Origin of the sequence: Undibacterium sp. Di27W (genome assembly GCF_049340345.1) — a bacterium.
Classification (GTDB): Bacteria; Pseudomonadota; Gammaproteobacteria; order Burkholderiales; family Burkholderiaceae_D; genus Undibacterium.
On the sequence record NZ_JBMPOS010000023.1, the window covers coordinates 1 to 55,396 of the forward strand.

Annotated in this window: 42 protein-coding genes and 1 riboswitch; of the genes, 19 read left to right on the forward strand and 23 right to left on the reverse strand. The window is 51.2% G+C overall.

The genetic code is table 11. The features are described from left to right. Positions 1-840 precede the first annotated feature (840 nt). From ACO0LF_RS28930 to ACO0LF_RS28940, 3 genes are all read right to left on the reverse strand, one after another. Complete coding sequence (locus ACO0LF_RS28930) at positions 841-1,989, reverse strand: anhydro-N-acetylmuramic acid kinase (RefSeq protein WP_423020464.1); 1,149 nt, start codon at positions 1,987-1,989, stop codon at positions 841-843. A gap of 63 nt (positions 1,990-2,052) precedes the next feature. Continuing rightward, on the reverse strand, positions 2,053-2,523 hold the full coding sequence (locus ACO0LF_RS28935; protein WP_423020466.1) for a GNAT family N-acetyltransferase: 471 nt from the start codon (positions 2,521-2,523) through the stop codon (positions 2,053-2,055). A 66-nt stretch (positions 2,524-2,589) separates the two neighbouring features. Further along, positions 2,590-3,960, reverse strand: coding sequence for a peptidoglycan DD-metalloendopeptidase family protein (locus ACO0LF_RS28940; protein WP_423020468.1), 1,371 nt, complete (start codon positions 3,958-3,960; stop codon positions 2,590-2,592). Positions 3,961-4,224: 264 nt separating this feature from the next. Here ACO0LF_RS28940 and tyrS point away from each other — a divergent pair, with 264 nt between their 5' ends. The 3 genes from tyrS (at position 4,225) to ACO0LF_RS28955 (ending at position 6,807) form a co-directional block, all read left to right on the forward strand. Then, positions 4,225-5,496 carry a tyrosine--tRNA ligase gene (gene tyrS / locus ACO0LF_RS28945; RefSeq protein ID WP_423020470.1) on the forward strand — a complete coding sequence of 424 codons (1,272 nt, stop codon included), beginning with the start codon at positions 4,225-4,227 and terminating at the stop codon, positions 5,494-5,496. A gap of 186 nt (positions 5,497-5,682) precedes the next feature. Then, on the forward strand, positions 5,683-6,123 hold the full coding sequence (gene dtd, locus ACO0LF_RS28950; protein WP_423008992.1) for a D-aminoacyl-tRNA deacylase: 441 nt from the start codon (positions 5,683-5,685) through the stop codon (positions 6,121-6,123). Between the two features lie 15 nt (positions 6,124-6,138). Further along, positions 6,139-6,807, forward strand: a complete 669-nt coding sequence (locus ACO0LF_RS28955) for a histidine phosphatase family protein (protein WP_423020472.1) — start codon at positions 6,139-6,141, stop codon at positions 6,805-6,807. 191 nt (positions 6,808-6,998) lie between these two features. Here the strand turns inward: ACO0LF_RS28955 and ACO0LF_RS28960 are convergent, their stop codons facing one another. The 4 genes from ACO0LF_RS28960 to ACO0LF_RS28975 all read right to left on the reverse strand — a co-directional run bounded on the left by ACO0LF_RS28960 (position 6,999) and on the right by ACO0LF_RS28975 (position 11,089). Further along, on the reverse strand, positions 6,999-8,231 hold the full coding sequence (locus ACO0LF_RS28960) for an alpha/beta hydrolase-fold protein (protein ID WP_423020474.1): 1,233 nt from the start codon (positions 8,229-8,231) through the stop codon (positions 6,999-7,001). Positions 8,232-8,628: 397 nt separating this feature from the next. Continuing rightward, positions 8,629-9,369 (reverse strand): LytR/AlgR family response regulator transcription factor, encoded by a 741-nt coding sequence (locus ACO0LF_RS28965; protein ID WP_423020476.1) that lies wholly within the window; start codon positions 9,367-9,369, stop codon positions 8,629-8,631. A 2-nt stretch (positions 9,370-9,371) separates the two neighbouring features. Then, positions 9,372-10,433, reverse strand: coding sequence for a sensor histidine kinase (locus ACO0LF_RS28970; RefSeq protein ID WP_423020478.1), 1,062 nt, complete (start codon positions 10,431-10,433; stop codon positions 9,372-9,374). A 17-nt stretch (positions 10,434-10,450) separates the two neighbouring features. Then, a complete protein-coding gene (locus ACO0LF_RS28975) occupies positions 10,451-11,089 on the reverse strand; it encodes a hypothetical protein (protein WP_423020480.1) in 639 nt (212 codons plus the stop codon). A 253-nt stretch (positions 11,090-11,342) separates the two neighbouring features. On the opposite strand from ACO0LF_RS28975, the gene ACO0LF_RS28980 reads away from it, so the two are divergent. Further along, positions 11,343-13,031 carry a hypothetical protein gene (locus tag ACO0LF_RS28980; RefSeq protein ID WP_423020482.1) on the forward strand — a complete coding sequence of 563 codons (1,689 nt, stop codon included), beginning with the start codon at positions 11,343-11,345 and terminating at the stop codon, positions 13,029-13,031. Between the two features lie 74 nt (positions 13,032-13,105). Here ACO0LF_RS28980 and ACO0LF_RS28985 read toward each other — a convergent pair whose 3' ends face one another. Further along, positions 13,106-14,434 carry an NAD(P)/FAD-dependent oxidoreductase gene (locus ACO0LF_RS28985; RefSeq protein ID WP_423020484.1) on the reverse strand — a complete coding sequence of 443 codons (1,329 nt, stop codon included), beginning with the start codon at positions 14,432-14,434 and terminating at the stop codon, positions 13,106-13,108. Between the two features lie 347 nt (positions 14,435-14,781). Between ACO0LF_RS28985 and dusB the strand changes: the two genes are divergently transcribed. The 8 genes from dusB (at position 14,782) to ACO0LF_RS29025 (ending at position 22,069) form a co-directional block, all read left to right on the forward strand. Further along, positions 14,782-15,792: a tRNA dihydrouridine synthase DusB gene (gene dusB / locus ACO0LF_RS28990; protein WP_423020486.1), complete on the forward strand. Its 1,011-nt coding sequence runs from the start codon at positions 14,782-14,784 to the stop codon at positions 15,790-15,792. A 93-nt stretch (positions 15,793-15,885) separates the two neighbouring features. Further along, positions 15,886-16,119 (forward strand): helix-turn-helix domain-containing protein, encoded by a 234-nt coding sequence (locus ACO0LF_RS28995; protein WP_110258221.1) that lies wholly within the window; start codon positions 15,886-15,888, stop codon positions 16,117-16,119. Between the two features lie 47 nt (positions 16,120-16,166). Next, entirely contained in the window at positions 16,167-17,732 is a 1,566-nt protein-coding gene (gene purH / locus ACO0LF_RS29000; RefSeq protein WP_423020488.1) for a bifunctional phosphoribosylaminoimidazolecarboxamide formyltransferase/IMP cyclohydrolase, read from the forward strand. Positions 17,733-17,822: 90 nt separating this feature from the next. Beyond that, positions 17,823-18,104 carry a GIY-YIG nuclease family protein gene (locus ACO0LF_RS29005; protein ID WP_423020490.1) on the forward strand — a complete coding sequence of 94 codons (282 nt, stop codon included), beginning with the start codon at positions 17,823-17,825 and terminating at the stop codon, positions 18,102-18,104. 768 nt (positions 18,105-18,872) lie between these two features. Then, the gene (gene ruvC / locus ACO0LF_RS29010; RefSeq protein WP_423008970.1) at positions 18,873-19,415 is read left to right on the forward strand and encodes a crossover junction endodeoxyribonuclease RuvC; all 543 of its coding nucleotides are present in this window, start codon (positions 18,873-18,875) and stop codon (positions 19,413-19,415) included. A 124-nt stretch (positions 19,416-19,539) separates the two neighbouring features. Then, positions 19,540-20,121, forward strand: a complete 582-nt coding sequence (gene ruvA / locus ACO0LF_RS29015; RefSeq protein WP_423012883.1) for a Holliday junction branch migration protein RuvA — start codon at positions 19,540-19,542, stop codon at positions 20,119-20,121. Positions 20,122-20,124: 3 nt separating this feature from the next. Beyond that, positions 20,125-21,195 (forward strand): Holliday junction branch migration DNA helicase RuvB, encoded by a 1,071-nt coding sequence (ruvB, locus tag ACO0LF_RS29020; protein WP_423020492.1) that lies wholly within the window; start codon positions 20,125-20,127, stop codon positions 21,193-21,195. Between the two features lie 49 nt (positions 21,196-21,244). Further along, the gene (locus tag ACO0LF_RS29025) at positions 21,245-22,069 is read left to right on the forward strand and encodes a 2-keto-4-pentenoate hydratase (RefSeq protein ID WP_423020494.1); all 825 of its coding nucleotides are present in this window, start codon (positions 21,245-21,247) and stop codon (positions 22,067-22,069) included. Positions 22,070-22,310: 241 nt separating this feature from the next. Here ACO0LF_RS29025 and ACO0LF_RS29030 read toward each other — a convergent pair whose 3' ends face one another. Together ACO0LF_RS29030 and ACO0LF_RS29035 are read right to left on the reverse strand one after the other, a co-directional pair. After that, on the reverse strand, positions 22,311-23,345 hold the full coding sequence (locus tag ACO0LF_RS29030; RefSeq protein ID WP_423020496.1) for a porin: 1,035 nt from the start codon (positions 23,343-23,345) through the stop codon (positions 22,311-22,313). A 380-nt stretch (positions 23,346-23,725) separates the two neighbouring features. Continuing rightward, positions 23,726-24,862, reverse strand: coding sequence for a porin (locus tag ACO0LF_RS29035; RefSeq protein WP_423020498.1), 1,137 nt, complete (start codon positions 24,860-24,862; stop codon positions 23,726-23,728). Positions 24,863-25,217: 355 nt separating this feature from the next. Here ACO0LF_RS29035 and coq7 point away from each other — a divergent pair, with 355 nt between their 5' ends. Then, positions 25,218-25,868, forward strand: a complete 651-nt coding sequence (gene coq7, locus ACO0LF_RS29040) for a 2-polyprenyl-3-methyl-6-methoxy-1,4-benzoquinone monooxygenase (protein WP_423020500.1) — start codon at positions 25,218-25,220, stop codon at positions 25,866-25,868. Positions 25,869-25,937: 69 nt separating this feature from the next. Here coq7 and ACO0LF_RS29045 read toward each other — a convergent pair whose 3' ends face one another. Then, the gene (locus ACO0LF_RS29045) at positions 25,938-28,229 is read right to left on the reverse strand and encodes a UvrD-helicase domain-containing protein (protein ID WP_423020502.1); all 2,292 of its coding nucleotides are present in this window, start codon (positions 28,227-28,229) and stop codon (positions 25,938-25,940) included. 349 nt (positions 28,230-28,578) lie between these two features. Between ACO0LF_RS29045 and dapA the strand changes: the two genes are divergently transcribed. The 3 genes from dapA (at position 28,579) to ACO0LF_RS29060 (ending at position 31,119) form a co-directional block, all read left to right on the forward strand. Continuing rightward, complete coding sequence (gene dapA / locus ACO0LF_RS29050; protein ID WP_423020504.1) at positions 28,579-29,517, forward strand: 4-hydroxy-tetrahydrodipicolinate synthase; 939 nt, start codon at positions 28,579-28,581, stop codon at positions 29,515-29,517. 60 nt (positions 29,518-29,577) lie between these two features. Beyond that, positions 29,578-30,288, forward strand: a complete 711-nt coding sequence (locus ACO0LF_RS29055) for a hypothetical protein (protein ID WP_423020506.1) — start codon at positions 29,578-29,580, stop codon at positions 30,286-30,288. Positions 30,289-30,387: 99 nt separating this feature from the next. Beyond that, positions 30,388-31,119: a hypothetical protein gene (locus tag ACO0LF_RS29060; protein ID WP_423020508.1), complete on the forward strand. Its 732-nt coding sequence runs from the start codon at positions 30,388-30,390 to the stop codon at positions 31,117-31,119. Positions 31,120-31,134: 15 nt separating this feature from the next. Here the strand turns inward: ACO0LF_RS29060 and thiE are convergent, their stop codons facing one another. From thiE to ACO0LF_RS29100, 8 genes are all read right to left on the reverse strand, one after another. Then, complete coding sequence (gene thiE / locus ACO0LF_RS29065; protein WP_423020510.1) at positions 31,135-31,779, reverse strand: thiamine phosphate synthase; 645 nt, start codon at positions 31,777-31,779, stop codon at positions 31,135-31,137. Beyond that, positions 31,776-32,594: a bifunctional hydroxymethylpyrimidine kinase/phosphomethylpyrimidine kinase gene (gene thiD / locus ACO0LF_RS29070; RefSeq protein WP_423020512.1), complete on the reverse strand. Its 819-nt coding sequence runs from the start codon at positions 32,592-32,594 to the stop codon at positions 31,776-31,778. The genes thiE and thiD overlap by 4 nt, the downstream gene beginning before the upstream one ends. Before the next feature lie 21 nt (positions 32,595-32,615). Continuing rightward, on the reverse strand, positions 32,616-33,407 hold the full coding sequence (locus tag ACO0LF_RS29075; RefSeq protein ID WP_423020514.1) for a thiazole synthase: 792 nt from the start codon (positions 33,405-33,407) through the stop codon (positions 32,616-32,618). A gap of 170 nt (positions 33,408-33,577) precedes the next feature. Continuing rightward, positions 33,578-33,778, reverse strand: coding sequence for a sulfur carrier protein ThiS (thiS, locus tag ACO0LF_RS29080; protein WP_423020516.1), 201 nt, complete (start codon positions 33,776-33,778; stop codon positions 33,578-33,580). Between the two features lie 2 nt (positions 33,779-33,780). Then, complete coding sequence (gene thiC, locus ACO0LF_RS29085) at positions 33,781-35,694, reverse strand: phosphomethylpyrimidine synthase ThiC (protein ID WP_423020517.1); 1,914 nt, start codon at positions 35,692-35,694, stop codon at positions 33,781-33,783. Positions 35,695-35,778: 84 nt separating this feature from the next. Then, a riboswitch (TPP riboswitch) is annotated at positions 35,779-35,880 on the reverse strand. 79 nt (positions 35,881-35,959) lie between these two features. Next, positions 35,960-38,089: a tetratricopeptide repeat-containing diguanylate cyclase gene (locus ACO0LF_RS29090; RefSeq protein WP_423020519.1), complete on the reverse strand. Its 2,130-nt coding sequence runs from the start codon at positions 38,087-38,089 to the stop codon at positions 35,960-35,962. Between the two features lie 91 nt (positions 38,090-38,180). Next, positions 38,181-42,725, reverse strand: a complete 4,545-nt coding sequence (locus ACO0LF_RS29095; RefSeq protein WP_423020521.1) for an EAL domain-containing protein — start codon at positions 42,723-42,725, stop codon at positions 38,181-38,183. A gap of 169 nt (positions 42,726-42,894) precedes the next feature. Then, positions 42,895-44,097 (reverse strand): ABC transporter substrate binding protein, encoded by a 1,203-nt coding sequence (locus ACO0LF_RS29100; RefSeq protein WP_423020523.1) that lies wholly within the window; start codon positions 44,095-44,097, stop codon positions 42,895-42,897. Positions 44,098-44,963: 866 nt separating this feature from the next. Between ACO0LF_RS29100 and ACO0LF_RS29105 the strand changes: the two genes are divergently transcribed. From ACO0LF_RS29105 to ACO0LF_RS29115, 3 genes are all read left to right on the forward strand, one after another. Continuing rightward, complete coding sequence (locus ACO0LF_RS29105) at positions 44,964-47,792, forward strand: valine--tRNA ligase (RefSeq protein ID WP_423020525.1); 2,829 nt, start codon at positions 44,964-44,966, stop codon at positions 47,790-47,792. Positions 47,793-47,914: 122 nt separating this feature from the next. Further along, positions 47,915-48,379 (forward strand): DUF2147 domain-containing protein, encoded by a 465-nt coding sequence (locus tag ACO0LF_RS29110; protein ID WP_423020527.1) that lies wholly within the window; start codon positions 47,915-47,917, stop codon positions 48,377-48,379. 197 nt (positions 48,380-48,576) lie between these two features. Then, positions 48,577-49,380 (forward strand): substrate-binding periplasmic protein, encoded by an 804-nt coding sequence (locus ACO0LF_RS29115; protein WP_423020529.1) that lies wholly within the window; start codon positions 48,577-48,579, stop codon positions 49,378-49,380. Between the two features lie 16 nt (positions 49,381-49,396). Here the strand turns inward: ACO0LF_RS29115 and ACO0LF_RS29120 are convergent, their stop codons facing one another. From ACO0LF_RS29120 to ACO0LF_RS29135, 4 genes are all read right to left on the reverse strand, one after another. Further along, a complete protein-coding gene (locus ACO0LF_RS29120; RefSeq protein ID WP_423020531.1) occupies positions 49,397-51,154 on the reverse strand; it encodes a sensor histidine kinase in 1,758 nt (585 codons plus the stop codon). A 119-nt stretch (positions 51,155-51,273) separates the two neighbouring features. Next, the gene (locus ACO0LF_RS29125) at positions 51,274-52,074 is read right to left on the reverse strand and encodes a DUF3025 domain-containing protein (RefSeq protein WP_423020533.1); all 801 of its coding nucleotides are present in this window, start codon (positions 52,072-52,074) and stop codon (positions 51,274-51,276) included. 16 nt (positions 52,075-52,090) lie between these two features. Beyond that, positions 52,091-53,155: a dihydroorotase gene (gene pyrC, locus ACO0LF_RS29130; RefSeq protein WP_423020535.1), complete on the reverse strand. Its 1,065-nt coding sequence runs from the start codon at positions 53,153-53,155 to the stop codon at positions 52,091-52,093. 190 nt (positions 53,156-53,345) lie between these two features. Next, positions 53,346-55,396, reverse strand: a 2,051-nt coding sequence (locus ACO0LF_RS29135; RefSeq protein ID WP_423020537.1) for a beta strand repeat-containing protein, incomplete at its 5' end; no start/stop codon positions are given.

A 55,396-nucleotide genomic window follows, 5' to 3' on the forward strand; every position in this document is an offset into this window, starting at 1 on the left:
GTAAGGCATGCCGCCAGCGTTCAATCTGAGCCAGGATCAAACTCTTCAGTTTAATCTCTGTTTTTCGACAATTTCTTGTCTATGTCACATACGTGACATGTCGCTCACTCAAAATACTGACAGTTCAATGATCCATCTCTGAATCATCGTCTTGCTTTGTTATTTCTTGTGAACACTTGCTATATTATTTAAGCATGCCATTCAACCTAGATCGAATGGTGCGCTTCACCAAGTGCCCACATTTATTGACTGTTAATTGTTAAAGAACCGTATTCTTTTCTACTTAACCGGACTACTTATTCATCCAGTTTTGCGTCGCAGCGTTGTGTGCGTCAGCAGCAGAGAAACGAGATTATGGAGCATTTCGCTTTTACTGTCAACACCTTGATTTCACTTCGTTTTATTTCGCTCTTTCAAGCGTACAAAACTGTTGTTCGGTGTTCACAGCTGCCCGTTTATTCCGCAATTTATTCAATCGCTCATTTCTCGGGCCTGGCTACTTTTACTTCTCTTCTCACCCGCCTTTCAGCGGGAGGCGAACTATAGCAAACTACTGTCCTTATCCGCAAGGCTTTATCGGTAATTATTTACTTCGTTTGTTGAAAGGCTAATAAAGGCAAAAACTAAAGGGTGCGCTGCGCGCACCCTTTGCATTCTCATATTTATATATGTCTGTGAGCAAGTATCGCGGCTTATCGACGGACGACGCTGGGCTCCTGCCCGGTAGCCTCCTGCCTGCGCAGGAGCAAAAGATTTGAGCGGGTCTATATTAATGACATCTCGCTCATCGGCCAGAAACATGCTCACCGTCACTAATTACACTAAAAAGCTTGTTAGCTTTCACGCCGGATATAACGCGCCCAGGATGCGCCCGCCTGCTGCGCCGGTGACATCCGCCAGATTACCTGGCAGGCGCAGACAAAATCTTTGTGCCAGCCAGGCGAAAGCCAGGGCCTCTACCTGTTCTGGGGCGATGCCCAGTATGGCAGTGCTATTGACCAGGGCATTGCATGACTGGAGAGATAGCAAAGCTTGCAAGCGCTGCATGAGCTGGTGATTGTAAGCACCGCCGCCGCAGACATAGACATGGGAAGCATCACTTGCATGGCTGACAATCTCATTTGCCAATGTCAGTGCGGTGAATTCGCACAAGGTTGCCTGCACATCGACGGGACGAACTGCGGCAAAACCCAGTAGCTTGCTCTGTAGCCAGGCCGGATGAAACAGGTCGCGGCCTGTGCTTTTTGGTGGAGAGAGCTGCAAATACGCTTCATCCATCAGACTGGTCAGCAATGCAGGGATGACATTACCCTGTGCCGCCCAGTCGCCATTGGCATCATAAGTCTTGCCCTGGTGTTGCTGCATCCAGGCGTCCATCAGGACATTGCCCGGGCCGGTATCAAAACCACGGGTACTGCCATCTGCGGCCAAAACGCTGATATTGCTGATGCCGCCGATATTGACGACGACACTGGAAGCGCCTGCACGACCAAACACAGCGCGATGGAAGGCAGGCACCAGGGGTGCGCCCTGGCCACCTGCAGCGACATCACGGCTGCGAAAATCAGCGATGACATCGATGCCTGTCAACTCTGCCAGCAAGGAGGGATTATTGGTCTGGCGGGTATAGCCCAGTTCCGGCCTGTGCCTGATGGTTTGTCCATGCACACCTATGGCATGCACGACTTGCACTTCTGCAAGCGCCTGTAATTTTTTGACGCAGGAAGCATAGATTTTGACCAGAGCATTTGCCAGCAATGCCTCATGATGCAATTCATTCTCACTGACTTGCTGCAGGCGCATGACTTGCTGACGCAGCTCAGCATCAAACGGGATGTAAGCACTGCTCAGTACCTGCATGCCAGCACCCGCCTCATTGTCAGGGTCAGGCAGGCTCACCATGACGCCATCAACACCATCGAGGCTGGTGCCGGACATCATGCCTATATATATATTGTTTGTATTGTTTTTGTCGTGCTGCATGCTCATGCGTATCCCGCCTGCCATATCGTTGACCTTAATCAGCAAGAGTATAGAAGAGTCAGCCTGATATTACAGGGACTTGCAGAAAATTCTATTGGCGATGTCCTCACCTTCCATATGGAAGGTGGTCGCGCCTATGTCGGCATAACCAGCCAGTGGATAAAAGTGTCGCGCCCTGTCATTGCCGACCCAGGTGGTCAGCCAGACCTGCTGTACGCCCAGTTCACGCAGATGCGCTTCAGCCTCAGTCAACAGTTGGCGAGCGATGCCGCGGCCAAAAAAAGCCGGATGTATATAGAGATGATCGAGTTCAGCCTGATGCTCTGCGGTTACCTGGACATGACGCTTGCCCTGCGAGGTTTGGCAATAGCCAACCAGATGGCCATTGGTTTCTGCCAGCAGGATATGGGTATGCGCTTGTGCGAGATAGGCTGCCGTGCGCGCCACTGTCAATTCAGACAGGACATAGTCAGCGATGGCTTGCCTGACGCCTTGTTTGACATAAGTATCAAGCCAGACTTGCAGTATTAAAACGGTCAAGGCAGAGACATCTGCTGTCTCTGCCTTGCGTATGATTACTTTACCTGCAGTCAAATTACTTAAAAATTAAGAGCGCTTGGCCAGGCGCATGACTTCTGCCATGCGTTCTGGGTGCAGGAGGTTGAATCTATGATTCATGTCGCCAGCAAAGCCTTTGAAACGCGACATTTCTGCAGTTGCCAATGGTGCAGCTTCGGTCATGTTGATGCTCATGGGGTCACGGGCTTCATTATTGACGCGGAACTCATAATGCAGATGCGGGCCAGTAGACCAGCCTGTCGTGCCTACATAACCAATCACATCACCCTGGCTAACCTTGCTGCCTTTGTGTATGCCAGCAGCAAAACGGCTCATATGGGCATAGGCAGTACTGTAGTTATTCCAGTGCTTGAGCACGACCAGGTTGCCATAGCCATTGCTTGGCGCTGCTGAATCAACCACACCATCAGCAGAGGCACGGATAGGTGTGCCAGTGGCAGCAGCAAAGTCGACGCCCTTATGGGCTTTCCAATGACCTGAAATAGGATGCACGCGCATGGAGAAGCCAGAGGATACGCGAGTAAATTCTATCGGTGACTTGAGGAAGGCTTTTTTGAGTGACTTGCCGTCAAAAGTGTAATAACCACCTTTACCGCCAGTTTCTTCAAACCAAGCAGCCTGGTACAACTTGCCAGAATTGCTGAATTCACCTGCCAGCACACGGCCAGTGCGGACGCGTTCACCGTTTTGCCAGAAGCTTTCGTAGACAATATTGAAATAGTCGCCCTTTTGCAGGCGCTGGTAATCAACATTGGTCTCGAACATGGACTTAACCTGTTCGGTGACGTTGTAAGGGATCATGGCATCATCGGCTGCCGGGTAGAAAGCGGTGCGGATATAGGCAGTTGCCATTTCTACACGCCTTTCCAGCTTGGCGCTGATATCGGAAGATGTCAGCTTGCCATTATTATCACGGCTGATGACGATGTTTCTGACTGGTTTGTCCGGGCCATCGGAGACCGTTGTTTGCAACCACAGGAGTTCACCTTCTTCATCCGTTTTGACTGCCACGGTTTTGTCAGCCCTGAATTGCAGGATACCGCGTGCAATACTGTCTGATTTGATGAACTGTGCTGCTTCATCGTCATCCACGCCTATGCGCTGCAAGAACGTGGCCAATTGCTCACTGCTCTTGAAGGTGGCTTCACGAATGAATTGCTGATCAACCGCTTCTAGTGCGGCGACCTGGGCATCGAGTGAAGGCAGGCTGAGTTCTTCTTTGATGCGCTTGACTGGCAAGTCAGATGCATCTGGTGCCAAAGGAGCAACACCAACTGCGCCAAATGCGCAAACTGCGAAGAAAAGTGCGGAGACGGAAACAATGCGCGTAGCGCGTGTGGTGCCAAACAACAGCCTGCCACCAGAGACTAATCGAAGTAATTTATCTGTTGGACGCATGCAATAAGTTAAAATTGACTGTTTTTATCGAAAATTCGAGATCGTTGCAGTGAGATGCACTTGCACATAAAATGCGCATGGTATCAAGACAGCAACACTAAAGTTTGGGATTATAAAACCAGGGAACTAGCAAGTAAATTGCTGACATCCGGTTTGAGTGATAATCCCTGCTAATTAACCAACACCCAGAATTTGGCAAACGCTGATTATGGATTCAGTTTTGGAATTCGACCAGCGGTGTTACAAAAAAATTGATCTATATTAATGATGACTTCTGAACATAATTCCAGCTCCTCTGAAAACACTGGCAATGCCAGCAAAATCCTGCCCTTGTCCGATGCAGTGCAACATGCACTGGCAGTCGCCAAACGCGGTGTTGATGAACTGCTCATTGAATCCGAGTTTGCCCAAAAACTGGCTCGCAGCGAACAAACTGGCAAGCCCCTGCGCATCAAGCTGGGCCTGGACCCGACTGCACCAGATTTGCACCTTGGTCACACTGTCGTGCTCAACAAGATGCGCCAGTTGCAAGATCTGGGCCATACCGTGATCTTTTTGATCGGCGATTTCACATCCATGATCGGTGACCCGTCTGGCCGCAATGCCACTCGCCCGCCACTGACGCGCGAACAAATCGAAGACAATGCCCAGACTTATTTCAAGCAGGCTGCTTTGGTGCTGGACGCCAGCAAAACCGAGATACGCTACAACTCTGAATGGTCAGACCCGCTAGGCGCACGCGGCATGATACAGCTGTCATCCAAGTACACCGTCGCCCGCATGATGGAGCGCGATGACTTCACCAAACGCTTCAAGGCGGGCACCCCGATTTCCGTGCATGAATTTTTATACCCGCTGATGCAGGGTTATGATTCTGTCGCCCTGAAATCTGATCTGGAACTTGGTGGCACTGACCAGAAATTCAATCTGCTGGTGGGTCGTGAACTGCAAAAAGATTATGGACAAGAGCCGCAATGTATTTTGACCATGCCTTTGCTGGAAGGCCTGGATGGCGTCGAGAAAATGTCGAAGTCCAAGAACAACTACATCGCCATCACTGAGCCGGCGAACACCATGTTCGCCAAGATCATGAGTATTTCTGACACCATGATGTGGCGTTACTACGAGCTGCTGTCTTTCTGTTCACTGGAACAGATCGCTGCCTACAAAAAAGCAGTCGCCGAAGGCCAGAACCCGCGTGATATCAAGGTGGCGATAGCACAGGAAATCGTGACGCGCTTCCATAACAGGCAAGCGGCGGAAGATGCGCTGGCGGATTTCGTCAATCGTTCCAAGGGTGGGATACCGGATGATGTGGAGGAAGTCACTATCAGTGGAGCACCTTTGAGCATAGGTCAGTTATTGAAACAAACTAATCTGTGCGCCTCGACGGGTGAAGGCATGCGCATGGTTGAGCAAGGTGGTGTGCGTATTGATTCTGTTGTTATCAGCGACAAGGGATTGAAAGTTGAAGCCGGTACATTTGTGGTCCAGGTTGGTCGTCGCAAGTTTGCGAAAGTGACCTTGACGGCTTGATGCTTATGCGTAGGTTGGGCTACGCTTCATCAGCCCAACACTGGGCCTCAAATGACTTGAACGTTATTCAAGCGCCGAGTGTTGGGCTGGTAAACCGTAGCCCAACCTACAATCCTGCACAGGCTACGAGATTTCGCCTGCCATCTCTTCACCCCCATCCCAAGCAACAAAACCAAACACATCCCCATGATCGCCCTACTCCAAAGAGTCACCGAAGCCAAAGTCGTCGTCGATGGCAATACCATAGGCGCCATCCATGCCGGCCTGATGGTCCTGGTTTGCGCCGAGCGCGAAGATACTGAAAAGCAAGCTGACGACCTGTTAAAAAAATTACTCGCTTACCGCGTATTCTCCGACGACGCTGGCAAGATGAACCGCAGCGTCACCGACGTACAAGGCGGCTTGCTCTTGGTGCCGCAATTCACGCTGGCGGCGGATACCAATTCCGGCACCCGCCCGTCTTTCACACCGGCAGCACCACCAGAGCTGGGCAGGCAATTATTCGATTACTTCGTCGCCCAGGCGCGCAGCAAACATGCGCAGGTAGAAACCGGCAGCTTTGGTGCTGACATGAAAGTCTCGCTGACCAATGATGGTCCGGTGACCTTCTGGCTAAAAACAAAATAAGAACAAAATAAACAAATGAAACCCACAGAAATTTTATTGATACGCCACGGCGAAACCGCCTGGAATGCAGAACGCCGTTTGCAAGGCCACCTCGACATCCCGCTGAATGCTGAAGGCACACGCCAGGCCAAGGCACTGGCCTGGGCTTTGCAAAATGAAAAGCTGCATGCAATAGTCTCCAGCGACTTGCAGCGCGCCGTGCAAACCGCCGGTGAAATCGCCCGCCTGCAAGGCGTCAGCACCCGCATAGATAAAGGTTTGCGTGAGCGCTGCTTTGGTGGTTTTGAAGGTAAGCTGTATAGCGAACTGCCCAGCCTCTATCGCAGGGAATACAATGCCTGGCAAGCACATGAACCAGATGCGCAATTCCCGCCGGGTGAAAATGAAGGTGAAACCATACGCCAGTTCCACAAGCGTGTGATGGAGCATGTGCTGCACTATGCAAAACAATTTGAAGGCAAGAAAATCGCCCTCGTCGCCCACGGCGGCGTACTCGAATGCGCCTACCGCGCCGCCAAGGATTTACCCCTGAATGCGCCACGCGAAGTGACCATCTACAACGCCAGCATCAATCGCTTTGAAGTGACGGGCAAAGAAATCAAGCTGGTGCAATGGGGAGATATTGCCCACCTGGATGCAGATGGGCTGGACGAGATTAATCAGAGCAAGGTCGAGAAGCATTGATGTCTTTGCGATGGCAATAACAGGCATTATCTGTCCGTTGAAAAACGCCACCGTGCTCCAGCCTGCGCTGGAGCGACCTTAAATTGCGCAGGCAGGAATACCGCGGCTTTCGTGGTACACAGTCAAAGCGATTGGCGAATAAAATATCATCAACAGGTATCAATAGCGTTCACGATGCTGGTACTTACTTTTTACTTCGTTAACTTTTCCAATTTTTCTTTGGCCCTGGAATTCGCATCCAGGTTCACAGCTTGCTGGTATGCCTCTTTCGCCTTGGCCTGCTCGCCAGCCGCCTGGTAGTAGTCACCCATACCTTCATAAGATAAAGGATTATTAGGATAATTCTTGACATTCAGCTCAAGGAAATCATGGGCATTCTTTAATTTTTTTTCATTTAAGAAATGCTGTCCCATCATATTCACAAAACTCAGCTTTGGAAATTGCTGATAACCCAAGCGCTGACTGACTTTTTCAAAATGCTGCTTTAGCTCCAGGGCGCCATCGACTTTTTCATCATATAAACGCTCTGTATCAGCTATCTTGTAAAAATCAAAAAGGAACTGCAAGGCATCGTACTCAGCGATGACAGGGATGGAACCGTGATTCTCTTCAGGGTAATATTTCCATTTCCAGTGGAAATTTTTTTGCGGCTGAGCATCCAGCATATCGGCTACTCTGAGCATGGCACGGATATGGGCACTGCCATTATCAGTTGCCGACCTTGCCTGATCAAATTGAAGACCGTTTTTTAGCGTATTCGCTACGGCTAGATAAAGCGATTTATTAGTCAAGCGTCCATCTTTAATAGCCGCTTCCATTTGCCTGGCAGTCAAGGCATTATCCCACCACAGACTCGGGTCTATCGCCAGGTAAGCATCAAATAGCTTCGTATGATGTAGCAAGGTTTGAAATACAGCCAGACCACCCAGGGAATGACCTACCATCACGCGATAAGGGGCAACGGGATACTTTGCGTTAATGTAAGGAATTAACTCTTTTTCCAGAAACGCAGAAAATGCTTCACCACCTCCAGAATTTTCCTGGATTTTTTCTGGTGCCATCACTGAGCCAGCCTTGGTTGGCGTCAATTCACGCGTGCGATTATTATGTGTTACAGCAACCAGGATCATCTCAGGACAAGGATAACCATCTCCCCGGCAGAGTCTTTCCATCAAACCCATCATGGAATGAAAATGGTCACTCCCATCCAGTAAATACACCACTGGGTAAACTGACTTTTCCGGTCCCCGGCCAGCCTTGGGCTTGGGAACATGCACCCAAATCTTTCTATCTTCATTCAAAACATTTGAATGTATGGTATCTATCGTGCCGACAATAATGTTTTCGCTTTTTTCTTCTGCATGGACCAGTCCTACCAAACTCAGCAAACTCAACAAAAAAACAAATATTCTGATGTGTATCATAACAAGCTCAACCTCATGAAATTAGTCAGGGAAGTTACAAGCACTTTTATAGTGCGGGAGCAAGATTGCATTATCAACAATTCCAAGTCAAGCAGATTTGAAGGTGCAAGACCTGCGGCAAGCAAAGATCGGAGGAAAAGCGAAGCCATACATAAGCTGATATACGTAGGACTGGAACGACAAATGACGTCGGTGGAATTTGAGGGTTTTGTCGAGAAGGATGATCAAGGTGATCAACAAATTTCTTGCTAACGATGGGCACCATTACGATAGAAAGCACTGCCGCCAAAACAACGACGGCATTTTTCAAAAATTTATCGTACTAAGTGTTGAGTAAGCGTAGCGAGCGTTTCAAGTTTAAGTTAAGAAGCGCCGTAGCTCAATCAGCACTTAGTATCTACATCTGCCTGAATTGAGATTGATAAGCCTGCGATACTGCCAGCCATTCATCACTGGCCTGCAGGCGCAAAGCCAGCCCGCCATCACTTCTTTGCACCGCATCTATCGCTGCCACATTGACGATATTGCTGCGCGATATCTGCCAGAATTTATCTGCATCAAGTTGCGCAGCCAGGTCTTTGATGGTGGTGCGTATGTGTGCTTCCAGTTTGGTGGTGATAACCTTGGTGTATTTAGCGTCTGCCCGAAAACACAATACATCGCTGACATTGATGAAGCGTATCTGGTTGCCGACGGAAGCCTGTATCCAGCGCAGAGCGTCTTGCGTTTTTTTGATGTGCAGGGCAGACAGGTCAGCCGGTTGCTGCGACAGGCGTTGCTTGAGTCTTTGCACGGCCAAAGCCAGGCGGCCTATATCGAGAGGCTTGAGCAGGTAATCCACTGCCCCCTGGTCAAAGGCATCGACAGCATAGTCATTATGCGCAGTCAGGAAGACGATGTGACAAGGGTGGCGAGCCAGGCGGGCGACATCAATCCCATTTAAACCCGGCATGCGTACATCCAGAAAAGCCAGGTCAGGCTGCAAATCAGCAATGGCCTGGGCAGCACGAATTCCATCATCGACCGTAGCCACCACATCCAGTTCCGGCCATAAAGACTGTAAGGCAGTATGCAGTTCTTGTCGCAAAATCGCTTCATCTTCGGCGATTAAAACACGCGGTCTTGTTACTGTTTGCAAGGTCATACCCACGCACTATCTTTCTCTTGATTGTCGAATCTGGCAGGCAGGATCAGCATAGCATTTACACCACCGTCATCCTGGGCCTGCAGGCGTAATTCTGCCTGTTCACCGAACAGGGCGAGCAATCTTTCCTGCACGTTCAGCAAACCCACGCCACTGCCCAGTTCTCCGTGAAAACCACGGCCATTATCTCTGACTTCTACCTGTAACTGCCCTGCTTCATTATGCGCAATGATATCTATGCGTACATCACCTGGCTGTGGCTCTATGCCATGCTTGATGGCGTTTTCCACCAGACTCATGACAGCCAGTGGCGGGATCAGGCAGGCGCGCGCATCATTTGCTGCCTGCACAGAAAACTGGAAGCGTGCGCCCAGGCGTATCTGGAAGATTTGCAGATAGGCGGCAGCCCTGTCCAGCTCTTGCCCCAGTGTGGTGGTACTCAGGCGCATGTCGGGCATGGCGGCACGCAGGTAGGCAATCAGGTGGTTCAGCATTTGTTCTGCCTGATTTGCATCCTGGTGTATCAGGACACGGGTGTTGGCGAGCGTATTGAATAAAAAATGTGGCTCTATCTGGCCCTGCAAGGCTGCCAATCTGGCTTCCAGCATTTGTCTCTCGACTTTGTGCTTGCTGGCTTCCGCCGCCAGACTGGCCTGAGTGCGGTGCCGAATTTCCAGGTCTATGGCGGCAGGCAAGACAGTGACGAAAATAAACACCAGGAGAATGGCAGGCAATAACCAGCTGGCATGTCCTGTGCTCATCACAGGCCAGAATGCAGCTTCCGCCTTGAGACCTGCAAACAATGCCAGCGCCACGGACAGCGCCAGAATAGTCCAGCGCTGGCTGGGATGTTTGAACCACAGTATTTTTTGCGACAGACATAAACCAGCTTGTGCCAGAGTATAGGTCAGCAGGATAGCCAGGCTATCTGCCAGCCAGGCTGAGCGGCTGGGGCCAAGGCTTGCATACACCAGCAAACCCAGCACCGCCAGCATGGGTAACAATGGCCACGCGTTCAATGTGCCTGACTTATTTATATCCGCATGAGTTATCGTCATGTCTGTACGCATCTTTCTTATTCCGAGAAATTCAGGTTTTTTATCGCTGCGTTTGCCTGACCGATGTTGACATCGTTGGCTATAGGCTTGCGCTCAGGTATGGAATTATTTGCGGTGGCTTCAGCAAAGGACAGGTCTTTTACCAGCAATTTCCCTTGTTTTCTGATACCTATCCCTAACTCCAGTTTTTGCGCATTGGCGCTCACTGGTGCCTGAACCCTCACCGCTTCCCAAGCGCCCCCTTTAGCTCCGCTAGAGGAGGTGATGCGAACACCGCCTTTGTCATCAGTAGTTCGGATCCAGAGTTCGTAGCGACCCAACTCATCCGTGTGGCGGGCGGATGCTTTTAAAACCATGTTTTTTCCACGATATGCACTTGCATCGACCACTTGTGTGATGGCGGCAAAATCATCATCAGTGCTTGTCTCTTTTGAGGCGATAAAGAAAGCCGGTTGCTCTTTACTCCCTTGCGACTCATCAATCCCACTTTCATAATGGGTGGCAATCGCACCATTGCCTGTCCAGCCTTTGGGGATGCCATTCTTGACCGCGCCTGCATAAGAGAAATTGACAGCAAATGCAACCAGGGGGGCGGCGATCAGGATTTTCCAGTGTTTCATCATCTTTACTCCATGTGGGTTGTTGATGATGTGCAATATACGGATAAACAAATTTGATTTCCTTCGCTTTGCGATTGAAGTCCCATCCACGCCGATAAATGGCGGAAATTTTCTGATGAATGGACGTGATAAAAAATAGTTTTATGCATGGCCTGCCAGAATGACACAAGTGAATTGACCATGGCATGGTAAATGGCGATACTGCCTGCTTTACCCAGCAATTGTGTAGTGCATCAAGCCTGCGCGTCCGTTTTGCTGGTCAGCCACTTTTAGCTGAAGGATAGTCCTGGTGCGAGTCTTCTATCAATTCGATTATGATGCACTACCCCGTAATGTCAAAAAGCATTTGGCCCGATCAGTCAAGAGCCCTGATTTTCTCGTGCATGGGCAAGTCACGGCCAATGCGCGCTGGTATTTTTTGCATGTGACACTCCTGGCAGTTTGCAGTTTCTTCATTTTCCTGACTGCGGCAGCTCATTTTGGTGATCCTATTAACGATATTGCATGGCATAAGACAGGTTTGATAACCTGGTATGCCATCTTGTTTTTTGGTGCGGTGTATGCAGGGCATGCGATCTGGCAGCGCATGCAATTAAGTGCCAAGTTTCGGTTCTTGCCAGGACATTATCTGTTCCCTCTGGCCCTGGTCGACATACGTAGCAATAAGATTGCCGTGCATGACCTGGCACAATTGCGCAAACTGGATGCCACGCATCATGAAAACAATGGGCGTTATAAAAAAACCGTTTTCTCTTTCAGTTTCAATGATGGTACCCGCAAAGACCTGGTCATCACGAACCTGAACCAGGCAGAAATCGCGCTGGAAAAATTCAATACCTACAAGACCAAGGCGAGGAATGCATTCCACGATCGTGACATCGCCAGTCTGTATGGCTTTGATCCTTTCCTGGATGTGCGTAAAAACAAGTGGCGAGAAGCCCTGGCGACTACCAGCCTGCCCAAGCGCATACTCACTCTGTTGATTGAGCTCAAAGTAGTATTGCTGATGCTGGCCATCCTGATTGCCGCCGTATTCTGGTATGGCAGGAATGCAGCCTCCGACAAGAAAATGTACTTGAATGCCAAGCAGTCGCAAACTGAAGCCGCGTATCTGGGTTACCTCGCCAACGGCAAATTCAAACTGGCTGAAATGCAGGCTGAATTGCCACGTGTGGTGTTCAACGAAGTGCAGAAAAAACACTCTGTCACGCTGTTGCGCCAGTTGAAGAGACGTTTCCCGCAATCAGATATCCTGCCCGACGTGGCAGAGGAAATTCATTTGCTGTATGACAGCGCCTTGCAAAAGTTCCGGGCGCAGGCAGTCAATTCGGATACAGGCATGATCAAGTCCATGGAGCAATTACTGAAGTTCGCCGAGGAACATGACAACCCGAATGTGGCGATCAGCTTTAACCGCCCTACAGAAAATGATTTGAGTCAGCTGGACATTTTCTTGAAACTCAAGGAAAACAAATTACGTGGCATGAAGATCATACCGGCAGCAAAATACTTTGCCGATAACAGTGCCGCCACCAGGGAAACCCGGATTGTCGATGGCATGCGCAGTGCATTCAGTTCCATCTTCCCCAATGATGTACTGGCTTTCAATGCCAATCCTGCGGCCAAAGACAATGTCCCCAGATTGCTGATCGCCTACCAGATAGAGCCCTCTGGCAAGGTGTACACATCAGACAAACAGGATGATGCCTTTGTCGGCTTGGTCATGCGCTTCAAGGCTGCCATCCTGGTACCCAATGCCAAAGATCGCTGGAAATTTGATCTGGAAGTAGAGCCGCCAGATTCTTTCAATGTTGATTACAAGACATCCAGTCGCGACGTGCTGCATCGCGCGCCTGAAGGCCAGGTCTATGCGGTGATGGCAGAGCGAGCCTTCGACAAGCTGGCAAACAAGATCAATGCCGCCTTCTTCAGGCCAGACAGCGCGGTATTCATGCGGCAGGTGAAAAACGGGCAGTGAATGACAGTCTAATGCAGGCAGATTGGGTGCAACCCAATCTGCCACAGCTCAGTGCAATAGCTCCGTGCAATAGTTCAGTGCAACTTGATACGTGGATTACGCACCCTGTCTATGGTCTCTGCCCAGGTGGACAGCCAGGTATGGAACAGACCATTGACTGCCATCTGATGCTGCTTGTGCAATGACCAGTACATCCATTTTGCCAGCGTGCCTTCGATAAAAACGGAACCGCTAGCCAGTGAGCCCATGAGGCTACCAACCGTGCTGTAATTACCCAGCGAGACCAGCGAACCATGGTCTTTATAGGTAAATTCCAGCGCAGATTTACCTTGCAGGCGGCGCACCAGGGTTTTTGCCAGCGTGCTGGCCTGCTGGTGAGCAGACTGCGCGCGCGGCGGCACGTTAGGCAAACCCTCACCTTGCGGGCAGGCACAGCAATCACCAATCGCGAAGATAGCCGGGTCTTGCGTGGTTTGCAAAGTACGGGTCACCACCAGTTGGTTGATGCGATTGACTTCCAGCCCATCGAGGTCTTTTAAAAACTCTGGCGCTTTGATGCCCGCTGCCCAGACCACGATGCCGCTTGGAATGAATTTGCCGCTGGCCATCTGCACGCCGGCCTTGGAGACATCGACCACTTTTTCATTGGTATGCACTTCTACCGCCATGCTGCGCAATTCACGGGCGACGGAATCGGACACACGCTCAGGCAGCATTTGCAGCAAACGGGTACCAGCATCGACGATGACGATCTTTAAATCTTTTTCAGGATGAAAATTCACCAGGCCGTAGCTGGACAGGATTTTGGTAGTCATATGCAGTTCTGCTGCCAGCTCTACACCGGTGGCACCTCCACCTATGATGGTGACGGTAAAACGGCCTTCGCCTGAGCTTTGTTGCTGGCTTTGCGCCTGCAGACAATAATTGATGAGACGTTGATGGAAACGCTCTGCCGCAGCAGGTGAATCAAGCATGATGCTGTTTTCGCGTGCGCCGGGCGTGCCGAAATCATTGGTCTGACTGCCCAGGGCTATCACCAGGCTGTCATAGGCAATAGCCTGACGTGGCAATAACTGGACGCCGTTTTCATCGAGCATGGGAGCGATGTAGATTTCTTTCTTCTCGCGCGACAGTCCTTCCATGCGGCCAAGTCGAAATCCGAAATGATTGGACCTCGCCAGGGCGAAGTATTCGCGCTCGTCAGCATGGCTGTCGAGGGTGCCTGCGGCAACCTGATGCAATAAAGGTTTCCACAAATGGGTACGGCTGGCGTCCACCAGCGTGATGATGGCCTTGCCACTCTTGCCTAATTTCTTGCCCAGGCGCACTGCCAGTTCCAGCCCGCCTGCACCACCGCCTACGATGGTAATTCTATGTACTGCCTCCTTGTTTTGCGTGTTCACGACGACTCCCTTAATATAAAAAATGTATTCCTTTGGCGATGATCCAACAATCAGCCCAGTAATCAGCCCAGCAATCAGGGCCAAGGGAATGCACTTTTGACAGGAGTCAATATAACAATCTACAGTAAGAGTATACACATATACGCTGAAAGCTTGGTTGACATGCTCACTTAAGCAAAAATTTAGAAATACAAGTCTAAAACAAGGCTGTTTTAGCGAGATTTATACTATCGCATCAGCATGTCATATAGATAAAAATATTCCTTACGAGTAGTAACGATTTTGCCGAATATTTAAGCAGGATTCAGGTAGAATAGCGCTTCTTCGAATTTCCCCCTTCCCTGATCGTGCAAATCGGCTCTTACGTGCTGCGTAATAATATTTTTGTCGCTCCCATGGCTGGCGTGACTGACAGACCTTTCCGTCAGTTGTGCAAAGAACTGGGTGCGGGTTATGCCGTGTCTGAAATGGCGGCCTCCAATCCCAAACTCTGGGAAACAGAAAAATCCACGCGCCGTACCAACCATGAAGGCGAAATGGAACCCAAGGCCGTGCAGATTGCCGGTGCTGATCCACAAATGCTGGCCGATTGCGCCAGGCATAATGTTGATAAAGGTGCGCAAATCATCGATATCAACATGGGTTGCCCGGTTAAAAAGGTCTGTAATGCCTGGTGTGGCTCTGCCTTGTTACAGCATGAAAGCCTGGTTGGTCAGATACTGGATGCGGTGGTCGGCGCAGTCGATGTACCAGTCACCCTCAAGTTCCGTACCGGCTGGGACAGGGCCAATAAAAATGCCCTGAACATTGCCCGCATGGCAGAAGCGGCTGGCATACAAATGCTGACCCTGCATGGACGCACCCGGGCCGATGGCTATAAGGGTGATGCCGAATATGAGACCATTGCTGCCGTCAAGGCCGTAGTCAATATCCCCGTAGTTGCCAATGGCGACATCACGACACCGGAAAAAGCCAGATATGTCTTGGAGGCCACCGGTGCTGACGCCATCATGATAGGCCGGGCGGCGCAAGGCCGACCGTGGATCTTTCGCGAGATCGAGCATTTCCTCAATACCGGCGAGCATTTACCTGCCCCACTGATTTCTGAAGTTCGTGGACTCATGGATGCCCATTTGAAAGCGCACTATGCCTTTTATGGTGACTATCTGGGCGTACGAACGGCACGCAAACACATAGGCTGGTATATGCAAGACCTGGTAGGCGGGGAAGAATTCCGGCAACAAATGAACTTACTGACGGATTGCGATGAACAACTTGCCGCTGTCAGCAGTTTTTTTGATCACATGGCTGGGGAGCGGTTACAATACCGCCCCTTTGAAGAAAAACTGGCAGCATAAGACAAAGTACTTTTACAAAAAATAAATTGTCTTGCCGTCCATAAAGCATGGACTACCCGCCGCCTGGCTTAACCGAACAGTGATAAAAACAGCATGAGCAAAGATAGCATTCAAGACGCCGTCCACAAAAACCTGGAAAAGTATTTCCGTGACCTGGGCGAGCAACCCGCATCCAATATTTACGACATGGTCGTGTTAGCCGTTGAAAAACCGATGTTAGAAATGGTCATGACGCGCGCATCGAGCAACCAGTCACAAGCCGCCGATATGTTGGGCATTAACCGGAATACCTTGCGCAAGAAATTGCAGCAGCACGGTTTGCTTTAATCCATCCGCGAGGCTTGACACCGATTTCCTTACTCACATCAAAAATCATGATCAAACAAGCCCTCATTTCCGTCTCCGACAAGACCGGTGTGCTCGAATTTGCACGTGAATTGTCTGCGCTCGGTGTCAAGCTCTTGTCTACGGGTGGCACAGCCAAGTTATTGGCTGACAATGGCCTGCCTGTTACTGAAGTGGCTGATTACACCGGCTTCCCCGAGATGCTCGATGGCCGTGTCAAGACCCTGCACCCTAAAGTGCATGGCGGTATTCTGGCACGCCGTGATTTTCCTGAACATGTGGCAGCGCTGGAACAGCATGGCATCCCTACCATCGATATGGTCGTGGTCAATCTGTACCCGTTTCAGCAAACTGTCGCCAAGGGTGAATGCTCACTCGAAGATGCGATAGAAAATATCGACATCGGCGGACCAACCATGTTGCGCTCTTCTGCCAAGAACCACAAAGACGTCACCGTCATTGTAGACCCGGCTGATTATGCAGTTGTGCTGGCAGAAATGAAGGCGAGTCAAAACGTCGTCAGCTATGACACCAAGTTCACACTGGCGAAAAAAGTATTTGCCCACACAGCGCAATACGATGGTGCCATCACCAACTATCTGACCAGCCTGGGTGAAGACAAGGCACACACCACACGCAGCGCTTATCCGCAAACCCTGAACCTGCATTTTGAAAAAGTGCAGGAAATGCGTTACGGCGAAAACCCGCACCAGTCAGCCGCCTTCTACCGCGACCTGAAATCCCTCGAAGGTTCGCTGGCCAACTACAAGCAATTGCAAGGCAAGGAACTGTCTTACAACAATATCGCTGATGCCGATGCCGCATGGGAATGCGTGAAGTCTTTCGCTGAATCTGCCTGCGTCATCGTCAAGCATGCCAATCCTTGCGGCGTGGCTTTGGGCACGACACCATTTGAAGCCTATAGCAAGGCTTTGCAGACTGACCCGACTTCTGCCTTTGGCGGCATCATCGCCTTTAACCGCGAACTCGATGGCAAAGCTGCTGAAGTCGTCGCCAAGCAATTTGTTGAAGTGCTGATCGCGCCATCTTTCACTGCCGAAGCAAAACAGATTTTCGCTGCAAAACAAAATGTGCGCCTGCTGGAAATTTCTCTGGGCAATGGCTTCAACCTGTATGACATGAAGCGTGTTGGCGGTGGCTTGCTGGTACAGGCACCGGATGCCAAAAACGTCTTGCAGGAAGAGTTGCGTGTCGTCTCGAAATTGCAGCCAACGCCACAACAAATGGCTGACATGATGTTCGCCTGGCGCGTAGCCAAGTATGTCAAATCAAATGCCATCGTCTTCTGCGGCAATGGCATGACACTGGGTGTAGGCGCTGGCCAGATGAGCCGCATAGACTCTGCCCGCATCGCCTCTATCAAGGCACAGAATGCTGGTTTGACTTTGACTGGTTCTGCCGTTGCGTCTGATGCATTCTTCCCCTTCCGTGATGGCCTGGATGTGGTGGTCGATGCTGGTGCAACTTGCGTGATCCACCCGGGTGGCTCCATGCGTGACCAGGAAGTAATTGATGCTGCGGATGAACGTGGTGTGGTGATGGTCTACACCGGTACACGTCATTTCCGTCATTGATATGATGTTGAGGCAGCATTGATCAATTAGCTATTTTGTTTAAAACGGCTCTGTTAACCCAGAGCCGTTTTTTATTCCAAGTTCCTTTCCATGGCTTACGTCTATATTCTTGCCAGCGCCAGAAATGGCACATTATATGTTGGTGTTACTAGCGATCTGATCGCGCGTATTTATCAGCATAAGAATGACTTTGTTGACAGTTTTACCTCCCGACATAAGGTTCATCAACTGGTCTGGTTTGAACAAACTGATTCTATACTTTCCTCGATTCAGCGTGAAAAGCAGATCAAGGCCTGGAAGCGGGAATGGAAGATCAGATTAATTGAAGAAACCAATCCTTACTGGCGGGATTTGTATTTGGATATTATCTGAATCTCTCCAAGCTCCTTACCGCTGACGTGCCATAACCAATCTTAACGTCGCTCCAGCGAAGGCTGGAGGCTACCGGGCTGGCGCTCCAGTGACGTTGGTTGTTCACGAATACCATTCGCCAATACTTTCAACGCCAACATGCAAGAAATATCTTCGTGAGCAATTAGCACCTCGGCATACCAAGAACGCCACTAGATTCCTGCCTGCGCAGGAATGACGAATTTGAGGATATTTACTGAATTGACCGTACAGCATTACGACGATTCAAACCGGGCTAAGCGTCATCCACAAATGACCAATCAAGTTAACGTCGCTCCAGCGAAGGCTGGAGCCTAGCGGCGTTCGCTGTACACAAATATCATTCGCAAGTAGCAACAACCCCGGCATGCAAGGAATATTTGCGCATGCAATAAACACCTCGGCATATCACAAACGACACTAGATTCCTGCCTGCGCAGGAATGACGAATTTGAGGGGGGTAACCTATTTAATCTGACGGCATACAACGATACAAACCAGGATAAGTGTCATCCACAAATGACCAACCAAGTTAACGTAGCTCCAGCGGCGTTCGCAACACACGAATATAATTCACAAAGCAATAACAACTCGCAGCATGCCACGTACATCAATCACAAATAACAATAAACAAAAGTAATCACCCACTCACATAGCAACAAATAAAAATCCACACTGATACGCTATACTCCCCAGCAAGCCCTTCTCAGCAGCACCAACGCAAGCTCACAGATACCAACAAAACAATTCATGAAAATCCTAGGCATAGACCCCGGCTTGCGTACCACCGGTTTTGGCGTCATTCATAAACAGGGTAGCAAGCTGACGTATATCGCCTCGGGTACGATCAAGACCATCGATGGCACTTTGCCCGAACGCCTGAAAACCATATTATCAGGTGTTTCAGAAATAGTACGCACTTACCAGCCCGATTGCGCGGCCATAGAAAAAGTCTTCGTCAACGTCAATCCGCAATCTACCCTGTTACTGGGGCAAGCCCGCGGTGCGGCGATTTGCGCGCTGGTGGCGGCGGATCTGGCAGTGGCTGAATATACAGCCCTGCAAGTCAAGCAAGGCGTGGTTGGCCATGGTCGTGCCAAGAAAGAACAGGTACAGGACATGGTGCAACGCCTGCTGGCTTTATCCGGCCTGCCTGGCAGTGATGCTGCCGATGCGCTGGGCGTGGCGATTTGCCATGCCCATAGTGGAGATACCCTGGCGACGCTGGGTGCAATTGCTCCCGGCCTTGCCAAGAAGGGCTTGCGCGTCAAGGGTGGACGCCTGGTCGGCTAGCTTCTGGCGGAACCCACTATATTGCAGCATTGCAATATCCATATAATTTCCCCGCATTTGCCTCGTCAAATGCGCCAGAATCGTTTACTATCACTGCTTATTCATACAGTATGAAAGCAGTCTCATGATAGGTCGCATTGCAGGCACTCTGATAGAAAAGAATCCTCCGCAATTGCTGGTCGATTGCCAGGGCGTGGGCTATGAAGTTGATGTGCCCATGAGCACTTTCTATAACCTGCCGCATCTGGGTGAAAAAGTGGTATTGCTGACGCATCTGGCGATACGTGAAGATGCCCACGTCCTGTTTGGTTTTGGCACGGCAGAAGAACGCAGCACTTTCAAACAATTGATCAAGATCAGCGGCGTCGGTGCCCGTACTGCTTTATCCATTTTATCTGGCATGTCGGTAGCCGACCTGGCGCAGGCGATCACCCTGCAGGAAGCCGGACGCCTGACCCGTGTGCCCGGCATAGGCAAGAAAACTGCTGAACGTTTGCTGCTGGAACTCAAAGGCAAGCTGGGTGCAGACCTGGGCACTGCCACTGCAGCCCTGGCAGCAGGCGACCATAGCGCCGACATCCTGAATGCCTTGCAGGCACTTGGTTATTCCGACAAGGAAGCCTTGCTGGCCATGAAATCCGTACCTGCAGGTAGCGGCGTCTCTGATGGTATCAAGCTGGCATTGAAAGCCTTGTCCAAGGGTTAAGCCATGACGATACAGACCGACAATCTTTCATCCAACTTCAGCGAGCCACGCATTATCTCGGCCACGCCCAGTTCCCCCAATGAAGAGGCGATAGAGCGCGCCCTGCGCCCCAAACAGCTTGATGAATACGTGGGCCAGGAAAAAATACGCGGGCAGCTGGAAATCTTCATCACAGCGGCCAGGCAGCGCAGTGAAGCACTCGATCACACCTTGCTGTTTGGCCCGCCAGGCCTGGGTAAAACCACGCTGGCACATATCATTGCGCGCGAGATGGGTGTCAACCTGCGCCAGACGTCTGGCCCGGTGCTGGAACGTGCCGGTGACCTGGCAGCCCTGCTGACGAATCTGGAAGCCAATGATGTGCTCTTCATCGATGAGATACATCGCCTGTCGCCTGTCGTAGAAGAGATTTTGTACCCGGCGCTGGAAGACTACCAGATCGACATCATGATAGGCGAAGGCCCGGCAGCGCGATCCGTGAAGCTGGATTTACAGCCCTTCACCCTGGTCGGTGCCACTACCCGCGCTGGCATGCTGACCAACCCCTTGCGCGACCGCTTCGGCATTGTCGCCAGACTGGAATTTTATACCCCAGAAGAATTGACCAAGATCGTCAGCCGTTCAGCATCATTGCTGGGTGCACCGATACAGGCTGATGGTGCACGAGAAATCGCCAAGCGGGCGCGTGGTACGCCTCGTATCGCCAATCGCCTGTTACGACGGGTACGCGATTATGCCGAGGTCAAGGGCAATGGCGAAATCACCAAAAACATTGCCGATGCAGCATTGAAAATGCTGGATGTCGATGCCGTTGGTTTTGATTTGATGGATAGAAAACTGCTGGAAGCCATCCTCTTTAAATTTGGTGGCGGCCCGGTAGGTCTGGACAATGTCGCAGCAGCCATAGGCGAAGAACGCGACACCATAGAAGATGTACTGGAACCCTATTTGATACAGCAGGGTTTTTTGCAACGCACGCCCAGAGGCAGGATAGCAACGCCGTCCGCCTATGAGCATTTTGGCGTGACCATGCCCAAATCGGGCAATAACGGTGACTTATGGGGTGGTAGCTAATACGCCGATCACTTCCTAGTTTGCGCTCAATCCAACCGAATTTGATGCCATGTCCTTACTAGCCGAACAACACGCCTACACCTTCCTCGAAGCCCGGGCACGTACCCAGCACCTCAATCCTCTGAGCTGGCAATTTGAATTAAGCATCGCTGATGCGTATGACATTGCCAAAGCATCCGACACCATACGTGCAGCCGAAGGCGAGGTACGCATAGGCCGCAAACTGGGCTTTACCAACCGCAAGCTGTGGACCAAGTATGGTGAGAAAGCCGCCATACGCGAACCTATCTGGAGCAGCCTGTTTGACAGCACGGTGCGCTATGTCGAAGATAACCACGCCTACCAAAGCCTGACAGGAGCCTTGCAACCACGCATAGAGCCGGAAGTGGTATTCAAGCTCGGCAGGACACCTGCTGCCGACGCCTGCATAGAAGAGCTGGCAGATTGCCTGGAATGGATGGCCCATGGCATAGAGATCGTCGTCAGCCCCTACCCTGACTGGAAGTTTGAGGCAGCCGATGCGATAGCTGCACTGGGCTTGCACGGCACCCTGCTGATCGGTGAGCCGCGCATCCTGTCGAGCGCCAGCCGCCAGCACTTGGCTGAGTTGCTGGCCAATGCCAGCGTCTCATTGTCTTGCGATGGCACTTTGTTGAGCGCCGGTTTTGGCAGCAATGTACTGGACAGCCCATTACATGCGATCTGGCACCTGCATGGCTTGCTGCAAAAACAGCCGCAATTCCCGCCTTTGCAGGCAGGTGAAATCATCACCACGGGCACCTGGACGGATGCTTATCCAGTACAAGCAGGGCAAACCTGGGGCACCGCCTTCTCAGGCATCCCTCTACCAGGCTTAAGTGTCAGTTTTGCTTAAAAGCAGTTAAAACCTCAGCAATAACTGTTAATTACTATTAAATATTTTGGATGGCGACATAAAAAAAGGCTGACATTGCACGATGTCAGCCATTTTTTTGCTCTGCCTGGCTGTATAGAGCTAGCAGAATCTAGTGCAGACCTTGCTTCACAAACTATACATGCAAAGAAAAAGCACTCCGCCGGAGTGCTTTTTCAATCTTGCTTAGCTCTTTTTTATACTGACATAAGTCAGCATAAAATTAGAACATGTGGCGGATACCTACGTTCACCAGACGTTCTGTCACGCCGTTACCGGAAGCCAGACCACCTGCATTTGTGTTTGCATCATTCGACAGACGCTCGAAGGATGTGTAGATGTTAGTACGCTTGGACAGAGAGTGTGTGTAACCAATAGCGATTTGGTTAGAATTACCAGCTGATACCAGATTGTTTGTTACACGTGCGTATGTACCGATAACGGCACCAGCAGTACTCACAGGTACTGTTCCACCGATCAACCACATTTTGTTGTCAACAGAGTTGTTATCAGAAGTAACTTTACCGTATGCCAGGGCGCCTTTAACTACGCCGAAGTCATATGTTGCACCTGTGAACAAATGCTTGATTGCTTGTGCATTTGCATCATTTTCTGTGTGGTAAGCAACTACACCCAGGAATGGGCCAGCAGCATATTGACCAGACACGCCAATACCACGATTTTTAGAATTGTCGCCAGCGACTTCACCAAATGTGTAAGCAACGGATGCAGAGAAGCCACTCAGATCATTCGTGGAGTAGTTGATTGTGTTTGTGGAACGTGGGTTGGTAGCGAAGAACAAGTTACCGAAGCCAGTTGCACTTGTACTTTGACCAGCAGTACCACCAACGATACCAGTGCTGAATGGATCGATAGCGTCAACTACGTCAAACATAGGCTTGTTTTGACGACCCAATTTAACAGAACCGAAATCACCAGCCAAACCTACCCATGCTGCGCGACCGAATGCAACGCCACCTTGAGCGGATGCACCTGTGTCGGCATTAACGCCCATTTCCAGTTTGAAGATAGCTTTCAGACCGCCGCCCAGATCTTCAGTACCCTTGAAACCCAAACGGGAACCGGATTGAACGCCGGAATCCAGAGATGTAACATTGCCCGCGCCTTTTGTACCAGCGCCATTGCTTTCATTTTGCAACGCCATATCCAGTACACCGTAGATAGTTACGGAAGATTGAGCTTGTGCTGTACCAGCAACAGCAGCCAAAACTGACAGAGCGATGAGTGATTTTTTCATTGATATTTCTCCAAAGGATTTCACATTGATATGAACTACATTAAGCACAACTCGCGCAAAACAGAGCCAAAAATTGATCGCACGAAACGCGCTAATACTTAAGAACCGACAAGACCGCTAAAAAGAAGTTAACGTATTTGACCAAAAATGGTGTTAGACAGCCAAGCTAAATCGGCTTTGAGCAGGAATATGGAGTGATTATGTCTCGGATAAGCAACAATAATTGCCACAAAAGAAAGTATTTTGATGCAATCAGAGCAAGATTAACTGAGTGAAACTAGTGTTGAAAATTACATTTTTTACGCAAAAAAAATCAAGCAAAAACAAAATTGCAAAGGTCGCATAAGCGACCTTTGCAAGCAAAATCGAGATAATTAGAATCAGAATGCGTGCAATATACCTACTGCAGTACGTGTCGCAGAACTATTACCTGCACCGATAATACCCAGAGCCAGAGAGATATCTTGCGCATTGGCTGAGCCCGCTTTTGCATATGTCAGTGAAGCATAGGCTGTTGTGCGTTTGCTAAATGCATATTTACCCAGCAAGATGTATTGATCAGCCTTGCCGTCTATATCACCTGAACGTTTGGTGTTGTAATAGGCAGGAGTCAAAGTCATCTGATCAGACAGAGTAAAATCGACGCCCAGACCGATCACAGTGATCTTACGACCATTGGCACTTGGCAAAGCATCAATTTTGACATTGCCGTCGACTTTATTGTGAGAGTAAGTTGCACGCAACATCACAGATGGATCTACCTTGAATTTCACACCGCCTGCCCAGCCACTCAGGCTCGATACATTATTTGCATCTTTCAGTTTTGCATAAGACAAAGCCGCGCCATTGGTACCGTCAGTGAAGAAACCAGACAAACCAGCATAGCTGCTCGCACCTGTGTCGCCAGCTTTTTCACCAAAGCCATACATTGCTGCACCGCCGAAGCCAGACATCAGAGGTGACACATATTTGATAGAGTTATTTTGACGCAGTGCAGTACCGCCCTGGTTAGTACCAAAGCCACCAAAGAATGCGCCTGCATTTAAGGCACTGAACATCACGTTAGGATTGGAACCTGCATGTGCCAGGCTGATAGGATCAGCCAGACCAACAGAGTCCACACCCAGAATATTATTGCGGCCCAAAGTAATCGAACCGAAATCACCGGACAAGCCTACCCAGGCCAGACGATCAAACAGAGAAGTATTATTACCAGCCTGGTTAAACACATTACCGCCAAAACCGGCACCGGCGGCACCAGTATCATTAGCCAGTGTGCCTTCCAGATTGAAGTTCGCTTTCAAACCGCCACCCAGGTCTTCAGAGCCTTTAATACCCCAACGGGAGGTCAATAACTGACCAGCATCCATAGAAGCTTTAGAACCACCGGTAGCTGTCTGGTTGGTCGTGACGACGACTGCTGCATCAACGATGCCATAGATGACGACGGAAGATTGGGCTGAAGCGGTTGCTGCAAATGCGCTCAAAACTGCGAATGCCAGTATCGATTTTTTCATTGAAAGCGTCTCCAAAATTATTAAAATTATGTGGCCGTACCTTATTGCTGGTCAGTCATTTGTAATCGTCTAGTCTTGCCAGGACTTCGAAACCTGCTGATTAAGAAGCTGGATTCCATTGAAACAAATAACAAGAAATAGGGCAAAGAGAATTTGCGAACGATCGTATTTAAGCAAATTTTATGTGGCGTTATCGCAACAAGGATCTTCTTTCTTATTATGAGAGTTTTAAGTATTTTGTCGCTTTCCAGATTTGATCTGATGGCATCAAGCGACATTCCTTCTTACAATAGCGATTATCCAAAGCTATAGTGGCTTTCTATAGTTTCAACCGTGGCATTTTCAAAAGAATAATATGAGCTTATTCACAACATCCCCCAGGGGCAACCTGGATCAATTGATCAGCAAATTTGACCGAGCCCTGCGTGTGGTCAGTGGGCAAGCCATGGCCAGGCGCAGTTATCCTGGGCAAGAACTGGCAGATGCTGATTTATCGGAGCAAGAGAAAGCGCACAGCGCAGGTTTGATGCGCGTCAATCATGTGGGCGAAATTTGTGCCCAGGCCCTGTATGACTCTCAGGGGGCGAATGCGCATACGGAAAATATACGCCAGCAATTCCAGCATTCTGGCCTGGAAGAAGAAGATCATCTGGCCTGGACTGCAAAGAGGCTGCGTGAACTCAATTCACATATCAGCCTGCTGAACCCACTCTGGTACGCCGGTGCATATGCCTGCGGTACCCTGGCAGCCAGATTTGGTGATGCCGTCAGCCTGGGTTTTGTGGTTGAAACAGAAAAACAGGTAGAAGCGCATCTGGCCAGCCATCTGCAAAAACTGCCTGAGCAAGACTTGAAGTCCCGCGCCATCGTGGAACAAATGCGGGTCGATGAAATTGCCCATGGCGCTGCCGCCCAGGCTCTGGGGGCCAGCGACCTGCCTGCACCAGTACAGGCAGGCATGAAGCTCATGGCCAAGGTAATGACGACGACAGCATATTATGTGTAAGGCATGATCTGACTTGCCTGAAATGCAGCACAGGCTAACACCTGTGCTTGCCTGCTGCTTCTACCTTGCCTATATTTTTTCCAGTTTGGCGATGCTTAAGTCCAGCTCTTTCATGCCGAACTTACCAAAATTGATTTGCGCCCGCAGACTGCCACTGCCACCGCCGCCATTCAGATTCACCACTACGCCCTCACCAAACTTGGCATGTGCGACATTCTGGCCTATGCGCCAGGTCATGGCGTCATTACCCTTCTTAAACGTCTGAGCAATACGATTCGCGGCATCATCCGGTGCTTCATCCCAGGCTGATTTTTTATTACCGAACCAGCTTGGCTGTACCCGTGGGGTCAGCCATTTCAATGATTCTTCCGGCAATTCATCGAGAAAGCGTGAACGCATGTTGTAACGGGTCTGGCCATGCAGCATGCGGGTTTGTGAAAAACTCAGGTACAGGCGTTTGCGCGCGCGCGTGATGGCCACATACATGAGGCGGCGTTCTTCTTCCACACCGCTTTCTTCCTGAGCACTGTTCTCATGCGGGAACAGACCTTCTTCGAGACCGGTAATAAATACCGCATCAAATTCCAGGCCCTTGGCAGAATGCACGGTCATCAATTGCATGGCATCTTGCCCGGCTTGCGCCTGGTTATCACCGGCTTCCAGCGATGCGTGCGAGAGGAACGCGGACAAGGGCGACATCACCGTTGGCAAGGCGGCGTCAGCATCAATGATCTGGTCTCCATTTCCACTCTCCAGCAAGACGGCTGCACCACTGGCGGGTCCGGCAAAGGCGGGGGCTTCTTTGTTAAAACCTTCTTCTGAGACAAACAGGGTGGCAGCGCTGACGAGCTGCTCCAAGTTTTCTATACGGTCAGCGCCTTCTTTTTCAGTCTGATAATGTGTCAGCAGGCTGCTGACTTCCAGTACGATCTTGACCATCTCAGGCAAAGGCAGGTTCTGCGTTTCAAAACGGGCACCTTCGATGAGTTTGACAAAATTGGCCAGAGAAGAACCTGCCTTGCCAGCCACATAAGGTACTGCCGCATACATGGACATATTCTGCTGCCTGGCGACATCCTGCAATTGCTCCAGCGAGCGCGCACCTATGCCACGGGTAGGGAAGTTCACCACGCGTAAAAAGGCAGAATCATTATGCGGGTTGTCCATCAATTGCAGATAGGCGATAGCATGCTTGATCTCGGCACGCTCGAAAAAGCGCTGACCGCCATACACGCGGTAAGGAATATTCGCCGTGAACAGGGCATGCTCTATGACACGTGATTGCGCATTGGAACGATAAAGTATCGCGATCTCGCTGCGCAATGAACCCTCGCGTATCAGGTTCTTGGCTTCTTCTATGATCCAGTTAGCTTCCTGTATATCACTGCTGGATTCCATGATACGCACTGGCTCGCCGTGGCCGGCATCAGTACGCAGATTCTTGCCCAGGCGTTTGCTATTGTGTTCTATGAGTACATTGGCACTATCGAGGATGTGGCCGTGCGAGCGGTAATTCTGTTCCAGCTTGATCAGGTTCTGCACCTGGAATTCACGTTCAAAGGCTGACATATTGCCGACATTGGCACCGCGAAAGGCATAGATACTCTGGTCATCATCACCGACGGCAAACACTGCTCCGCCTTGTTTGCCACCCTCGCCTGCCATCAGTTTCAACCACTTGTATTGCAGGTCATTGGTATCCTGGAACTCGTCGACGAGGATATGACGGAATCTATCCTGGTAATGTTCACGCAGCGGCTGGTTACGGCTCAGCAATTCATAGGTGCGCAACAGGAGTTCAGCAAAATCAACCACACCTTCACGCTGGCATTGTGTGTCATATAAATCATACAAGCCAACCAGCTTGCGGTTGAAATCATCGTAGGCATCGACCTGGGCTGCACGCAAACCCTGATCTTTCGCACCATTGATGAAATACATCAGGGTCTTGGGCGGGAATTTTTCATCATCGATATTGTTAGCCTTCAGCAAACGCTTGATGAAGGATAACTGGTCACCAGAATCCAGTATCTGGAAAGTCGATGGCAAACCGGCATCACGGTGATGGGCGCGCAAGAGGCGGTTACACAGACCATGGAAAGTGCCTATCCACATGCCGCGTGTATTAATCGGCAACATGGCTGACAGACGCGTCAGCATTTCTTTGGCGGCCTTGTTGGTAAAGGTCACGGCCAGTATGCCACCAGGTGACACCTGGCCAGTCTGTATCAGCCAGGCGATGCGGGTAGTCAGCACCCTGGTCTTGCCGGAACCGGCGCCAGCCAAAATCAGGGCAGATTGCGCCGGTAGTGTCACGGCAGCAAGTTGTTCGGGATTTAAGTTGTGGAGTAAATTTTGCATAGACAGATTATACGGGACTAAGCCAGCCAGCCTGTTTTCCACTCTACACGTCAGGCAAAATTGTTGTCGGCAGACTTGACAGGCGCAACTGGGCGCGTAGATAATCATTTCAATCGCAATAGAAATTTCATCTACATTTTCACTATGCAAACTCAAGCCAAAGATCAATTACAGACTCAAAGCAGCACTGCTTTGTGTATGGTCTTTGCAAAAGCCAAGAAACAGACGCTCATCTGACCGGGGCGTGCTGTCCCGTCAGGTGAGCTGACAGGATGGCAAAACGGTTTCTTCCCTTGCACTCCATGTCTGCTCCTGACGGGTCTTTTAACCGGTCTACAGGAGAACAGGCATGTCCAGCAGCATCAGCATTTCCAGCAATACCCCGATTGTATCCACCCATCACGCCAGACGGATTGATTTTTCTGGCATCTGGGTCGCCCTGGTCACACCATTTTGTGCCAGCGCAGACGCGGAAGTGGATTTCCCGGCCTTGCAGGCGCTGGCCAGCAAGCTGATCTCTGAAGGTGTGGCTGGTCTGGTCGTCTGTGGCTCTACTGGTGAAGCCGCCGCTCTCAGTGCAGAAGAACAATTGCAAGTGCTCGATGCCGTACTGGCTGTGGTTCCTGCTCATCAAGTCATCATGGGCTTGAGTGGCAATCATATGCAACAAGTCTTGCAGAGGCTGTCCCTGATAGGGCAAAGACAAGTGGCCGGTGTTTTGGTCACGCCACCTTATTACATACGGCCATCGCAAGCAGGCGTCTTGCATTACTTCTTTGAAATTGCCAATGCTGCGGCTGTGCCCGTACTGCTGTACAACATCCCCTACCGCACCGGTGTGCATATGGAGTTATCCACCTTGCAAGAACTGGCCAGACATCCGAATATTGTCGCCATCAAGGATTGCGGCGGCGACCAGCAAGCCACCATGCAACTTATCATTGATGGTGATATCCAGGTGCTGGCAGGCGAAGACCATCAAATTTACGCCACACTGTGTCTGGGTGGCGCTGGTGCCATCCTGGCTTCGGCACATTTGCGCCCCGACCTGTTCTTGCGCATGCAGGCACATATCAAGGCTGGCCAATTGCAACAAGCCAGGGAAATTTTCTATGCTTTGCTGCCTCTTATGCAAGCCTTGTTTGAGGAACCCAATCCTGCGCCGTTAAAGACAGTATTGGCATCCATCTACGCCATGCAAGCCACACTGCGTGCGCCCATGCAGCCACCCAGCCCGGCCATGCAGGATAAAGTACTGCTGGCTTACTCGCGCCTGCAAGATATATAAAGTATTGTCGGGTCAGGCAAAGCATCCGATAATATCTGCATCCATTTTCCATGCGACTTTATGAAATTACGCTTTGCCTCTCTGCTTGCCGCCCTGATACTCGGGCTAGCCGGTATGAACCTGCCCTGTTCAGCCATGACCATGCTAAGGTCTAACGACACTCTGATTTTATTTGGCAAAGTCGAGCCTGATGATTTTCAGCGCTTCTATCATCTGCTCTCCGCCGCGCCAGTCAAGTATGTCATCCTGACCGAAAGCCCGGGTGGCGACATGAACGCTGCCGTCACCATATCCCATCTGATCACGCAAAAGAGAATCAATACCGCCGTGCGCGGCAATTGTTTTTCTGCCTGCGCCTTTATCTTCATGTCAGGGATAGAAAGACAAATGCTGGCCGGAAAAGACCTGACCAGAACCAGCCTGGGTTTCCACGGCCCACATAATAAAGACACCCTGGAAATAGCAACTGAAAGCATACCCAGATTACGCGAATGGCTGCTTAAAGCCACTCAGGGCAAGTTCCCGGAAGAATTACTGGATCAGGCCTTGTTCGTGAAGAAAGCCTATGACATGATGTTTTTCTACTACCCGGGAGCCAACCCTGGCAAAGGAGACATACGCTTTTGCAATCAGGGCAGCCTGGTCAATCCCAAGAAGTGCTACAACATAGAAGGCCATGATGTCGTCAGTGTGGGTATATTGACGACGGCAGAATTACTGAAAGTGGAAGAAGCCGAAGCACCGGTAGCCAGCTCGCCCCCTGCAAAATAAAGCACCGGGAAACATATAAAAAGACTGCAACTGTCCGGTAATTTGTTGCTCAAGTCAAAGCACAGGATAATGCAGTCTCGATATCTCAACAAGCTGCATATGAACTTACACCGTCTCGCTCGCTTAGCCTTGTTGGCAATGGCCATGATGTGGCTGTCTGGCCCATCCGCACAGGCCATGACCATGCTCAGATCAAATGACACCCTGATTTTATATGGCAAGGTGGAAGCAGATGACGCACAACGCTTCCGTCGCAATTTATCTGGTGGTGAAGTGCATAATGTAGTACTCACCGAAAGCCCTGGTGGAGACTTGAATGCAGCCTATGTCATTGCCCAGCTTATCAAAGGCAGGAAAATCAATACGGCCGTGCAGGGTAATTGTTTTTCTTCTTGCGCCATCATGTTTATGGCGGGCACGGAAAGACGCATGCTTGCCAGCAAGGATCTTGCGCGTACACGACTGGGTTTTCATGGACCACATAATAAGGAGACCCGTGAAGTCAGTACTGAAGCCATACCCAAATTGCGTGAATGGTTACTGAAAGCGACCGATGGTAAATTCCCTGAAGAATTGCTGGATCAGGCTATGTATATCAAAAGAGCCAGTGACATGATGCTGTTCTATTATCCGGGAGCGGGTAAGAAAAAAGCCAATATCCGCTTTTGCACGGAAGGCACGCTGGCCAACCCACGTAAATGTGAGACGATAGAAGGCCACGATATTGTCAGCGTCGGTATCCTGACCACGGCAGAATTATTGAAAGTCGAAGATCTGGAACCGCAGGCAGCGACGCCTGCCGACAAAGAAAGTGAAGGCGAAACGAGATAAGCCTCCGCCGGTCTTTCAAACATTGTCTGCAGTGAAAAGCGCAGTAAACGCCTGCGCAGCCTCTTGCGCTTGCTCAGCCATGTAGACACTGCTGATCACGGCCACCATATCAGCCCCTTGCGCAATCAAAGGCTGGCAATTCTCCAGTGTCATGCCACCGATGACGACATTGGGTAAATCAAACTCCTTTACCGCATCAGCAACTATGCTGGCTGGTGTGGTCACTGCATATTTCTTGATGCGGGAAGGGTAGAAACCACCAAAGGCAATATAGCTGGCCCCGCCCTGGACGGCAGCACGGGCCAGTTCCATATCGCCATAGCAGGATGCACCGAGTATCTTGTTTGCACCCAGCTTAGACCTGGCATCCGCCACCGAGATGTCGGTGCCACCTACGTGCAGGCCGTCAGCATCAATTTCCAGGCAAAGCTCCAGGTGATCATTGATGATGAAAGGCTTGTCAAAGCGACGGCAGAGGTCCAGCAAGGCCGTGGCCTGGGTCTTGCGCAATTCCGGGCTTGCCGTCTTGTGGCGGTATTGCACGATATTGGCACCGCCCAGCAAAGCCTGCTCAGTAAGCGTGACGAGCCGGTCAGTATCATCCCAGTCAGGGGTAACTATATACAGGCCGCTGAGTTGATGCTTGCTCAATGTATTCATGATTTCTTCCTTGTATTTGAAACTGGCTGGCGTGCCGGGATAAGCTGTCCGGCGGCGATCGCATACGCATGTGTCAGGCTTTGCTGAGTATAACTTTGCGCTTGCTGTAATGCTTCAGGCAAGGCGATACCCATCGCCAGTTGCCCGGCTATCGCCGACGCCAACGTGCAACCACTGCCGTGGAATTCACCAGCCAGACGTGGCCACAACCATTGCTGAGCCGCTTGCCATTGCCCGTGCTGGAACCAGATGTTCTTTACCTGCGCCTCTGTTGCATGGCCGCCTTTGAGCAAGATATCTGCATTGTAGTTTTGCATCAGGTTTTCTACCTGTGCCTGCAGGTCAGCAGCCAGCGGTGACAGGCGTTTCAATTCAGGTAGATTTGGTGTAATCAGGGTCGCCACTTTCAATATAGGCTCAAGCGCCGCTACCGCATCATCCAGCGACAGGCTGTCACCATGGCCGCTGCCCAATACCGGATCGACGATGACTTGCAGCTCAGGCTGTTGCAGCTTCATCTTTTGGATAAAACTGGCTATCGCCGTGGCATTTTTTTTATGCGCAACGATGCCTAGCTTGACGACCTTGACTGGCATTTTCGCCACCAGAGTCATGGCTTGCTGCAAAATGATTTGCACATCGACTGCATGCACCGCATAGGCATGGTCATTGTCCTGCACTGTCAATGCAGTAATCACCGGCAAGGCATGTGCCCCCTGCGCGGCAATGGCTTCTATGTCGGCCTGTATGCCAGCACCACCACTAGGATCATGCCCGGCAAACACCAGCACACAGGGACGCGTGATCGTTTTCATTTAACAGGTATCAAACGAGTATCAGACTATACGGCCAGCCATGGGGGAAGATGGCGATGCCGCAAACTTGCGCGCCATACGACCAGCCAGGAATGCTTCACGCCCGGCCTCGACCGCCAGGCCCATGGCACGTGCCATGCGCACTGGGTCTTGGGCGCCAGCGATGGCGGTATTCATCAACACGCCATCACAACCCAGTTCCATGGCTATCGCCGCATCGGACGCCGTACCCACACCAGCATCGACCAGTACCGGCACCCTTGATTGATCGATAATCAGCGACAGATTCCAGGGATTTAAAATACCCATGCCTGAGCCTATCAATGAAGCCAGTGGCATGATGGCAACACAGCCTATGTCTTCCAGCATGCGTGCCTGTATAGGGTCATCACTGCAATACACCATGACATCGAAACCATCCTGCACCAAAGTCCTGGCTGCCTTTAATGTTTCCGGCATGTTAGGGAACAGGGTTTTCTCATCACCCAATACTTCCAGCTTGCACAGTTTGTGACCACCCAATAATTCACGTCCTAGTTGCAGAGTGTAGACTGCATCTTCGGCGTTATAACAACCGGCAGAATTGGGCAGTATGGTGTATTTGCTGGGTGGGACTACATCCAGCAAACTTGGCGCATTCGGGTCTTGCCCTATGTTCACGCGGCGGATTGCTACTGTGATGATCTCGGCCCCGCTGGCTTCTGTTGCCAGACGGGTTTGTTCGAGGTCTTTGTATTTACCGCTGCCGACCAGTAGACGGGAGCGGTAGGTTTTGCCGGCTATGGTTAGGCCTGGCTTGTTTTCTGTGTTCATAAAATTCTTTCAAATTTGTGAAGACCAAGTAATACGTCATAGATTGGACTCCGCCCTGTTAGCGCCGTAGGTTGGGCTACGGTTTACCAGCCCAACACTGGGCCTTGAATCAACATGCACGTTATTTGAATGCCCAGCGTTGGGCTGATGAAACGTAGCCCAACCTACATTCATCCACCGCCAATCGCCCTTACCACATCAACCTTGTCATCCACTTGCAACTGATGCTCTGTCCAGCGCGATTTCGGAATAATCTGCCGATTCACCGCCACCGCAATCGTCTGCTGCGACAGGTTCAAATCTGCGATCAGATCAGCCAGCAGCGAACTCACCAGTTGCCGCTTTTCTCCATTAAGCTGTATCTCCACCATGGCTATTGCTTCTTATAGATTTCCGCACCGGATTTGATGAATTCAACGGCTTTCACTTCCATGCCTTTTTTCAGCGCCTGTATCTCGGTGATGCCCTGGGCATTGGCATAGTCGCGCACTTCCTGCGTGATTTTCATGGAACAGAAATGCGGGCCGCACATGGAGCAGAAATGGGCGACTTTGGCGGAATCCTTGGGTAAAGTTTCATCATGGAATTCACGCGCCTTGTCGGGGTCGAGACCGATGTTGAACTGGTCTTCCCAGCGGAATTCAAAGCGGGCCTTGGACAGGGCGTTATCACGTATCTGCGCACCGGGGTGGCCTTTGGCCAGATCGGCTGCGTGAGCAGCGATTTTGTAAGTGATGATGCCATCCTTGACGTCGACCTTGTTCGGCAAACCCAGATGTTCTTTTGGTGTCACATAGCACAGCATGGCCGTGCCATACCAACCTATCTGCGCAGCGCCTATGCCGGAAGTGATATGGTCGTAACCAGGGGCGATGTCCGTCGTCAAAGGGCCCAGGGTATAGAAAGGCGCTTCATGGCATTGCTCGAGTTGCAGGTCCATGTTTTCCTTGATGAGGTGCATGGGCACATGGCCTGGGCCTTCTATCATGACTTGTACATCATGTTTCCAGGCGATCTGCGTCAACTCACCCAGGGTTTTCAACTCACCCAGTTGCGCTTCATCATTGGCGTCATAGATGGAACCAGGGCGCAGACCATCGCCGAGACTGAAGGAAACGTCATAGGCTTTCATGATTTCGCAAATGTCTTCGAAATGCTCGTACAGGAAGCTTTCCTTATGATGCGCCAAACACCATTTCGCCATGATAGAGCCACCGCGTGAAACAATGCCGGTCAGGCGTTTGGCTGTCATCGGCACATACTGCAGGCGTACACCGGCGTGGATGGTGAAGTAATCGACGCCTTGCTCGGCTTGCTCGATGAGCGTGTCGCGGAAAATTTCCCAGGTCAGGTCTTCTGCCTTGCCATTCACTTTTTCCAGTGCCTGATAGATAGGCACAGTACCGATAGGCACGGGGGAATTGCGGATAATCCATTCGCGGGTTTCGTGGATGTGCTTGCCAGTGGAAAGATCCATGACATTATCGCCACCCCAGCGTATTGCCCAGGTCATTTTTTCGACTTCTTCACCGATGGAAGATGTGACTGCAGAGTTACCGATATTGGCATTGATCTTGACCATGAAATTGCGGCCTATGATCATCGGTTCGATTTCAGGATGATTGATATTCGCAGGGATAATCGCACGGCCCCGAGCGATTTCTGAACGCACGAATTCTGGCGTGATTTCTGCTGGAATTGAGGCACCAAAAGACTGGCCAGGATGCTGACGCCCCATGACTTCTACCAGCTTGCTACCCATGGGACCTGAGGCTTTCAGGTTTTCCAGGTATTCTTTCCTGCGCAGGTTTTCGCGTATGGAGACAAATTCCATTTCCGGTGTGATGATGCCCTGGCGCGCATAGTGCATTTGCGAGACATTTTTGCCCGCCAGCGCACGGCGTGGCAGGCGTTTCAGGTTAAAACGCAGCTCAGCCAGTTTGGGGTCATGCAGACGGGCGATGCCGTATTCTGAAGTCGGGCCAGCCAGTTCTTCAGTATCATTACGCTCAGCTATCCAGGCACCACGCACTGACGCCAGGCCAGAGCGGATATCGATTCTCACTTCGGGGTCAGTATAGGGGCCGGAAGTATCGTAGACATAGATAGGCGGATTTTTTTCCGAACCAAACATGGCAGGTGTATCGGACTGCGTGATTTCGCGCATGGGAACGCGGATATCGGGGCGGCTGCCCTGTACATAGGTCTTGCGGGAATTCGGCAGTGGCTGAATGGCTGCCTCATCTACTGTGGCAGTAGCGGACAAGAATTGCGGGTTGGCGTTCATTTTGGCTCCTTTGCTTGGTTGGCATGGAGCCAGCAAAGGAGTTTCCAAAACAGGTGCGCGCAGATCAAGACATACTACAGGCGGCACAGACTTCGGCAGCTTCCCTTCGCTGGCATTATCCAGATCAGGTTCGAGGGTATTTCTCACCCGCCAACAAAATTGATGGCAGGACCCCTAGCATTTTTCTTCGGACCCTGGACTAACCAGGACCGCGACGACGGCAGATTATACGACTTTTTTTGAACTCAGGCGCTTTCTCAGTGTTTTATTTCATATCACTGGCCAATTCCGCATGCGGCATGACTGGTGAGGCCGGATGATGGCTTTCCACATGTCGGACCGGCCCATGTACCTCTGCCAGCTCCACCATACCTGCCTTGATGGCAGCAGACAAATCATGGTCAAGTACCGGCAAGGCTTCTTCATAGGCAGTCAATAATTTACTGACGCCGTATGCACGATTACGGCCATTGACCTTGCCCAGGTACAAGGCCATGTCAGCAATTTGCAAGGCTTTTTCCCAATTGCAAACTGCCTCGGGTAACCCTGAGAATGGCAAACTGATGAAACCCGCAGTCAGCGTCACCGGCACTTCAGCGCCATCCACCGCCATGCTGTCTTCACCTATGCTGCGCAGAATACGATCGACCAGGTTTTTCAATTGGGCTGGGTTGGTACGCGGTGAATAAATCAGGAATTCTTCACCACCCCAGCGCAAGACCATGTCGGTATCACGCACCGTACTGCGCAGACGGCGCGCTACTTCGACCAGTACGGCATCACCTGCGGCATGACCATAGTTATCGTTAATATTTTTAAAATGATCGATATCCATGAGTATCAGGCAATCCGGATTTTCCAGCGCATCTTCGCGGCGTTCACCTTCTGGCAAGATCACCCTGCCCTTCATCATATCAACGAAGGAGCGGCGGTTATACAAACCCGTCAGAGGATCGCGCACAGCATGAAATTCCAGTTGTTCATTGACTTCACGCAGTTTTTCATTGGTCTTCCTGACTCTTTGATAGAGGAAGAAAATCACCGCACCTATCATTACCATCAAGACACCTGCCAGCATGAGTATGACTTGCTGTAACTGGCGGTTTTTTATTTCTGCATCTTTCAATTGATTTTCGCGGGCCAGCAATTCAATTTGCTTTTGTCTTTGCTGGGCATTGAATTGCTCTTGCAAAGTCGCCACTGCCCTGGCCCGATCAGAGCGGAATAATTCATCGCTGAGTTTTTGCTGTTCACGCACGGTGGCCAGGGCTTCCTTGTGCATGTCGGCGGCTTCAAACATATTGCCGATTTCACTAAGCAGGTTTTCTACATCTGACTTGGAGCCGGTTTCCATGAAAAATTTCTTGGCTTCATTGATATAGGTGATGCCCTGGGAAAATTTCTTTTGGCCCGCCAGGGCAAAGCCTATGTTGGCCTTGGCAATAGCGATGGCAAAAGGATCTTTGACTGCCGTGGCTTTTTCCAGAGAAAAACGGGCGGCGCGTTCAGCCTCGGTGAACTTGTGCACATGCAGGTAATAGTCTGAAATATTTGCCAGCGCCGTGGCTGCCAGTGCTGGCATGCCAGACTCATTGGCGATCTGCAAGACCGTCTTATAGGCTTCCAGCGCTTCATCATGGCGGCCCAGATCAATCAAGGACAGGCCGCGCGTCATTTGCAGCGATGAAATAATCTTGGGCGATTCCATATCCGGCAACATGGCCAGGGCTTCGTTAGTGGTTTCCAGCGCTTTTTCTGCATTATGCATATTCAGATACAGCCTGGCGATGGATTCCATGCGATACAGCTTGGCTTGTACCCGGCGACGCGGTATCTGATCGGCCAGTTTCAGGGCTTCCAAAAAATACGACAGGGACTTGTCAAAATTGCCGATTGCCAGTTGCACCATGCCAAACGCAATATTCAGGCGCATGAGGACTTCCGCATTTTTTGTATCACGCAGGCTTTGCTGTATGTCATTCAATTTAATGAGGGCCATGGCAAACTTGCCCTGGTCCATCATTTGAAAGGCCTCACCTATCAAGGCCATGTTGATCATGTCATTGTCTTTGCGTGACCTTGCCAGTTGCAGCAGTTCTGCATTGGCAGCATCAGCCTCTTTGATCTTGCCGGCGTCATACAGGATACCGATCAGAGTTTTCAAGACTTCGGCACGCAGGACATAATCTGCATCCGGGCCTAATTTATCCTTGTATTCCTGCAGTTGTTTGAGGGCTGTCGTATTGTCGCGGTCAGATAAGGTGTGGATGGTCTCAATCTCGGCAAAATCCGGCCTGGCCTGGGCACAACTGGCCGCACTTGCGCATAGCAAGCAAATGCTCAGCAAACCCTGCCCCAGGCTGAACTGCCATTTAGCTAATTGTAGCTGCAACATGCTAGCCCTCATCGCACCATCCCTGTCTCGAATAATTTTTTTTAAAACGGTTTTAGCTTATTTATTTTTTACTTCTTTTATTTTTTTCTGTTCATTTTCCATGCTGATCCAGGAAAAGACTTCCAACCTGACTCAATATTTCATCTTCCAGCTGTTGCGCCGGTATAGGTTTGCTCAGGTAAAATCCTTGCAGGATATCGCAGGATTGAGCACGCAGGAAATCCAGTTGCTCCCGGGTTTCCACTCCCTCGGCCACCACTTCCAGACGCAGGCTATGCGCCAGCGCAATGATGCCCGTCACAATGGCGGCATCGTCGGCATCGCCCGGTATATCGCGCACAAAGGAGCGATCTATCTTGATGATATCGACAGGGAAGCGTTTGAGATAGGAAAGCGATGAATAACCAGTACCAAAATCATCGATCGTCAACCTGACGCCAAGGCTGCGCAAGCGATCCAGCGCAGCCAGGGTATCCTGGGCATTTTCCATCAGGGTGCTTTCAGTAATCTCCAGTTCCAGCATTCTGGCAGGCAAACCCGTGTCGACCAGAACTTGCTCTACCGTGCCGGCAAAGTCTTTTTCCAATAACTGGCTGACCGATAAATTCACGGCCACCCGTAAATGCCCCAGACCTTTATCCATCCAGCTACGCATTTGCGCGCAAGCTGTACGTAGCACCCATTCACCCAGCGCAATGATGAGCCCGGTTTCTTCTGCCATGGGGATGAATTCCAGCGGAGACACCATGCCACGGGTAGGATGGAACCAGCGTACCAGGGCTTCCATCCCTATGATCTCACCATTGTCCATGCGTGCCTGGGGCTGATAGAAGACTGCCAGTTCATTGCGCTCCAGCGCGCGGCGTAAATCATTTTCCAGGCGCACGCGCTCGGAAATCGAATGCTCCATCGCAGCTTCAAAGAACTGGAAGTCGGTATTGGTTTTCTTGGCCCGGTACATGGCCGTATCGGCATGCTTGACCAGGGTACCAACATCGGTACCATCATTGGGGTAGACAGAAATACCTATACTGGCGGTGACGAATATATCATGGCTATCTATCTGGAAAGGCTTGGCCAGGGTGCGGCAAATATTTTGTGCGGCTGAAGCTGCCGCTGCCGGATCAGCCAGCTCGCTCAGTACCACGGTAAATTCATCACCACCCAGACGCGCCACGCAATCGGCATTGCGCACGCTACGGCGTATGCGCTGGGCAACGGCGATCAGCAAGCGGTCACCGACATCATGACCCAGGGTGTCATTAACGTTTTTAAACCTGTCCAGATCAAGGAATAGCACAGCCACTGATTCCACATTTTCCTTGGCCAGGGCCAGCCTGCGCCCCAGTTGGTCGAGGAACTGGGTACGATTTGGCAAGCCTGTCAGCACGTCATTAAAAGCCAGATGGCGTATGCGTTTTTCTGCCTGGTTGGCTTCTATGATGCGGCGCACGCGTTGCGACAATACGGCAAAGTGGATGGGCTTGGGGATATAGTCGCAGGCACCGGCAGCGAAGGCTCGTTCTACCGAGCTATTGTCTTCCAGGGCAGTAATCATCAACACGGGTATGCTGCGACCGCGTGGCATTTCCTGTATCAGGCTGCAAGCCGTAAAACCATCCATCACGGGCATGACGGCATCCATGAGTATGACATCGGGCCGCATGCGTTTCAGCATCAGCAGGGCTTGCGAACCATCTGCTGCTTCTTCCACCTTAAAACCATCTCTTTGCAGGGTATGGCGCAAGGTGCTCCGGGTACTGCGGTCATCATCCACCACCAGTACCTTGGCAACTTCACGACTGTGGCTGACGGCTTCACGTCCCTCAAGGAAAACTTCATTCCCCAGCTCAGCCGCCACCGTTTCATAAGCCTGGTGCAGGCTGTTTAACAAGGGCGGGATTTCCGACAAGTGCCGTTCCAGCGCCAGTTGTTCGACTTCCTTGGCAAACTGCAAGAGATTGGTCGCCCCCAGATTGCCACTGCTACCCTTGATGGAATGTGCCATGGCACGCACCAGCTCGGCATCGCCCTGCTGCAAGCCCTGATGCAATTGCTCAAGGTAGATGGGGGTGTCTTCCAGGAATAGCGATACCGTCTGCTGCAAGCCCGGCCCTAGTATGTCACGCAATTTATCGAAAACAGCACGGTCCAAGGGATTGCTGTCCAGCGCTTGCAAGTGCCCATCGGCTGGCATGGCACGTCCGGCGGCACCGCCGTGTGTCAGCCAGCGCTCCAGTTTCTGGCGCAGCTCAACCAGGGTGATGGGCTTGGCCAGATAATCATCCATGCCGATTGCCAGGCATTTTTCCGCATCCCCGCGCTGGGTATTGGCGGTCATGGCGACGATAGGAGTACGCCGCCCCAGGCCATCTTCGTAACTGCGTATGCGCACGGTGGCTTCATAGCCATCCATTTCTGGCATGCTGCAATCCATGAGTATCAAATCATAGCGATTACGGCGCGCTGCTTCCACTGCTTCCTTGCCATTGCCTGCAAATTCGCAATGACAGGCTGACAGCGAGAGCATGCCTGCCGCCACCATCTGATTAGTGCGGTTATCTTCTACCACCAGTACACGCCAGTCGCCCTGTCCACTATGGCTGCCATTACTGGCATGACCAGCATGGCCTGCGTGGCGAGCCACTTCAACCGACCTGGACTGTAGCGGTGCAGGCGCCGTGGCCGCCGTGGATGTCTGTAAATTGGCCGTGGTCAGCAATAAATGACGCAAGGCTTCCAGCAATCTTTCCATATGCACAGGCTTGCCCAGGCAAATATCGGCAGATGAAGGATTGCTTTCGCCGCTGTTACCATAGCGATCCAGCGCCAGAGTACGGACACCACTGTAGCGATGATCATTACGCAGGCGGCGCGCCAGTTCTTCACCACTGTCATCCATGCTGGCCACATCCATGATGACCAGTGAATGCGGTGCACCATCCCTGGCTGCCTGATCCAGCAAGGCCAGGGCTTGCACACCATCGCCAACGGCACGACACAAGATGCCATGACGCGACAGGTTTTGCATGAGGAAACTACGCAGGATTTCGCTGGCATCCACGATGAGTATGCGTTCGTCCTGCAGATCCGTACTGAGTGAACTGGTTTTATCGACGGCACTGGCGCGGCATTGCATACTGAAATAAAAATTGCTGCCCTGGTCAGGTATGCTGCTGACGCCTATCTCTCCATGCAATAGTGCCACCAGTTGCTTGCAAATTGCCAGGCCCAGGCCAGTGCCACCATATTTGCGAGTAGTGGAGCGGTCAGCCTGGGCAAAGGATTCAAATACATTGGCCACTGCATCTGCTGACATGCCTATGCCGGTATCGCTGACTTCAAAACGCAATTTCAGGATGGCATCTGCTTGCGTACTGTCTGCATGTTGGGCCAGCACGACACGCACCGCCACTTCGCCGCGCTCGGTAAACTTGACGGCATTACCGATCAGGTTAATCAGTATCTGGCGCAAGCGCAGGGGATCGCTCTTGATACGCAGCGGTACCTCATCGGCGATCAGGTAAGCCAGTTCCAGGCCTTTTTGCTGGGCTTGCTTGGATAATAGTTCCAGCACTTCGGCAAGCAGCTTATTCAAGTCGAATTCAATTTCCTCGACTTCGACCTTGCCAGCTTCCATCTTGGAAAAATCCAGGATGTCGTTGATCAACTCTATCAGGGCCTGGGATGAATTCCAGGCCACATCCACGCATTCGCGCTGGCGCTTGGTCAGACGCATTTCTTTCAACATGTCGAGCATGCCAACCACGCCGTTCAAAGGTGTGCGCACTTCATGGCTGACAGTTGCCGCAAATTGGGCTTTCATGACGGCGGTGTGCAAGGCCTGGTCGCGTGAATGCTTGAGCTCTGCCTCGCGCTCTTCCAGCACGGCCATCATCTGGTTGAAGGCATGCGCCATTTCTATGATGTCCTTCGAGCCCTGGGGGGTGGCGCGCATGCCAGACTCACCAGCTTCCGCCCTGCCCATGAGGGAAGATAATTGATTCAGCGGACGTATCATCTGGCGTGACATCAGGCGTATTACGGCCAGCAGGATCAGGGCGAACGAGAATGTGATGGCAAGATTGCCCAGCAATAAGGACCAGACCAGCTTGTCCAGCGTAGTCTTGCCAACCACCACATGCACATAACCCAATAATTGCGGCTTGCTTTCCTGTACTTCAAAAGGCGAAGCTTCTGCTTCACCGCCAAATACCGGCGCACTGAAACGCCAGTCCTGATCGCTTTCTTGCTCCAGCCTGGCATTCGATAGCTGCCCCGTCGGGTGCGCCTGCAATTGCGGCAAGACGACACCGGGCTTGCTTTGTGAGAGCAGCACTTTGTGTTCAGCATTGGCGATTTCGACTTGCAGCACATCGGGAAAAGCCAGGGTAGTAGCCACCACTTCCCTGGCATTATCTGCAGAATGATAGAGCAGGGCCAGACGGCTTTGTCGCGCCAGGTTTTCTGCCACTTGCTGGCCTTGCACAACAAAATACGCTCGCATGCGATGGCTGGCCTGCCATGAATTCATGATGGAGGAAAATAGCGCCAGCACCAGAATGGCGACCGTGATAATGATCGTCAACTGGCGGCTGAAGCCTATGCGTCGAAAGTAGTGGCTGAAAAACATCATGCTTGAACCAAATTACTGAAGGCCATTCACCATGCAACATCGCTGGCAAACAGCCGTATGTCCAGAATATTCAAGATCATGTCATTACCCTAGCGGTCTCCGACATGCTTGCCTCGTTCACTCTTACACATGCAGACCAGGCTTGCCAGTGGTCTGCCGTGCATCTCATTCAGGGTTCAGGAAAGATCGAATCGAAACTTCGCTGACTTTGATAATCAATGTTTAAACCTATATGGCTGGCCGTGCGCAAATTCACTGCGACCAGTACTTCACGCAATAAAGAAACGCCAGACTTGCGACTATCGCCGCTCAGGGCGCTATGGGCAGCCTGTGCCAGGCTCTGGCCCAGTTCCAGATTATTGGGATACAGGGCAAACAGGGCGCCTTTTTTAGCATGTAGAAAACTGCTGGAAAAGAAGGGAATGCCCCGGCTCCAGGATTCACGCAAGACCAGCGGTAATATGCTGCCCTCTTCCACAGTGGTGGAGTCTTGCGGCAGCCACAGGGCGTCACGCTTGTCCGCACCGGCAAAGGCGGCTTCATATTGATGGGCCGCACTTGCCAGGTCACGGGCTTCATAGGCCAGTAATTCCAGGCCTTGCTGCTTGGCCGCCTCGCGCGCCAGCTTGATCAACCATTCATTGTTTTTTGGGTCATAGACGACGATGACTCTTTTAACACTGGGTAATAAACTTTTTAACCTGGAAAACAAGAGTACCGGGTCAGGCATGAGGCTGACACCCGTCATGCTGCGACTTTCATTTTCAGGCAGATTGAGTACGCCACCAACCACGACGGCAATTTCCCTGTCCAGGCCATTGGCCAGCTTGACCCCCTGGCGACCAAGGGCAATGACGACTTTGACACCACTGCGTTTTAACTGCGCATTCAATTCCGCGGCATCCAGTTTTGCGCCTATCGGGATACTGATGACAGGCAGGCGTGATTTACTCTCTATGCCCTCGATGATCTTGGCGAAAATACTACGGTACGGCTCCCCCATATCGGGATACAAGACGGCCAGGCTGCCGCCGTTGCTGGCATCCTGCCGTTTCACCTGGCCAGCAGCATCTGCGAAGACCAGATGCTCACCATATTGACGCCCCATGCGCAGATCTTGCGCCAGGGCCGGTGTTGGCACATGTAGTGTTTGATTTTGCAACATTGCCAGACCTGGCATGCCCTGCTGTGCCTGAGCTGGATTGGGCAGGCAACACATGGAGCTAAAAACGACAAGAATAAAATAACAGGCGCGATGAAACACTCCCAGTTTCCAGCCAGTTTTTTTACGGGCGATGGAAGCAAGAATATGGAAAAAAGAGGGGAAGTGATTTTCCGCCATCAAGTATTTCATTCCTTCTTTGGTGTTCAAGAAAATTTTCCAGGCACCAATACGATTTTCGCTACTGATTTCCCTTGCTCATTTGCGTTGCTTATTTGCCTCGCGTACTTAATAGCTTACTTGGAAACTTGCTCAAATTTATTTCAAATTTAGTCACTGTTTTCAGGCTTATTTCAGCCTTCAGCGCGAGAAGACGGGCATAGTCTGATTCAGCACTTTATATTTAAGCTTAACTATTAACATTAACAGATTTATTCATGCCCCAATATCTAATTCAATGACGCTAAACCTCCGTCTGCTCAGGCTTTATTATTTACATGCCAGCCAATGATTCAATTTGCACAACTCGCAATGCAATGCAAAGAAGGGAGACAGGCAGGACAGGGTTTTTGATATATCCTTGATATCGATGTGTCAATGGCGCTTACTCGCACTTAATGGCGTTTTAAAGGTGTCTATATGTCTATATATAAGCCATCCTACTTGCGACAACGACGGCGTAGTGCAGAATTAAACCGGCAGCAGCACCGGCGACAGATTGATCACCGCATACCGCGAATAGATTTTTCTGATTCACATGCCTATTCTGCTTTCCTGCCCGCACTAGCTGGGAGCAAGCTCGCCGCAAGGCAAAATTCAGGACAAATGCCGTATTGATAAGATGTCTCATCATGTCCCCAGAGGTTTATAAGTATCTTAATCCAATCCTTCCGGCAACAACAAGCAAGATGCATCAGGGCAATGCAGCATTTGTCACAATGGAGCTGACAAGTGACAAGATTTAAAATATTCCTTATCTTTCGGACAATTTAAATTCAGGTGACCTGCAGGAAAAACCGCCTTCTGCACTTTCCTCACTTATAATCAAAGGTTTAGCAATCACCGCAGATCATATTATGGAATTAGCCAAGTCTTTTGAGCCCGCAGAAATCGAACAATCCTGGCGCGGCGAGTGGGAAAAACGTGGATATTTTGCCGCCACCATGGATGAAGGCAAACCCTCGTTTTCGATACAACTGCCACCGCCGAATGTGACTGGCACCCTGCATATGGGCCATGCCTTCAACCAGACCATCATGGATGGCCTGACGCGCTACTACCGCATGCGCGGTCACAACACGGCCTGGGTGCCGGGTACTGACCATGCCGGTATTGCTACGCAAATCGTGGTGGAACGCCAGCTCGATGCACAAAAGATTTCGCGCCATGATCTGGGCCGTGAAAAATTCCTGGAAAAAGTCTGGGAATGGAAAGAAAAATCCGGCTCCACCATCACCGGCCAGATGCGACGCATGGGTGCCTCTGCCGACTGGGATCGTGAATATTTCACCATGGATGCTGAACGCTCCAAGAGCGTCACCGATGTGTTCGTCAAACTGGTAGAGCAAGGCTTGATCTATCGCGGCAAGCGCCTGGTCAACTGGGACCCGGTACTGGGTACAGCGGTGTCTGACCTGGAAGTGGTGTCGGAAGAAGAAGATGGCTCGATGTGGCATATCCGCTACCCGTTTGCGGATGGCACCGGCCATCTGACGGTAGCGACGACCCGCCCTGAAACCCTGCTGGGTGACGTGGCCGTGGCGGTAGACCCTACGGACGAGCGTTATATCCACCTGGTTGGCAAGATGCTCAAGCTGCCACTGACAGACCGTGAAATCCCGGTGATTGCCGACAGCTATGTCGATAAGGAATTTGGTACTGGCTGCGTGAAGATCACGCCTGCGCATGACTTGAACGATTATGCGGTTGGCCAGCGCCACAAACTGGAGATGATTTGCATTTTCACTCTGGATGCCAAGATCAATGAAAACGCGCCTGCCGTGTATCAAGGCATGGACCGTTTCGTCGCCCGCAAGCAAATCGTCGCTGACCTCGACGCACAAGGTTTGCTGGAATCGGTAAAACCACACAAACTGATGGTGCCACGTGGCGACCGTACCAATGTGATCATTGAGCCTATGCTGACTGATCAATGGTTCATGGCCATGAGCAAACCAGCACCGGAAGGCACGCACTTCCCAGGTAAATCCATCGCTGAAGTGGCGCTGGAAAAAGTCGCTGATGGTGAAATCAAATTCATCCCGGAAAACTGGACCACGACTTATAACCAGTGGCTGACCAATATCCAGGACTGGTGTATCTCACGCCAGTTGTGGTGGGGCCATCAAATCCCGGCCTGGTATGGCGACAATGGCGAAATCTTTGTTGCCCATGATGAAGCTGGTGCCAAAGCCAAGGCAGCTGCCGCTGGCTACACTGGCGCATTGAAGCGTGATGATGATGTGCTCGATACCTGGTTCTCGTCTGCGCTGGTGCCCTTCTCCACTATGGGCTGGCCGGAAGAAACACCGGACATCAAACACTTCCTGCCATCCTCGGTACTGGTCACCGGCTTTGACATTATTTTCTTCTGGGTTGCGCGCATGGTCATGATGACCACGCACTTCACTGGCAAGGTGCCGTTTAATACAGTATATGTACATGGCCTGGTGCGTGATTCCAGCGGCCAGAAAATGTCCAAGTCCAAGGGTAATACGCTTGACCCTATCGACCTCATCGACGGCATTACCGTGGATGAACTGGTAGCGAAACGTACAGCGGGCCTGATGAACCCTAAACAGGCTGCCAGCATAGAAAAAGCCACGCGCAAGGAATTTGCCGATGGCATACCAGCCTATGGCACGGACGCCCTGCGTTTCACCATGGCCAGCTATGCATCACTGGGCCGCAATATCAATTTCGACCTGGGCCGCTGTGAAGGCTATCGTAATTTCTGCAATAAGCTGTGGAATGCAACCCGCTTTGTCTTGATGAATACCGAAGACAAAGATTGCGGCTTTGGTGCTGGCGTCACCGATGCAGATCTTGAATACTCACAAGCTGACAGATGGATTATCTCTAGCCTGCAACGTGCAGAGGCAGAGATAGAAAAAGGTTTTGCCGACTACCGTTTCGACAATATCGCTTCTGCCATCTACAAGTTCGTCTGGGATGAATATTGCGACTGGTATCTGGAAGTGGCCAAGGTACAGGTACAGCAAGGTAATGAAGCGCAGCAACGTGCGACCCGTCGCACACTCTTGCGCGTGCTGGAAGTGATCTTGCGTCTGGCTCACCCCGTCATTCCATTCGTCACCGAAGCCCTGTGGCAAACGGTAGCGCCGCTGGCTGGCAAGACCCTGAACCCGGCTGGCGACAGCATCATGATCCAGCCTTACCCGCTGTTTGTCGCTGAAAACGTCGATACTGCGGCAGAAGCCTGGATGCAGGCGCTGAAAGGCATGACCGATGCCTGCCGTAACCTGCGTGGTGAAATGCAGTTGTCCCCTGCCCTGCGTGTGCCACTGCTGTTGCAGGCTGCGAACGCAGAAGACAAAGCCCGCCTGCAATCTTTTGCGCCTTACCTGCAAGCCCTGGCCAAATTGTCAGAAGTTAGCGTTGTAGATGCCTTGCCTGAAGATTCGCCAGCACCAGTCTCCATCGTCGGCGAATCCAAGTTGATGCTGAAAGTGGAAATCGATGTCGCTGCTGAACGCCTGCGCATAGGCAAGGAAGTGGCACGTCTGGAAGGCGAAATTGCCAAGGCCGAAGCCAAACTAGGCAATGAAGGTTTTGTCGCCAGGGCACCTGCGCAAGTCATCGCACTGGAGAAAGAACGCGTCGCTAACTTCTCAGCCACTTTGCAAAAACTGCGTGAACAATTTGCCAAATTGCCAGCAGCTTAATCGGCCTAGTAATACCGTGGGTTAAAGTAGGTCCTCTAAAAATAGTGTACGTGGCAGAAATTTTGCCACGTACAATCAATTCCAATAAATTAGAGATCTAGGTTTTTTCTTTTGGAGACAGCATGAAAAAAACAGTTCCACTTGTGTTAAGCGTATTATCCACCTTCATCGCTTTAGCTGGTTTGCCACTAGTGGCACAAGCTGAAGAAAGTCCGGTCGGTCTGTGGAAGAGCATTGATGACAAATCAGGCAAACCCAAGGCACTGATACGCATTACCGAAACTGCAGGTGAATTACAGGGCAAGATAGAAAAGTTGTTCCTGGAAGCAGATGTTGTCGATAAAAACCCAAAATGCGACAAATGTGAAGGTGCCAACAAGGACCAGCCCATCGTCGGCATGACCATCTTGTCCGGTCTGAAAAAAGATGGTGATGAATACACAGGTGGCAAGATACTTGATCCGGGCAATGGCAAACTCTATAGCAGCAAACTCAGCATCATAGAAAACAACAAAAAACTCAATGTGCGTGGCTATATCGGTGCGCCTATGTTTGGCCGCACCCAGACCTGGTTGCGCGAGCAATGACAGTTCAAAAATACGCACCATAGGCAACGCTGGTATCACAGTAAAAACAACAAAGGGAGCCAAGGCTCCCTTTGTTGTTTTTACTGCATGGCATCGTGCCCACTATCATGCCTGTGTCGCAAGCAAGTGACTTGCCAGAAACGCCAATAAGGCCGATGATAGGACTACTGAGTCCCTTCTTTTGTTGAGGCGGTATCATGAAAAAAACCTGCTTGTCCTTGTTTTCATTTGCCCTGCTGCTATTCCATGGCTATGTGTGGGCGCAAAAAACTGAACCTCGGTTACTCAGAATCGCCACTGGGGAATTACCCCCCTATGCCACCGAGAGCCGGGCTGACAAGGGCATAGCCTTGAGCATAGTGCGGCGCGCCTTCGAGCTGGAAGGCTATCAGGTTGAATTTACTTTTTTACCCTGGTCACGCGCCCTGGCTGAAAGTCGTGCAGGGAAATGGGATGGCACGGCATATTGGGGCCATAAGCCTGAACATGATGCCAGTTTTATTCTGAGTGACAATGTCATCACCGAGCAATGGGTATTTGTGTATCGCAATGCCCTGGATTTCAAATGGCAGCAACTGGCTGACCTGCGCCCTTATCGCATCGCCATGATACAAGACTATACCTATACACCTGATATCTGGGCCATGGCCAACAAAGGTGATTTGAAAATGGAAAAACTGCCGAATGATATGGCAGCCCTGAAATTGCTCTTATTAAAGCGTGTTGATATTGCGCCCATGGAAAGAAACGTCACCTGTGATTTGCTGGCACGAAACTTCTCGCCAGCCGATGCAGCGCAACTGTCGGCCCACCCTAAACTGATGACCGACAGTTTTACCACTCATCTGATGATGTCACGTGGCCTGCCCACGAGTGCTGGCAGGGTAGCTGCTTTCAACGCTGGCCTGAAAAAATTGCGTACTACCGGTGAGTATCAAAAACTATCCTCCCAGGTGAATTGCCCGCAAGGCTGGTCTGACGTGGCCAAAGCCGGGCATTGAAATGACGGTTGCGGCATTAATCAATGGCTTCTTCATGGCCTGGTGCGCAGAGCGGCAGTTGCATGATGAAACTGCTACCCAGCCCTGATTGGCTTTCTACCCGTATGCTGCCACCGAGCACATCACTGACGAGGTTGTAGACGATATTCAAGCCCAGGCCGCTGCCGCCTTGTCCCAGCTTGGTGGTAAAGAAGGGATCAAAGATACGCCCCAGATTGGCCTCGCTGATACCTACACCATTGTCATTCACACTTAATTCCACGGTCGGCGGTTCCGTCGTCAGCAAACGCGCCCGGATATCAATATCACCATTATCGCGCCCCTCAAAACCATGCAAAATTGCATTATTGATCAGGTTGCTGATGATCTGCCCCAGCAAACCCGGATAAGCATCCATGCGTATGGTGGCTGGGATGTCCATGCGTACTTCATGCGTGTGGCGCTTGATGCTGGTCCCCATGGTCAACAAAGTTTCGCGCACCACTTCATCGAGCATGAAGACACGACGCTGGGCACTGGTCCTGTCCACTGCCACGCGCTTGAAACTGCCTATCAGTTCCGCCGCACTATTGAGGTTGCGTAAAAGAATATCGCTGGCCTGCAAATTATTCTCTACATAAGTTTGCAGCGCCGCACGGGTGACGCCCTGCCCCATTTTGGTATTGAATTCCTTGCTGAGATCATGAATGGTACTGGCGACGGTAACCGAATTACCGATAGGCGTGTTGAGTTCATGCGCAACACCTGCCACCAGTGACCCCAGGGCCGCCATCCTGTCACTGCGCTGGATTTCGGCATGGGCGGTATTCAATTCATCGAGGGCGGTGCGCAATTCCTGATTCGAGACATGCAATTCTTTAGTGCGGTCTGTTACCCGCTGTTCCAGCGTGGCATTGTGGCTGGCTTGCTCATTCATCAATTCTCCCAGGCGCAAGCGCATGGAATCCACGCCTAATGCCAGGCTGCCCAGCTCATCGGGCCTGGCCACGCTCACGGCCTGTGTCAATTGCCCTTCACCCAGTCTATCTACATCACGCTGCAATTGCTGCAAGGGACGCATCATGCGCTTTTGGAACAACAGCCATAACAGAAAAAAAGAAATCAGCAATTGCACCAGAATGGCCAGCCCGCCCTTGAGGAATTTTTTGAAAAACTCCTCTTCCATCCAGTGGCTGCTCATGACAATGGTGACTCGCCCTATGACAGTACCATCCTTGCGTATATCACGGGTCTCGCTAATCAAACCCTGGTTTTGCGCATTGCTTTGTTCTGCATGGACAAAGCGCCCCAGGGCGGCATCTTCAACCACGATGCGCACGACGTCAGGATTAAGCATGACGGAATTGACAAAACTCTGGGCGCTGCTGGCATCCACCTGCCATAGTGGCACGGGCATGGTTTGTTCCAGCATGCTGGCATATTGCTTGAGAGGACCACGCACACGCACTTCATACTCGCGCTCATAACTATCCCTGGCGAGCACAGTGCCTAGCAAGATGGCCGGTATCAGTATGCCCAGGCCTATGCCAAGTACGATAGCCTTGCGCAAAGATAAAGTAGCAAAGCGCTGCGCTTTTTGCTGAGACGGTCGCGCATCGGTCAATTCTGGGTTATGTGTATGCTTGCTGAGCATGGCTGCAGCCAGTTCCGGTGTTAGCCTAAGGTCATACGACAGGATTTGCCTGAACCAGAGATCCAGGCTGTGGGTGAAGCAGAATGAAGCACCAGGCCAAGCCTTGACGGTATTTGCCTGATGGCGCACCGCTTTACTCAAATATTCTACCTGAAATCGGCCATGTTCTTGCGGATTCACTTTCCGTTGTGGCAAACCTGGTCAATGAGAGAAACTTTCCAGGTCTGGCCAGAATGGCAGCAACATCGCTTGCTCAGGATTCAAGTGCCGCGCTTTGCCCTAAACACTTGCTGATCGGCGTAAAAAGCCGCATCTTGCTGCGGCCACCAGCCTGGCAAGCCCAGCACTGGCAAAGGGGTGTAATCTGCCGTCGTCAGGGTCTGGCTGGATAATTGGCCTGCCACCATGGCATCGATATAGGCACGCCTGGCTGGCGCATCCAGCTGAAAATACGCATGGTCTACCCAGACCACCCAGGTATGAGCGGTAATGGCCTTATAGGGCTTGACCAGTTTTTCCATCAGGGCATGGCCAAAACACCAGACCTCTGCGCAGCGATCAAATTTGTCAGCCTGGATGATGAAGGCATCTTGCCATGCATGGGCACGCAAGGCCGCAATCAATGCAGCACCCTCACCAGTATCGGCAAGCACTAACAAGGCAGCGTTTTCATCAAAGATGGTGGCAGCATCACGCGCCGGGCCACGCGACTTGCCTATGCCCAAAGCCGCAATTTGTGCTGCCTGCAAGGCATTCAGTTGACGCTTGATAGCAGGAAAAGTCAGCCAGACCAGGGCATTGAAAAAATCATGCAGGTTTTCTCGCGTGGGCACCAAGCCGGTGGCACTGATATGCGCCTCATAGGCCGAACCTTCTGGCAGTTCTTCCTGCGTGATAAAGCGTAGCGGCAATTCCAGATGATTGCTCAAACCAGCCTGCACCGTACACTGATTAAGTTGCGCACGCCAGTCATCTGCCGCCAGCAAGCCTTGCGCATGCTCGCGCACGGCGGCAAACCAGGCTTGCGGCCAGTCTATGTCATCAAAAAAACGTGGTGTCATGAACGATGTGAAAGATTCACGCAACCTGCATTTTCCAGTGCAGCGTCTCGCCACTATTCAGAGGGACTATGCTGCTATCGGCAAACGGCAATTCTGCCGGCATTTGCCAATCTTCACGCACCAGGGTGATATGACCAGTATTGCGTGGCAACTGATAAAAGTCAGGGCCATTGAAGCTGGCAAAGGCTTCCAGCTGATCCAGTGCACCTGCCTGCTCAAAAGCCTGGGTATACAATTCCATGGCATGCAAAGCGGTATAGCAACCGGCGCAGCCACAGGCATGTTCTTTCAAACCCTTGGCATGCGGTGCAGAATCGGTGCCCAGGAAGAAACGCTTGCTACCCGAGATGGCAGCCTTCACCAGCGCCTGTCTGTGGGTCTCACGTTTCAGGACTGGCAAGCAGTAATAATGGGGACGTATGCCGCCTTTGAAAATCTCATTGCGGTTGTACAGCAAGTGATGGGCAGTAATCGTTGCCGCAATCGGGCCGCCGGATTCTGCTACATAAGCAGCAGCATCGCTGGTAGTGATATGTTCAAACACCACTTTCAATTCTGGCATGTCTTTGCGTAAAGGCTGCATGACTTTATCGATGAACACGGCTTCGCGATCAAACAAATCTATCTCGGGGTCAGTCACCTCACCATGGACCAGGAAAGGCAGGCCGACTTCCTGCATGGTTTCCAGGGTCTTGTAGCAATTTTTCAGGTCAGTCACACCAGCATCAGAATTGGTGGTGGCACCGGCAGGATATAACTTTACAGCATGGACAAAGCCACTGTCTTTGGCGCGGCGGATTTCATCTGGCGGCGTGTTATTTGTCAGATACAAAGTCATCAGCGGTTCGAAATTCATGCCTGCTGGCACAGCAGCCAGGATACGCTGGCGATACGCCGCTGCCTGCTCAGTCGTCGTGACTGGTGGTTTCAAATTTGGCATGATGATGGCGCGCGCAAACTGCGCTGCCGTATGCGGCAACACGCTGGCCAGTGCCGCGCCATCGCGCACATGCAAATGCCAGTCATCCGGGCGGGTAATGGTGATTTGTTGCAGGGAAGAGGTGGAATTTGAGGCAGTCATGTTAGCTCGCAGTGACGGAATACCGGCATTTTACCTTTTTCAAAGAGATTTCTCGACTATTCAGCCAGGCATCCCTCTTGGAAACAAACAAGCCCGGCACTGTACCGTGCCGGGCTTGTTTGTTTTTACATCTCTATTTGATCAAGGCTGAGGATATGCCCCCGCCTTGATACTTACAATTTACACCAAATTAAGCAATGAAATCGGCAGCGACGATGGAACCTGCGCCTACGAGTTTCACGATAAAGTCAGTTGCATCAACAGTACCTACAGTGCCACCGATGTTTTGGAAAGCATAAGTACCAGCTGCTGTACCTGCGGCTACAGTGATAACGTAAGCCTGGGTGTTAGCTGCCAGAGCTGCACCAGCTGCAGTTGCTGCTGTAGCGATAGCTGCTGCCAGAGTTGATGTATCAGCAGTAGCGATAGACAACAAGTTCAATGTTGTTGCTGCTGTGCCAGTTTTGAACACGTCAGCGCCAGCAACTTTGAAGTTTGCCACTGTATCAATTGCACCCAAGACAGAACCAGTAGTGATAGTTTCAGCACCAGTTGCAGTTGCAGACAGATTGATCGTATCAGCACCAGTGCCGCCTGTTACTGTTACTGCTGTAGCAGCTGTACCCAACAGATTGACTGTTTGGCCACCTGTACCCAGAACAACTACGTCGCCTGTTGCGCCTTTGGCGTAGTTCAGAGTTACACCAGCACCGTTTTCGTTAGTGAAAGTGTAGCCAGTTGCTGCAGAGCCAGTTACGTTGATTGTTTCTACGGCTGTTACCAGAGCAGAGATATTCAAGTTAGCGCCGATAGCACCGATGTTCAGTGTATCTGCACCCAAGCCGCCATCCAGCGTGGTTGTAGCCGCGATTTGTGCAGCAGTGTAGTTGAATGTATCTGCACCTGTGCCACCAACAACGCTCACTGTGTTAGTACCAGCAGTGAATGTGTTAGTGCCATTCGCCAGGTTATAGTTTTCAACGACGGCATTAGCAACGACCGTACCTGCGTTAGCGAATGTAAATGTATTCGTACCAGGCGCGCTAATCGCAGTGAAAGCAGCATATTGTGTAGTCGTCAGCGTGAGGGCGCCATTTGTCGCAAGACCCAGGTTTTCAAAACCTGTAATGTTTGCAGCAGCAATATTGGCTGTAGCAAGTATGCTCAAAGTATCCGCAACACCAGCACCCGCAGTAAATGTACCAGTATAAGTTTTACCTTCCATGATCAGGGAATTGGTACCAGCGCCCAGATTGACATTGCCAGCCAGCATGGAGTTGCCAGAGTTGGCCAGGTACACATTATCGTTGCCAGTGCCGCCATTAACTGTAGTAACACCAGATGTCGCAACGTTGAAATACACGTTGGAAGAGGTATTGTCTGTCGTCACTGTCTTGATGTTAGTGATGGTAGTGCCACCACCGATAACAATACTGCCGCCGCCAGTGAAGGTGATCATGTCTGTATCACCAGCATTACCATTGATGGTAGTGCCAACCAGCGCTGCTGCATTACCTGTGAAGTTATCGTTCACGTTTGCTGTACTGTTAAACACACCACCTGCAGTCAGGGCAATCGGTGCCAGGGCTATGCCACCGCCATTAACCGGCGATGTTCCTATAACGCCAGCAATCGCCGTCGCACCACCTGATACCGTAATCGCATTCGAGATAGTCATGTTATTCACACTACCACCCGTTGCATTGGAAGATGAGGTCACGTCAAACACCAGGCTACCACCTGTGACCGAAATCAGAGACAGGTCAATGTTGTTGACACCACCAATATCATCAACGATAGTCAGTTGATGAGGAACATTACCGCTGAAGGTCAATACCGGACCAGACAGATTCAAGGCAGCACGCGCAGCAACCAGAGCAGCGTACTGAGAAGCAGTGATCACAACAGCAGAGTTCGCTGTAATGTTTTCCACGCCAGAGATTTGCGCACCAGCCAGGTTGATCGCACCGTAAGTCACCAGTGTATCGTTACCAGCACCCAGATTGATGGTGTCTGTGACTACACGTGCCACGGCTGTTGCTGTGGATTGTGCATTCAGGTTCACACCGTTTTCTGTCACGTTGTATGTACCAGCAACATAGTTACCCAACAACACAACGCGGTCTGCACCAGCGCCGAGTTGCAGGAAGTTGGCGCCACGGCCCAGTGTCACGTCCAGTGCAGATTGTGCTGTCAATGCGCCTGCATCGATAGATACGCCGACTGTTGCGTTAGCAACGT

Excerpts from the sequence above, each read along its gene's own strand:
- ACO0LF_RS28930 (WP_423020464.1), bottom strand. The coding sequence starts at position 1,989 with ATGAGCATGCAGCACGACAAAAACAATACAAACAATATATATATAGGC.
- ACO0LF_RS28940 (WP_423020468.1), bottom strand. The coding sequence starts at position 3,960 with ATGCGTCCAACAGATAAATTACTTCGATTAGTCTCTGGTGGCAGGCTG.
- tyrS (WP_423020470.1), top strand. The coding sequence starts at position 4,225 with ATGATGACTTCTGAACATAATTCCAGCTCCTCTGAAAACACTGGCAAT.
- dtd (WP_423008992.1), top strand. The coding sequence starts at position 5,683 with ATGATCGCCCTACTCCAAAGAGTCACCGAAGCCAAAGTCGTCGTCGAT.
- ACO0LF_RS28955 (WP_423020472.1), top strand. The coding sequence starts at position 6,139 with ATGAAACCCACAGAAATTTTATTGATACGCCACGGCGAAACCGCCTGG.
- ACO0LF_RS28960 (WP_423020474.1), bottom strand. The coding sequence starts at position 8,231 with ATGATACACATCAGAATATTTGTTTTTTTGTTGAGTTTGCTGAGTTTG.
- ACO0LF_RS28970 (WP_423020478.1), bottom strand. The coding sequence starts at position 10,433 with ATGACGATAACTCATGCGGATATAAATAAGTCAGGCACATTGAACGCG.
- ACO0LF_RS28995 (WP_110258221.1), top strand. The coding sequence starts at position 15,886 with ATGAGCAAAGATAGCATTCAAGACGCCGTCCACAAAAACCTGGAAAAG.
- purH (WP_423020488.1), top strand. The coding sequence starts at position 16,167 with ATGATCAAACAAGCCCTCATTTCCGTCTCCGACAAGACCGGTGTGCTC.
- ACO0LF_RS29005 (WP_423020490.1), top strand. The coding sequence starts at position 17,823 with ATGGCTTACGTCTATATTCTTGCCAGCGCCAGAAATGGCACATTATAT.
- ruvC (WP_423008970.1), top strand. The coding sequence starts at position 18,873 with ATGAAAATCCTAGGCATAGACCCCGGCTTGCGTACCACCGGTTTTGGC.
- ruvA (WP_423012883.1), top strand. The coding sequence starts at position 19,540 with ATGATAGGTCGCATTGCAGGCACTCTGATAGAAAAGAATCCTCCGCAA.
- ruvB (WP_423020492.1), top strand. The coding sequence starts at position 20,125 with ATGACGATACAGACCGACAATCTTTCATCCAACTTCAGCGAGCCACGC.
- ACO0LF_RS29025 (WP_423020494.1), top strand. The coding sequence starts at position 21,245 with ATGTCCTTACTAGCCGAACAACACGCCTACACCTTCCTCGAAGCCCGG.
- ACO0LF_RS29030 (WP_423020496.1), bottom strand. The coding sequence starts at position 23,345 with ATGAAAAAATCACTCATCGCTCTGTCAGTTTTGGCTGCTGTTGCTGGT.
- ACO0LF_RS29035 (WP_423020498.1), bottom strand. The coding sequence starts at position 24,862 with ATGAAAAAATCGATACTGGCATTCGCAGTTTTGAGCGCATTTGCAGCA.
- coq7 (WP_423020500.1), top strand. The coding sequence starts at position 25,218 with ATGAGCTTATTCACAACATCCCCCAGGGGCAACCTGGATCAATTGATC.
- ACO0LF_RS29045 (WP_423020502.1), bottom strand. The coding sequence starts at position 28,229 with ATGCAAAATTTACTCCACAACTTAAATCCCGAACAACTTGCTGCCGTG.
- dapA (WP_423020504.1), top strand. The coding sequence starts at position 28,579 with ATGTCCAGCAGCATCAGCATTTCCAGCAATACCCCGATTGTATCCACC.
- ACO0LF_RS29055 (WP_423020506.1), top strand. The coding sequence starts at position 29,578 with ATGAAATTACGCTTTGCCTCTCTGCTTGCCGCCCTGATACTCGGGCTA.
- ACO0LF_RS29060 (WP_423020508.1), top strand. The coding sequence starts at position 30,388 with ATGAACTTACACCGTCTCGCTCGCTTAGCCTTGTTGGCAATGGCCATG.
- thiE (WP_423020510.1), bottom strand. The coding sequence starts at position 31,779 with ATGAATACATTGAGCAAGCATCAACTCAGCGGCCTGTATATAGTTACC.
- thiD (WP_423020512.1), bottom strand. The coding sequence starts at position 32,594 with ATGAAAACGATCACGCGTCCCTGTGTGCTGGTGTTTGCCGGGCATGAT.
- ACO0LF_RS29075 (WP_423020514.1), bottom strand. The coding sequence starts at position 33,407 with ATGAACACAGAAAACAAGCCAGGCCTAACCATAGCCGGCAAAACCTAC.
- thiS (WP_423020516.1), bottom strand. The coding sequence starts at position 33,778 with ATGGTGGAGATACAGCTTAATGGAGAAAAGCGGCAACTGGTGAGTTCG.
- thiC (WP_423020517.1), bottom strand. The coding sequence starts at position 35,694 with ATGAACGCCAACCCGCAATTCTTGTCCGCTACTGCCACAGTAGATGAG.
- ACO0LF_RS29090 (WP_423020519.1), bottom strand. The coding sequence starts at position 38,089 with ATGTTGCAGCTACAATTAGCTAAATGGCAGTTCAGCCTGGGGCAGGGT.
- ACO0LF_RS29095 (WP_423020521.1), bottom strand. The coding sequence starts at position 42,725 with ATGATGTTTTTCAGCCACTACTTTCGACGCATAGGCTTCAGCCGCCAG.
- ACO0LF_RS29105 (WP_423020525.1), top strand. The coding sequence starts at position 44,964 with ATGGAATTAGCCAAGTCTTTTGAGCCCGCAGAAATCGAACAATCCTGG.
- ACO0LF_RS29110 (WP_423020527.1), top strand. The coding sequence starts at position 47,915 with ATGAAAAAAACAGTTCCACTTGTGTTAAGCGTATTATCCACCTTCATC.
- ACO0LF_RS29115 (WP_423020529.1), top strand. The coding sequence starts at position 48,577 with ATGAAAAAAACCTGCTTGTCCTTGTTTTCATTTGCCCTGCTGCTATTC.
- ACO0LF_RS29125 (WP_423020533.1), bottom strand. The coding sequence starts at position 52,074 with ATGACACCACGTTTTTTTGATGACATAGACTGGCCGCAAGCCTGGTTT.
- pyrC (WP_423020535.1), bottom strand. The coding sequence starts at position 53,155 with ATGACTGCCTCAAATTCCACCTCTTCCCTGCAACAAATCACCATTACC.